The organism is Mesorhizobium cantuariense (assembly GCF_042647205.1).
Lineage (GTDB): Bacteria > Pseudomonadota > Alphaproteobacteria > Rhizobiales > Rhizobiaceae > Mesorhizobium > Mesorhizobium cantuariense.
Genome location: NZ_JBHRVD010000001.1, coordinates 919,160 through 976,830, shown reverse-complemented (window position 1 = coordinate 976,830; position 57,671 = coordinate 919,160). Strand labels below are relative to the sequence as shown.

General features: G+C 61.7%; 49 protein-coding genes, 2 tRNA genes and 1 pseudogene (1 of these 52 cut by a window edge). 21 read left to right on the top strand and 31 right to left on the bottom strand.

What is annotated here, in order from left to right; all coding sequences use genetic code 11:
• Positions 1-2,653, bottom strand: the 5' portion of a protein-coding gene (gene metH / locus ACFOJ9_RS04605) for a methionine synthase (protein ID WP_378977118.1). Its footprint begins 1,157 nt before the window's first position; 2,653 of the gene's 3,810 nt are visible here — the first part of the coding sequence; the start codon lies at positions 2,651-2,653; its stop codon lies beyond the left edge, outside the window.
• Positions 2,654-2,740: 87 nt separating this feature from the next.
• Between metH and ACFOJ9_RS04600 the strand changes: the two are divergent.
• Positions 2,741-2,867, top strand: a pseudogene (locus ACFOJ9_RS04600) (3-oxoacyl-ACP reductase); the annotation flags it as partial.
• A 32-nt stretch (positions 2,868-2,899) separates the two neighbouring features.
• Here ACFOJ9_RS04600 and ACFOJ9_RS04595 read toward each other — a convergent pair.
• On the bottom strand, positions 2,900-3,718 hold the full coding sequence (locus tag ACFOJ9_RS04595; protein ID WP_378977116.1) for an alpha/beta fold hydrolase: 819 nt from the start codon (positions 3,716-3,718) through the stop codon (positions 2,900-2,902).
• A gap of 190 nt (positions 3,719-3,908) precedes the next feature.
• Here ACFOJ9_RS04595 and ACFOJ9_RS04590 point away from each other — a divergent pair, with 190 nt between their 5' ends.
• The 5 genes from ACFOJ9_RS04590 (at position 3,909) to ACFOJ9_RS04570 (ending at position 8,632) form a co-directional block, all read left to right on the top strand.
• Positions 3,909-5,162: an ABC transporter substrate-binding protein gene (locus ACFOJ9_RS04590; RefSeq protein ID WP_378977114.1), complete on the top strand. Its 1,254-nt coding sequence runs from the start codon at positions 3,909-3,911 to the stop codon at positions 5,160-5,162.
• A gap of 3 nt (positions 5,163-5,165) precedes the next feature.
• Positions 5,166-5,903, top strand: coding sequence for an ABC transporter ATP-binding protein (locus ACFOJ9_RS04585; protein ID WP_378977112.1), 738 nt, complete (start codon positions 5,166-5,168; stop codon positions 5,901-5,903).
• Entirely contained in the window at positions 5,900-6,613 is a 714-nt protein-coding gene (locus ACFOJ9_RS04580) for an ABC transporter ATP-binding protein (protein WP_378977110.1), read from the top strand. The genes ACFOJ9_RS04585 and ACFOJ9_RS04580 overlap by 4 nt, the downstream gene beginning before the upstream one ends.
• Before the next feature lie 112 nt (positions 6,614-6,725).
• Positions 6,726-7,601 carry a branched-chain amino acid ABC transporter permease gene (locus ACFOJ9_RS04575; protein WP_378977108.1) on the top strand — a complete coding sequence of 292 codons (876 nt, stop codon included), beginning with the start codon at positions 6,726-6,728 and terminating at the stop codon, positions 7,599-7,601.
• Complete coding sequence (locus tag ACFOJ9_RS04570; RefSeq protein ID WP_378977106.1) at positions 7,598-8,632, top strand: branched-chain amino acid ABC transporter permease; 1,035 nt, start codon at positions 7,598-7,600, stop codon at positions 8,630-8,632. Before ACFOJ9_RS04575 ends, ACFOJ9_RS04570 begins: the two co-directional genes overlap by 4 nt.
• Before the next feature lie 494 nt (positions 8,633-9,126).
• On the opposite strand, the gene ACFOJ9_RS04565 is transcribed toward ACFOJ9_RS04570, so the two are convergent.
• From ACFOJ9_RS04565 to ACFOJ9_RS04555, 3 genes are all read right to left on the bottom strand, one after another.
• Positions 9,127-10,443: a M20 family metallopeptidase gene (locus ACFOJ9_RS04565; protein ID WP_378977104.1), complete on the bottom strand. Its 1,317-nt coding sequence runs from the start codon at positions 10,441-10,443 to the stop codon at positions 9,127-9,129.
• Between the two features lie 42 nt (positions 10,444-10,485).
• Positions 10,486-11,391 (bottom strand): MurR/RpiR family transcriptional regulator, encoded by a 906-nt coding sequence (locus ACFOJ9_RS04560; RefSeq protein WP_378977102.1) that lies wholly within the window; start codon positions 11,389-11,391, stop codon positions 10,486-10,488.
• A 233-nt stretch (positions 11,392-11,624) separates the two neighbouring features.
• Positions 11,625-11,699: transfer RNA gene (locus tag ACFOJ9_RS04555), tRNA-Thr, on the bottom strand.
• Positions 11,700-11,860: 161 nt separating this feature from the next.
• Here ACFOJ9_RS04555 and ACFOJ9_RS04550 point away from each other — a divergent pair.
• From ACFOJ9_RS04550 to yacG, 9 genes are all read left to right on the top strand, one after another.
• On the top strand, positions 11,861-12,055 hold the full coding sequence (locus tag ACFOJ9_RS04550; protein ID WP_378977100.1) for a hypothetical protein: 195 nt from the start codon (positions 11,861-11,863) through the stop codon (positions 12,053-12,055).
• A 147-nt stretch (positions 12,056-12,202) separates the two neighbouring features.
• A complete protein-coding gene (murA, locus tag ACFOJ9_RS04545; RefSeq protein WP_378977098.1) occupies positions 12,203-13,495 on the top strand; it encodes a UDP-N-acetylglucosamine 1-carboxyvinyltransferase in 1,293 nt (430 codons plus the stop codon).
• A 91-nt stretch (positions 13,496-13,586) separates the two neighbouring features.
• Positions 13,587-14,021: a DUF2948 family protein gene (locus ACFOJ9_RS04540; RefSeq protein WP_378977096.1), complete on the top strand. Its 435-nt coding sequence runs from the start codon at positions 13,587-13,589 to the stop codon at positions 14,019-14,021.
• 7 nt (positions 14,022-14,028) lie between these two features.
• Positions 14,029-15,321 (top strand): histidinol dehydrogenase, encoded by a 1,293-nt coding sequence (hisD, locus tag ACFOJ9_RS04535; RefSeq protein WP_378977094.1) that lies wholly within the window; start codon positions 14,029-14,031, stop codon positions 15,319-15,321.
• Positions 15,322-15,327: 6 nt separating this feature from the next.
• Complete coding sequence (locus ACFOJ9_RS04530; RefSeq protein WP_378977092.1) at positions 15,328-15,813, top strand: UPF0262 family protein; 486 nt, start codon at positions 15,328-15,330, stop codon at positions 15,811-15,813.
• Positions 15,801-16,262, top strand: a complete 462-nt coding sequence (locus ACFOJ9_RS04525; protein WP_378987554.1) for an arsenate-mycothiol transferase ArsC — start codon at positions 15,801-15,803, stop codon at positions 16,260-16,262. Before ACFOJ9_RS04530 ends, ACFOJ9_RS04525 begins: the two co-directional genes overlap by 13 nt.
• 200 nt (positions 16,263-16,462) lie before the next feature.
• Entirely contained in the window at positions 16,463-16,681 is a 219-nt protein-coding gene (infA, locus tag ACFOJ9_RS04520) for a translation initiation factor IF-1 (protein ID WP_006200926.1), read from the top strand.
• A gap of 21 nt (positions 16,682-16,702) precedes the next feature.
• Positions 16,703-17,332 (top strand): Maf-like protein, encoded by a 630-nt coding sequence (locus tag ACFOJ9_RS04515; RefSeq protein WP_378977090.1) that lies wholly within the window; start codon positions 16,703-16,705, stop codon positions 17,330-17,332.
• The gene (gene yacG, locus ACFOJ9_RS04510) at positions 17,329-17,526 is read left to right on the top strand and encodes a DNA gyrase inhibitor YacG (RefSeq protein ID WP_378977088.1); all 198 of its coding nucleotides are present in this window, start codon (positions 17,329-17,331) and stop codon (positions 17,524-17,526) included. The genes ACFOJ9_RS04515 and yacG overlap by 4 nt, the downstream gene beginning before the upstream one ends.
• Before the next feature lie 2 nt (positions 17,527-17,528).
• Here yacG and melA (ACFOJ9_RS04505) read toward each other — a convergent pair whose 3' ends face one another.
• From melA (ACFOJ9_RS04505) to melA (ACFOJ9_RS04480), 6 genes are all read right to left on the bottom strand, one after another.
• Positions 17,529-18,899 (bottom strand): alpha-glucosidase/alpha-galactosidase, encoded by a 1,371-nt coding sequence (melA, locus tag ACFOJ9_RS04505; RefSeq protein ID WP_378977086.1) that lies wholly within the window; start codon positions 18,897-18,899, stop codon positions 17,529-17,531.
• A gap of 19 nt (positions 18,900-18,918) precedes the next feature.
• Positions 18,919-20,586 (bottom strand): ABC transporter ATP-binding protein, encoded by a 1,668-nt coding sequence (locus tag ACFOJ9_RS04500; protein WP_378977084.1) that lies wholly within the window; start codon positions 20,584-20,586, stop codon positions 18,919-18,921.
• 10 nt (positions 20,587-20,596) lie between these two features.
• A complete protein-coding gene (locus tag ACFOJ9_RS04495; protein ID WP_378977082.1) occupies positions 20,597-21,736 on the bottom strand; it encodes an ABC transporter permease in 1,140 nt (379 codons plus the stop codon).
• A complete protein-coding gene (locus tag ACFOJ9_RS04490) occupies positions 21,737-22,744 on the bottom strand; it encodes an ABC transporter permease (protein WP_378977080.1) in 1,008 nt (335 codons plus the stop codon).
• Between the two features lie 127 nt (positions 22,745-22,871).
• A complete protein-coding gene (locus ACFOJ9_RS04485; protein WP_378977078.1) occupies positions 22,872-24,956 on the bottom strand; it encodes an ABC transporter substrate-binding protein in 2,085 nt (694 codons plus the stop codon).
• A gap of 132 nt (positions 24,957-25,088) precedes the next feature.
• On the bottom strand, positions 25,089-26,555 hold the full coding sequence (melA, locus tag ACFOJ9_RS04480; RefSeq protein WP_378977076.1) for an alpha-glucosidase/alpha-galactosidase: 1,467 nt from the start codon (positions 26,553-26,555) through the stop codon (positions 25,089-25,091).
• 66 nt (positions 26,556-26,621) lie between these two features.
• Between melA (ACFOJ9_RS04480) and ACFOJ9_RS04475 the strand changes: the two genes are divergently transcribed.
• Entirely contained in the window at positions 26,622-27,677 is a 1,056-nt protein-coding gene (locus ACFOJ9_RS04475) for an AraC family transcriptional regulator (protein WP_378977074.1), read from the top strand.
• Positions 27,678-27,692: 15 nt separating this feature from the next.
• On the opposite strand, the gene ACFOJ9_RS04470 is transcribed toward ACFOJ9_RS04475, so the two are convergent.
• The 5 genes from ACFOJ9_RS04470 to ACFOJ9_RS04450 form a co-directional block, all read right to left on the bottom strand.
• Positions 27,693-29,720 carry an aldo/keto reductase gene (locus ACFOJ9_RS04470; protein ID WP_378977072.1) on the bottom strand — a complete coding sequence of 676 codons (2,028 nt, stop codon included), beginning with the start codon at positions 29,718-29,720 and terminating at the stop codon, positions 27,693-27,695.
• Between the two features lie 35 nt (positions 29,721-29,755).
• Positions 29,756-30,850, bottom strand: a complete 1,095-nt coding sequence (locus ACFOJ9_RS04465; protein WP_378977070.1) for an ABC transporter ATP-binding protein — start codon at positions 30,848-30,850, stop codon at positions 29,756-29,758.
• An 8-nt stretch (positions 30,851-30,858) separates the two neighbouring features.
• A complete protein-coding gene (locus ACFOJ9_RS04460) occupies positions 30,859-31,695 on the bottom strand; it encodes a carbohydrate ABC transporter permease (protein WP_378977068.1) in 837 nt (278 codons plus the stop codon).
• Positions 31,692-32,552: a carbohydrate ABC transporter permease gene (locus tag ACFOJ9_RS04455; protein ID WP_378977066.1), complete on the bottom strand. Its 861-nt coding sequence runs from the start codon at positions 32,550-32,552 to the stop codon at positions 31,692-31,694. Before ACFOJ9_RS04455 ends, ACFOJ9_RS04460 begins: the two co-directional genes overlap by 4 nt.
• Positions 32,553-32,691: 139 nt before the next feature.
• Positions 32,692-33,963 carry an ABC transporter substrate-binding protein gene (locus tag ACFOJ9_RS04450; RefSeq protein ID WP_378977064.1) on the bottom strand — a complete coding sequence of 424 codons (1,272 nt, stop codon included), beginning with the start codon at positions 33,961-33,963 and terminating at the stop codon, positions 32,692-32,694.
• Between the two features lie 106 nt (positions 33,964-34,069).
• Between ACFOJ9_RS04450 and ACFOJ9_RS04445 the strand changes: the two genes are divergently transcribed.
• From ACFOJ9_RS04445 to ACFOJ9_RS04425, 5 genes are all read left to right on the top strand, one after another.
• Positions 34,070-34,942: a helix-turn-helix domain-containing protein gene (locus ACFOJ9_RS04445; RefSeq protein WP_378977062.1), complete on the top strand. Its 873-nt coding sequence runs from the start codon at positions 34,070-34,072 to the stop codon at positions 34,940-34,942.
• A 323-nt stretch (positions 34,943-35,265) separates the two neighbouring features.
• Positions 35,266-35,341, top strand: a tRNA-Phe gene (locus ACFOJ9_RS04440).
• A 211-nt stretch (positions 35,342-35,552) separates the two neighbouring features.
• Positions 35,553-36,782: a tyrosine-type recombinase/integrase gene (locus ACFOJ9_RS04435; protein ID WP_378977060.1), complete on the top strand. Its 1,230-nt coding sequence runs from the start codon at positions 35,553-35,555 to the stop codon at positions 36,780-36,782.
• Positions 36,783-36,976: 194 nt separating this feature from the next.
• Positions 36,977-38,344, top strand: a complete 1,368-nt coding sequence (locus ACFOJ9_RS04430; protein WP_378977058.1) for a lipase/acyltransferase domain-containing protein — start codon at positions 36,977-36,979, stop codon at positions 38,342-38,344.
• 6 nt (positions 38,345-38,350) lie between these two features.
• Positions 38,351-40,216 (top strand): CHAT domain-containing protein, encoded by a 1,866-nt coding sequence (locus ACFOJ9_RS04425; RefSeq protein WP_378977056.1) that lies wholly within the window; start codon positions 38,351-38,353, stop codon positions 40,214-40,216.
• Here the strand turns inward: ACFOJ9_RS04425 and ACFOJ9_RS04420 are convergent.
• The 15 genes from ACFOJ9_RS04420 to ACFOJ9_RS04350 all read right to left on the bottom strand — a co-directional run bounded on the left by ACFOJ9_RS04420 (position 40,209) and on the right by ACFOJ9_RS04350 (position 57,515).
• A complete protein-coding gene (locus ACFOJ9_RS04420; protein WP_378977054.1) occupies positions 40,209-42,758 on the bottom strand; it encodes a S8 family peptidase in 2,550 nt (849 codons plus the stop codon). The two genes, ACFOJ9_RS04425 and ACFOJ9_RS04420, sit on opposite strands and share 8 nt — an antisense overlap.
• Positions 42,759-42,797: 39 nt before the next feature.
• Positions 42,798-43,775 (bottom strand): AAA family ATPase, encoded by a 978-nt coding sequence (locus ACFOJ9_RS04415; protein WP_378923810.1) that lies wholly within the window; start codon positions 43,773-43,775, stop codon positions 42,798-42,800.
• A 607-nt stretch (positions 43,776-44,382) separates the two neighbouring features.
• Complete coding sequence (locus tag ACFOJ9_RS04410) at positions 44,383-44,655, bottom strand: DUF2274 domain-containing protein (protein WP_378977052.1); 273 nt, start codon at positions 44,653-44,655, stop codon at positions 44,383-44,385.
• A gap of 12 nt (positions 44,656-44,667) precedes the next feature.
• Positions 44,668-45,885: a TrbI/VirB10 family protein gene (locus ACFOJ9_RS04405; protein WP_378923812.1), complete on the bottom strand. Its 1,218-nt coding sequence runs from the start codon at positions 45,883-45,885 to the stop codon at positions 44,668-44,670.
• Positions 45,886-45,896: 11 nt separating this feature from the next.
• Entirely contained in the window at positions 45,897-46,925 is a 1,029-nt protein-coding gene (gene trbG, locus ACFOJ9_RS04400; protein WP_378923813.1) for a P-type conjugative transfer protein TrbG, read from the bottom strand.
• A complete protein-coding gene (gene trbF / locus ACFOJ9_RS04395; protein WP_378923814.1) occupies positions 46,915-47,646 on the bottom strand; it encodes a conjugal transfer protein TrbF in 732 nt (243 codons plus the stop codon). Before trbF ends, trbG begins: the two co-directional genes overlap by 11 nt.
• On the bottom strand, positions 47,647-48,969 hold the full coding sequence (gene trbL, locus ACFOJ9_RS04390; protein WP_378923815.1) for a P-type conjugative transfer protein TrbL: 1,323 nt from the start codon (positions 48,967-48,969) through the stop codon (positions 47,647-47,649). It lies immediately after the preceding gene.
• A 23-nt stretch (positions 48,970-48,992) separates the two neighbouring features.
• Positions 48,993-49,718, bottom strand: coding sequence for a P-type conjugative transfer protein TrbJ (gene trbJ / locus ACFOJ9_RS04385; protein ID WP_378977050.1), 726 nt, complete (start codon positions 49,716-49,718; stop codon positions 48,993-48,995).
• Entirely contained in the window at positions 49,715-52,165 is a 2,451-nt protein-coding gene (trbE, locus tag ACFOJ9_RS04380; RefSeq protein ID WP_378977048.1) for a conjugal transfer protein TrbE, read from the bottom strand. The genes trbJ and trbE overlap by 4 nt, the downstream gene beginning before the upstream one ends.
• Complete coding sequence (locus ACFOJ9_RS04375; protein WP_378923818.1) at positions 52,159-52,431, bottom strand: VirB3 family type IV secretion system protein; 273 nt, start codon at positions 52,429-52,431, stop codon at positions 52,159-52,161. Before ACFOJ9_RS04375 ends, trbE begins: the two co-directional genes overlap by 7 nt.
• Complete coding sequence (locus ACFOJ9_RS04370; protein WP_095088699.1) at positions 52,431-52,739, bottom strand: TrbC/VirB2 family protein; 309 nt, start codon at positions 52,737-52,739, stop codon at positions 52,431-52,433. The genes ACFOJ9_RS04375 and ACFOJ9_RS04370 overlap by 1 nt, the downstream gene beginning before the upstream one ends.
• 11 nt (positions 52,740-52,750) lie before the next feature.
• Positions 52,751-53,719 (bottom strand): P-type conjugative transfer ATPase TrbB, encoded by a 969-nt coding sequence (gene trbB, locus ACFOJ9_RS04365; RefSeq protein ID WP_095088701.1) that lies wholly within the window; start codon positions 53,717-53,719, stop codon positions 52,751-52,753.
• Positions 53,716-54,129 carry a CopG family transcriptional regulator gene (locus ACFOJ9_RS04360; protein ID WP_095088703.1) on the bottom strand — a complete coding sequence of 138 codons (414 nt, stop codon included), beginning with the start codon at positions 54,127-54,129 and terminating at the stop codon, positions 53,716-53,718. Before ACFOJ9_RS04360 ends, trbB begins: the two co-directional genes overlap by 4 nt.
• A 119-nt stretch (positions 54,130-54,248) precedes the next feature.
• Positions 54,249-56,276: a conjugal transfer protein TraG gene (locus ACFOJ9_RS04355; RefSeq protein ID WP_378923850.1), complete on the bottom strand. Its 2,028-nt coding sequence runs from the start codon at positions 56,274-56,276 to the stop codon at positions 54,249-54,251.
• An 882-nt stretch (positions 56,277-57,158) separates the two neighbouring features.
• Positions 57,159-57,515, bottom strand: a complete 357-nt coding sequence (locus ACFOJ9_RS04350; RefSeq protein ID WP_378977046.1) for an IS110 family transposase — start codon at positions 57,513-57,515, stop codon at positions 57,159-57,161.
• Between the last annotated feature and the right edge of the window lie 156 nt (positions 57,516-57,671).

Below are 57,671 nucleotides of genomic sequence, written 5' to 3'. Positions count from 1 at the left end.
CCTTGGTGTAGCGCGGGTGGATTTTCACCGCCGTGTGCACGCGGCTGGTCGTCGCGCCGCCGATCAGCAGCGGAATGTCGAAGCCTTCGCGCTCCATTTCGGCGGCCATGTGCACCATCTCGTCGAGCGACGGGGTGATCAGGCCGGACAGGCCGATGATGTCGACATTTTGGTCGCGCGCTGTCTGCAGGATTTTCGCTGCCGGCACCATGACGCCGAGATCGATGATCTCGTAATTGTTGCAGGCGAGCACGACGCCGACGATGTTCTTGCCGATGTCGTGGACATCGCCCTTCACCGTCGCCATCAGGATCTTGCCCGCCGTCTGACGCTCGCCATTGTCGATGCCGTTGGCGGCATTGGCCAGCTTCTCAGCCTCCATATGCGGCAGCAATCCGGCCACCGCCTGTTTCATCACCCGCGCGGACTTCACCACTTGCGGCAGGAACATTTTTCCGGCGCCGAACAGGTCGCCGACGACGTTCATGCCGGCCATCAGCGGGCCTTCGATGACATGCAGCGGACGCTCGGCGGCCAGCCGTGCTTCCTCGGTGTCGGCGTCGATGAATTCGGTGATGCCGTTGACCAGAGCATGGCTGATCCGCTGTTCGACCGTCCATTCGCGCCAGGCGAGATCGCGCTCCTTGGCCTCCTGGCCCGCCGTGCCCTTGAAGCGTTCGGCAATCTCCAGCATGCGTTCGGTGGCGGTGCCGCCGGCCTTGGGCACACGGTTGAGCACGACATCCTCACAGGCCTCGCGCAGCGCCGGCTCGATCGTGTCGTAGACGGCGAGCTGACCGGCATTGACGATGCCCATGTCCATGCCGCGCTGGATGGCATGGTAGAGGAACACCGCATGCATGGCCTCGCGCACCGGCTCGTTGCCGCGGAACGAGAAGGACAGGTTCGACACGCCGCCCGAAATGTGGACATGCGGCAGCGTCGCGGTGATCTCGCCCGTCGCCTCGATGAAGTCGACGCCGTAATTGTCGTGCTCCTCGATGCCGGTGGCGACCGCGAAGACATTGGGGTCGAAGACAATGTCCTCGGGCGGGAAGCCGGCCTGCTCGGTCAGGAGCTTGTAGGCGCGGGTGCAGATTTCGACCTTGCGCGCCTTGGTGTCGGCCTGGCCGTCCTCGTCGAAGGCCATGACGACCACCGCCGCGCCGTAGGCCCGCACCAGCCTCGCATGATGAAGGAACGCAGCCTCGCCTTCCTTCATCGAGATGGAGTTGACCAGCGGCTTGCCCTGCACGCATTTCAGCCCGGCCTCGATGATCTCCCACTTCGAACTGTCGACCATGACGGGAACGCGGGCTATGTCCGGCTCGGCGGCGATCAGGTTGAGATAATCAACCATCGCCTTCTTCGAATCGATCAGCCCCTCATCCATGTTGATGTCGATGATCTGGGCGCCATTGGCGACCTGGTCGCGCGCCACGTCGAGCGCGGCGACATAGTCGCCCGCCGTGATCAGCTTCCTGAATTTGGCCGAGCCGGTGACGTTGGTGCGCTCGCCGACATTGACGAAGGGAATCTCGTCGGTGAGCGTGAACGGCTCCAGCCCAGACAGGCGCATCCTGGGTTCGATGTCCGGAATGGCCCGTGGCGGATATTTCTTCACGGCTTCGGCGATGGCGCGGATGTGCTCCGGCGTCGAACCGCAGCAGCCACCGACAACATTGACCAGTCCCTCGCGGGCGAAATCCTCGATCTGCGCGGCCATGAATTCCGGGAATTCGTCATACCTACCGAATTCATTGGGCAAGCCCGCATTCGGATAGGCGCAGGTGAAGGTGTTGGCGACGCCTGATATTTCGGCCAGATGCGCACGCATGGCATTGGCGCCGAGCGCGCAGTTGAGGCCGATGGTAAAGGGGCTGGCATGGCGCACCGAATGCCAGAAGGCGGTCGGTGTCTGGCCCGACAGCGTGCGGCCGGAGAGATCCGTGATGGTGCCGGAGATCATCACCGGCAGGCGCACGCCCTTCTCGTTGAAGATCTCTTCCGCTGCGAAGATCGCTGCCTTTGCGTTCAGCGTGTCGAAGATGGTCTCGATCAGGATGATGTCGGCGCCGCCATCGATCAACCCACGCAGCTGCTCGCCATAGGCGAGGCGTAGATCGTCAAAGGTCACCGCGCGGTAGCCGGGATTGTTGACGTCGGGCGACATCGAGGCGGTACGGTTGGTCGGCCCCAGCGCGCCGGCGACGAAGCGGCGTTTGCCGTCTTCCTGCTGCGCCCTCACCGCTGCGCGCCGCACCAGCCGCGCGCCGTCGCGGTTCAACGCATAGACGGCATCTTCCATGCCGTAATCGGCCTGGGCGATCGAGGTCGAAGAGAAGGTGTTGGTTTCGAGGATGTCGGCGCCTGCGATGGCGTACTGATAGTGGATCTCCTCGATCGCCTTGGGCTGGGTCAGGATCAGAAGGTCGTTGTTGCCCTGCTGGTGGCAGGCGCAGCCGGCGAAGGCCTCGCCGCGGAAATGGTCTTCGTCGAAGCCGAGCCCCTGGATCTGTGTGCCCATGGCGCCGTCAAGGATGAGGATGCGTTCGCGCGCCGCCGCAGTGAGCGCCGCAAGCACCTCCGACCCGTCCGGCTTTGCCGCGACGGGGCCGAACAAGTCGTCCAGCGGTGCAGAATTCTGCGACATTTTTTATCCCTTTGGCGACAAGCCTTTTCATGTCACATAAGGATATCTTTATGTCAATATACGGCAGATACTCGCCATTGTCACGCGTTCGTTGCCGAGCCGGACTTTCACGCCCATGTGCTGGGCCACATTCAGCTCGGCCGCATCGGCCTCGCTGGCCGCGTCGATGATCACCGGCGCCAACATTCTGGTCGATGGCGGCTGGTCGGTGGCGGCTGGTCGGTGGCGCAGGCCTTTCGGACGAACCTATGCTTTGTCGACGCTTGCCAGGAAGCGGGCAAAGATCGGATCGAAGCGATCCGGCGAATCCCAGAACGGCGCATGGCCGGATTTGTCGAGCAGGTGGGCCTTGCCTTCCCATAGATTGGAGAATTTCACAGCCGAGACGAAATCGGTGTCGACGAAAGGCTCGTCGATGCCATTCAGAACGGCGATCGGCGGCGTCTTGCCGGCGACGATCTCGCGCTGGTTCCTGCCGGTGCCGGCCGCGAACTTCTCGAACATCAGGCGCCGCGCCCGCCCGTCGGTGCGCGCCACCGTGTCGATGAGAAACGGTTCGAACGGCTCGCCGCAGGTGCTGCGCGCATAGGCCTCAACATCGTCCGCGCTGAAGGTTTCCTGTCCGGCAAGGTGCATATGCGGGCTTGACTTGAAGCCGTTGCCGACCTCCTCTGGCGATACAGGCGGCGTGCCGGTGATCATCAGCCCGAGCAGGCCGGGAAAGCGGTCGATCATCTCCAGCCCGATATGGCCGCCGAGCGACCAGCCGAAGACGATTGCCTTGTCGATACCGAGCAGCCCGAGCACTTCGGTCATGGCATCGGCATAGCCTTCCATGCTGTAGGAGCGCTCCGGATCGATCGCATCGCCAGACGCTCCGTGGCCGGGCAGATCGGGAGCGATCATGTGGTAGCGCTCGCCCAATGGGCCGTCCAACTGGTTGCGGAAAACGGCGCTGGAAGACGAATTGCCGTGGATCAGCATGACAGCGGTTCCCTGGCCGCTGGTCTGGCGCACCGCGATCTTGCCGTGGCTGGTTTCAAGGGTCTTCTGCGAGATCGTCATTGTCCGCTCCGTCTGGGATTGCCCTGTTTTGAAGCAGTTGCGCAACAAAGCGCCACTGTTTCCCGTGTCCCCGCCGCAAACATTTCCCGGTCAGGTTGCGCTGAAAAATCCTTTTCAAATAAGAACAATTATGCGTAGATTGTCAATTATCCAACTCCCGATGAACGGGAGGAAAACAGGGAACAGCACGATGAAACCCAAATCCGCCGCAAGTCGAATCCGCCATATGCTGATGAGCACGACGCTGATCGGCATGTTTGCCGCATCAGGCGCCCCCGCCTTCGCCGATGTCGTCAAGATCGGCCTGCTTGCGCCGCTGACCGGCCCTGCCGCTGCGGATGGCCAGGAATTCCAGCGCGGCGTGCAGATGGCTATCGACGAGGCCAACGCGGCCGGCGGCGTTGCCGGGGACACGTTCGAACTGGTGGTCGGCGACGTCAAGGATCAGTCCGCAGGCAACGTCACCAGCGCAGTCGAGCGCCTGCTTGGCGATCCGGGCGTGCATTTCATGCTGACCGGCTATGCCAGCCTGACCAATTTCGAGATCGACAACATGGCCGAGGCGGAGATGCCTTACATGCTCGCGGCAACCTCGCAGCAGACCAGGGACATCATCGCGCCGAGCCCTGACAAATATATGTGCTGCTGGTCGCTGACGCCTTCCTTCGACGCCTACAACACCGACGTCACCCTGTTCGTCGAGAAGCTCGCGGCCGACGGCAAGATCACCTTGCCGACCAAGAAGGTCGCCATCATCTCGTCCGACAACGCCTATTCGAAAACCATCTCCGAAGGCATGAAGAAGACCTTCAAGGAGAAGGGCTGGACCATCACCGTCGATGAGATCGTGCCGTTCGGCGAAGTGACCGACTGGCGCTCGATCCTGGCCAAGGTGCGCGAGAACGTTCCCGATGTCGTTATCAACACCGACTATCTGCCGGGCAATTCCGCATCCTTCCTCAACCAGTTCCTCGAACAGCCGACCAAGAGCCTCGTCTTCCTGCAATACGCGCCGAGCGTGCCGGAGTTCGTCGAGCTGACCGGCAAGAAATCTGACGGTGTCATCTACAATCTGCTCGGCGGCGCGCTGACGACGCCGAAGAACCCGCGCGCCGATGAGGTGGCGGCCAAGTTCAAGGCAAAATACGGCGTCGAGAGCGGCACCTATGGTGTCGGCCTCTACGAAATGACCAATGTCTATTTCGACGCGATCAAGAAGGTCGGCGGCGCATCCGACCATGCGGCGATCATGAAGGCACTGTCGGAGACCGACAAGCAGGTCGCTGAAGGGCGGCTGAAATTCGATCCTGCCACCCACCTTGCCACACAGGGCGACGACTATATCCCGATCACCTTCTTCCAGATCTGGGACGGCAAGCGCACGCTGATTTCTCCGGAGAAATACGCCACCGGCGCCTTCAAGCTCCAGCCCTGGATGCAGTGAGGAATGGCCCTGCTTGAACTGGACGACGTGTCGAAGGCCTTCGGTTCGCTGAAGGCCGTCGATGGCGTGTCGTTCAAGGTCGAGGCCGGCGAGATCTTTGGCATCGCCGGCCCGAACGGCAGCGGCAAGAGCACGCTGTTCAACATCATCACCGGCATCCCGTTCGGCCCGGACCGGGGCAGCATCCGGTTTGACGGAAATGCCATCAACGGCAAATCGGGACACGCCATCGCGGGGCTCGGCCTTGCCCGTACGTTTCAGCGCGAGACCAGCTTCGACGGGCTGACCGTGTTCGAGAACGCGCTGATCGGCGCCAGCTACGGAAAGCAGGAAAAAACGGCTGCCACGGCGCGCAATGCGGCCGCCGAGGCGTTGGAATTCGTCGGCCTGGGATCCGCATCTTTTGGCAGGCTTGCCGGCGAACTGTCCGTGTTCGAGCGCAAATGCCTGATGCTAGCCACGGCGATTGCCATGCAGCCGCGCATGCTCTTGCTCGACGAACCGGCGTCGAGCCTGACCAAGCCCGAGATCGAGACATCGATCGGCCTGATCCGCCGCACCGCCGGACGCGGCATCACCATCCTTCTGATCGAGCATGTGCTGACCTTCCTGATGAGCCTGTCTCAACACCTGCTGGTGCTCAACAATGGCCGCATCCTGGCCGCTGGCGATCCGGCAGGCGTGATCGCCGACCCGCACGTCATCGAAGCCTATCTCGGCACGAGGAGGTCGGCGGCGTGAACCCCATTCTCAGCGTCGAAGGCGTCACCGCCGGCTATGGCCGCGTCACCGTGCTGCACGACATCTCGCTGGAGGCCGGCCGCTTCGGCAATGTCGGCCTGTTCGGCCCCAACGGCCATGGCAAGACGACGCTGCTGCGCGCGATCTCCGGGTTGTTGCAGCCGAAGAGCGGCCGCATCCGGTTCGACGGACAGGACATTGCCGGCCACAGCGCGCGTGCCATCGTCGGCGCCGGCCTGATCCATGTGCCGCAAGGCAACCGGCTGTTTCCGGATCTCTCGATCGCCGACTGCATGGCGCTCGGCGCCTATTCGCCGCGAGCCCGGCCGCATGAGGCGGAGAATCGCGAGAAGGTGATCAAGCTGTTCCCCAAACTGGCGGAACGCTGGCGCCAGCGCGTGCGCACGCTGTCGGGCGGCGAGCGCCAGATGGTGTCGATCGGTACCGCGCTGATGAGCCATCCGCGCTTGCTGATCCTCGACGAACCGACCCTTGGGCTGGCGCCCAAGATCAAGGACGAGCTCTGCGCCTCCGTCATGGACATTTCGCGCGGCGGCGTGCCGCTCATCGTCGTCGAGCAGGACATCGAATTCCTGCTGGAGCTGACGCAGCAACTCTATCTCGTCAATCATGGCGCGGTGGCGACCGAGATCAAGCCGGGCGAAAGCCTCGACCACGGCGAGATCATGTCGATGTATTTTGGCCATTAGAGCGGGATGCAATTGAATTGAACCTGGCATCCCGCTCTATCGATTTGTTTTTGCCGCATTTCTGCGACGCCAAGCGATGCCGCTTGGCTGCAAAATGCTCGAGGATCCGAAAATGAGCGCATTGGCGGAAATCCTGTTCGGCGGCCTGTTCCAGGGCTCCCTCTACGCCATGATGGCAGTCGGGCTCGCGCTCGTCTGGACGACGATCGGCGTGTTCAATTTCAGCCATGGCGTGTTCATGATGCTGGGCGCCTACATCGCCTGGCAATTGGTCGAACTCGGCCTGCCTGCGATGATCGCCTTTCCGATCGCCGTCGTCGTCATGGCCGGCGTCGGCTGGATCCTGCAGGCGAGCGTCGTGCGGCCGCTGATCGGGCGGCCCAACATCGTATTGGTCGTCGTCATCACCACGCTGGCGGCCGGATCGCTGATCGAGAACGGCGCCTTGACCGTCTGGGGGCCGCGCTCCAAGCAGATCCCCGCTTTGATCGCCGGCAATGCCACCATCGGCGGCGTCGGCGTGTCGCTGCACCAGATCGCCATCATCGTCATCACGCCGCTGATCCTGGCCGCACTGTGGATGTTCCTCAATCGCACGCGGCTCGGGCTGGCGCTGCGCGCCGTGGCGCAGAACGAAGATGCCAGCCACCTTGTCGGGCTGAACGTCACGGCGCTCTACGGGCTGGCCTTCGCCATCGCCGCCTCGCTGGCCGGGCTCGCCGGCATCTTCATGGGCGGCTATCGTTTCATGTCACCGGTGATGGGCAGCGATCCGCTGCTCAAGGCACTGATCGTCGTCGTTTTCGGCGGCATATCGAGCATTTCGGGACCGATCTTCGCCGCCTATCTGATCGGCTTCTTCGAGGCCGCCTGCAGCTATTATTTCGGCCTCTACTGGACGCCGGCATTGCTGTTCGGCGTGCTGATCCTGACCCTGATGGTGCGCCCCGAGGGCATTTTCGCCAGCCGCTCCCGAGGCCTCGCATGACCGACACGACATCATCGATCGCCCTTGGCCGCACAGAGACGGCGATCCCGATCGCTCCCGGCCGCACGCCGTGGAAGCAGGAGGCCATCGGCTTCGTGCTCGGCTTCGCGCTGCTGGCGCTGCTGCCGCTAATCTTCGGCGACACCTATGCCCGCCACATCCTGATCATGGCCTTCATCTACGCCATCGTCGCCTCGAACTGGGATCTCAGCCTCGGCTATGGCGGCGTCTTCAATTTCGGCCATCTCGCTTTGTTCGGCATCGGCGTCTATGCCTACAGCCTGCTGACCAAGCTGGCCGAATTCGACCCGTGGATCGCGCTGTTTGCCAGCGGTGTCATCGCCACGCTGGCAGCGATCCTGGTGACCATCCCGATCCTGCGGCTGAAGGGCATCTACATCATCCTGGTCACCTTCGGCTTCGCCCAGCTGGTCATGCAGGTGATCATCAGCCAGTCCGCCATCACCGGCGGCACGCAAGGGTTGGTCCGCATTCCCGGGCTTTACGTCTTCGACCACAACATGGTCCGCGACGGCAAATTCGCCTATTTCTACATCGCGCTGGCGTTGCTGGTGGCGAGCACGCTGTTCCTGCGCGTGTTCGTGCGCTCGCGCGCCGGGGCCAGCATCGTCGCCTTGCGGGACAATGAGGAATACGCCATCAGCCGCGGCGTCTCGATCGTGCGCCAGCGCATGCTGACGCTTGCCGCGAGCGCCTTCTTCACCGGCATTGCCGGCGCCTTCTACGCCGCCTATCAGCGCAATGCCTCGATCGACGTCTTCGGCATGAGTCTGGCGACCATCATCCTGTCGATGGTGCTGCTTGGCGGCACCAGCACCATTTACGGCGCCATCATCGCCTCTTTCGTGCTGACGATCTTCGCCGAATGGATGGCCGATTTCGGCGCGTGGCGGCCGATGATCACGGCGGTGCTGATCATCGGCGTGATGCTGGCCTACCCGAGCGGGCTGGTCGGCATGATCAAGGCTTCATGGGGCGCCGTCGCCGGACGCTTGAAGCGCCCGGCCTGACGGTTTCGGAGCAGGATCAATCTGCCGAAGTCGGCGCGGCCCCTCATTGCCCTGTCGGGCATTTCCCCTCCGCAGGGTTGTGCCTGTCTTGCGGCGGCTGCGCGTTGGCGAATGGCTTCCCCCACTCCGTCGCTGCTTCGCAGCGCCACCTCTCCCCCCTCCGGAGGGAGAGGAAGGGCGCCAAGGCTGGTGAACTCGCGCCTTTCCTCTCCCCCGATCGACGCTAGGGCATATACATATCTCGGTGCGGCGGATTGACTCGCCTTGGCTGGGTCGGATTCCGCGAATGCCTGAGATATGTATATGCCCTAGCCTCCGGAGGGAGAGGAAAGGAGCCAACCTTGCTAAAGCTCGCGCCTTTCCTCTCCCTCGTCGATCGAGGGAGAGGTGTCCAGCGAAGCTCGACGGAGTGGGGGGCGACCTTCCATCAAAGCAATGCTTCCGCCTGATTGGGCAGCGCAAACGTGAACCGATTGCCCTGATGGCGCCGCCGTTCAACGCACGCCGCACCAGTCGATGACCGACGCGGCGATCACCTTGGCGGTCTCGACCACCGATTCGACTTCGACATATTCGTCGGAACCATGAAAACCGTCGCCCGACGGACCGAAGATGACACCGTCGACGCCAGCACCGGCATAGTGCGCGGCATCACACACAGCGACGAAGCCGCGCGCCTGCGGCGCCTTGCCGACCATGGCCTTGCGCTTCATCAGCGAGGTCACCAGCGGATGATCGACCGGCGTGTTCATCGGCGGGAAATACAGCCCGCCGAGTTCCCACTGGATCGCAGGCGGATTGTCGCGCAGCCACGCATCGGTCTGCGCGAAATGATGGACGAAAGCCTCGAAGTCGCGGCGATAGTCGGCCGAGTTCTCGTCCGGCAGGAATTTCATATCGAGGTCGAGCACCGCGACATCGGGAATGATGGCCGGGTTGGTCATCACCGTCGGCAGGCCGTGTTCGCCAAGGCCGGTGCCGCCATGCATGACGCCGATGTTGATGGTGTTCATGCCGAGCGGCAGCAGCGGATGGGATCTCGCCCGCGTGCGGTCCAGCTCATACTGGCGCACGGCGCCGATGAAGCGGGCGGCGATCTCGATCGCGTTGACGCCCGGCTCCAGCCGGTCCTTGTCGTGGCGCTGCGGATAGATCTCGTTGTAGCGCAGTGCCGAATGGGCGTTGCGGCCACGGATCGTCACCCGCGCCCATTCGAGCCCGCCTTCGACCGGCAGGACATCGCCCCAGGTCGGTTCGGCGACCAGCACCGCCTTGGCGAGCTTGCCCTTCTTGACCGCATCCATGGCGCCGAAGCCGCCGGCTTCCTCATCGACGACGGAGTGGATGGCCAGCCGGCCTTGCAGCGTGATGCCCGCCTTGCGGATCGCATGTGCGGCAGCGACGCAAGCGGCGACGCCGCCCTTCATGTCGACGGCGCCGCGGCCATAGAGGCGGCCATTGGTGATCTCGCCGCCGAACGGATCGACCGACCAGTCCTTCATCGCGCCGACCGGCACGACGTCGATATGGCCGCACAGGATCAGACTGCGGTCCTCGTCGCCCGCCCATTCGCCGACCAGATTGGGCCGGCCGGGCAAGGCATCCCATTGTTCAGTCTTGAAACCGTCCTGCTTGAGGATCGGCTCGAGCAGCGCCTGGACATCCGCCTCGCGGTTGATCGCCGGATTGGGCTCGAATTTGGGGTTGACCGAGGGGATACGGACCATGTCGCGGGTCAGCCCGATCAACCAGTCGCGATCGGCCTCGATCTGAGCCTGCACGGCGTCGATGATGGCTTGGTTGTCAGGCATTGGCGGTTCCTTCCTTGCATCGCGGCGCCGGGCGCATCGACGCTATTTCCTGGTGGTTTTTGGTTTGGCGGCGTCATCCGCCGCAGGCGACAGCATGGCATCGAGGGTGACCGCGTTGGCGCTGCGGATCTTCTCGATGTCCTCGATGCGCTTGCGCACCCCGGCGCCATGGCCTTCCAGCGCATGGGCAAAGACGGTTTCCATCTGGGCAACGGCGGTCGCCAGCGTGTCAAAAGGCGAATTGGCGTCGATCGCCGCGACCATGGTCAGGTCGGCGATATCCGATATAGGCGACAGCCACACATCGGTGAACAGCAGGATGGAAACGCCACGTTCCTTTGCCTGCTGGGCAAAACTCACCACATCCGACTGATAGCGCCGATAGTCGAAGACGACGAGAAGGTCGCGCTTGCCAAGGTCGATCAACAGGTCGAAATCGGCCGGGCTCAACGAACCGATGTCGCGCACGCCGGAGCGGAACTGCAGGAGGTAGCCGGCAAGCATCGAGGCGATATGCCGGCTGAACCGGCCGCCCAGCAGCACGACCTGGCCCTTGCTCTCGAGCAGCATGTTGACGGCGCGCGTATAGGCCTGCACCGGCACCGCCGTGCGCGTGCGCTCCAGGCTGTCGGAAACCGAATGGAAATAGGCGAGTGCGGTGCCTTCGCTGGAGCCGCCCGGACGCTTGGCCTCCATCATCAGAAGCGGCGAATGCAGCCTGGATTCGACTTCGGTGAGCAGGCGTGCCTGGAAGTCGGCAAAGCCGACATAGCCAAGCTTGGTCATCAGCCGCGTCACGCTCGGGTCGCTGACACCGGCCCGCCGCGCCAGCCGGGTCGCCGTACCCAGCCCCGACATCGGATAGTCGGCAAGCAGGACCTGAACGATCTTCTCTTCCGCGGAGGTGAACGCCACGGTCGTGTTGGCCAGTTCTTCACGGATGGACATGGTCATCGCCTATCGCTGACGGAAGACGATTATCTTACAATTTTGTGAAATGGTGTCAAATCTGGAAAAATTTTTACAGGAATGATCCGAGCCGCGGAAACAGCTCACATCACGCCTTGCCTGCCACCGACGGATTCCCGAGGCTAACATGATAGTCGATATAGTCGATGCCCGCCTGATCCGTGGCTCGGGTGGCAGGTGGTGTCATCAGCCGATGATTTGGAGAGATCAACTGGTGCTGCGAGAGAGGATTGAACTCTCGACCTCTCCCTTACCAAGGGAGTGCTCTACCACTGAGCTACCGCAGCCGCTGATGGCGGGGCTTCTGCCATATCGAACCGGCAAGCGCAAGGCCAAGTGCAACGCTTCTGTGAAAGGCTTTGCCGGATAGCTTTCGACGACATGGCCGTGCCACAATGTTGGCTATCCCTGATTGGCGGGCAGGCTGGTCGCCAGCCGGGACGGGACGATGAACGACAAGGTAATTCCAGTGAAAAAGGATGGTCCAGCGAAAAAGGGCGGCGCCAACCGCAAAGATCGGCTCGCCGAGCAATTGCGGGCCAATCTGCAGAAGCGCAAGGCGCAGTCGCGCTCGCGGCGCACCGGCGACGCCGACCAGCGGCCGGACGGGCTCGCTGCATCGAAGGAAATACAAAAAGATTAACTCAAATCGGCCACTCTTAGGTTCGGAAACGAGGAAATCCTATTTCTTGAACCAGCCTAATTCTTGAACCAGATTGGCCAATGGTCTAGACGGGCCGCTACTCAAACGATTGAACCGGCCTTTTTCGGCCGAGAGGGACGCTCTTCCATGGATCGCATCAGAATTGTCGGGGGCAACAAGCTCTCCGGAAGCATTCCGATCTCGGGCGCGAAAAACGCGGCGCTGCCCCTGATGATCGCCTCGCTCCTGACTGACGACACGCTGACGCTGGAAAACGTGCCGCATCTGGCCGATGTCGAGCAGCTGATCCGCATTCTGGGCAATCACGGCGTCGACTATTCGGTCAATGGCCGGCGCGAGAAGCAGAACGAGGGCTATTCACGCACCATCAACTTCTCCGCCCGCAACATCGTCGACACGACGGCGCCTTACGAGCTGGTGTCGAAGATGCGTGCGTCGTTCTGGGTGATCGGCCCGCTGCTGGCCCGCATGGGCGAAGCAAAAGTGTCGCTGCCGGGCGGTTGCGCCATCGGCACGCGCCCGGTCGATCTGTTCCTCGAAGGCCTGCAGGCACTGGGTGCCGATATCGACGTCGACACCGGCTATGTCATCGCCAAGACCCGGAACGGCCGGCTTGTCGGCAACCGCTACATCTTCCCGAAAGTCTCGGTCGGCGCCACCCATGTGCTGATGATGGCGGCGGCCCTGGCCAAGGGCGAGACGGTGCTGGAAAATGCGGCTTGCGAGCCTGAGATCGTCAACCTCGCCGAATGCCTCAATGCCATGGGCGCGAAGATTCATGGCGCCGGCTCGCCGACCATCACCATCGACGGCGTCGAATCGCTGTCGGGCGCGCGCGTGCGTGTCATTCCCGACCGCATCGAGACTGGCACCTATGCCATGGCCGTCGCCATGACCGGCGGCGACGTCGTGCTCGAAGGTGCGCGTGCGGATCTGCTGCAGACCGCGCTCGACGTCATCGCCCAGACGGGTGCGGAGATCACCCCGACCAATTCCGGCATCCGTGTGAAGCGCAACGGCGCCGGCATTTCGCCGGTCGACGTGACGACAGCGCCGTTCCCGGCCTTCCCGACCGATTTGCAGGCACAGTTCATGGGCCTGATGACCATGGCCAAGGGCAAGTCGCGCATCACCGAGACGATCTTCGAGAACCGCTTCATGCATGTGCAGGAGCTGGCGCGGCTCGGCGCCCACATCACGCTTTCGGGCCAGACGGCGATCGTCGACGGCGTGCCCAAGCTGAAGGGCGCGCCGGTCATGGCGACCGATCTTCGCGCCTCTGTCTCGCTGGTCATCGCCGGCCTGGCGGCGGAAGGCGAAACCACGGTCAACCGCGTCTACCACCTCGACCGCGGCTTCGAACGGCTGGAAGAAAAGCTGTCCAACTGCGGCGCGGTAATCGAACGGATTTCCGCATAGGCCAATCGCAAGGCCTTGCGGTGCGGTTGCGCGGACGGGAAAGACCGCCTAACAGAAGGTTCAGTTATCAACCTTCAGGTGCGAAATCCGCATGACCGGCCTTAAGCTTATCGCGCTCGACGATCAGGACCTGAGCATTGTTTCGGCCCATGTCCAGGACGCCGTCCTGAAAGTCAGCGACCTCGAATTTCTGCCTGCGGCCAAGCGTTTCTTGCTGACCATGAACCGGTTCGTCTGGGAGGCCAAAACAGGCCTGTTTCGCCAGCACAATGAGCGGCGGCAGGCCGTGCTGCATTTCGACCGCGTGCTCGGCGCCAAGACCAGCGGCATCGACCGCGACAAGCCTGCCGAAATCCTGTCGCTGCTGGCGATCAGCTTCATCGAGATCAGTAAGCCGGCCGGCATCGTCGAGCTGATCTTTGCGGGCGGCGGCGCGATCATGCTCGATGTCGAATGCGTCGAGGCCCGCCTTGCCGACATCGGCGGGGCGTGGGAAGCCACCTCGCGCCCCATCCACAAGGCCTGAGCGTCCGATGGCCATCACGCTTCGTCAGTCCGACGCCGATTTCGAGCAGCGTTTCGCCGCCTTCCTGTTGACCAAGCGGGAAGTGTCCGCCGACGTCGATGCCGCGGTGCGCGACATCATCGCGCGCGTGCGCGCCGAGGGCGACGCGGCATTGATCGACTATTCGCAGAAGTTCGATCGCGCCGATCTGGCTGGACTTGGTATCGCCGTCTCGAAGGACGACATCGCCCAGGCCTACAAGGCCGCCGACCCAAAGACGATCGAGGCGCTGGAATTCGCGCGCGACCGCATCCGCTCCCATCATGAGCGGCAGCGGCCGAAGGACGACCGCTATACGGATGCCACCGGCGTCGAGCTCGGCTGGCGCTGGACGGCGGTCGAGGCGGTCGGGCTCTATGTGCCGGGCGGCACGGCGAGCTATCCAAGCTCGGTGCTGATGAACGCCGTGCCGGCCAGAGTGGCCGGGGTCGAGCGGATCGTCATGGTCGTGCCGGCGCCGGGTGGCATCATCAATCCGCTGGTGCTGGTGGCGGCCGATATATCAGGCGTGTCGGAAATCTACCGCATCGGCGGCGCGCAGGCGATCGCAGCGCTTGCCTATGGCACCGAAACGATCCGGCCGGTCGCCAAGATCGTCGGCCCGGGCAACGCCTATGTCGCGGCGGCCAAGCGGCAGGTGTTCGGCACCGTCGGCATCGACATGATCGCCGGGCCGTCGGAAGTGCTTGTCGTGGCCGACGGCAGCAACGATCCGGACTGGATCGCCGCCGATCTGCTGGCCCAGGCCGAGCACGACGCCTCGGCGCAGTCGATCCTGGTCACCGACGATCCAGCCTTCGGCACCGCTGTCGAACAGGCGGTCGAGCGCCAGTTGCAGAGCCTGCCGCGCGCCGAGACGGCAGCAGCGAGCTGGCGCGATTTCGGTGCCGTGATCGAGGTCGCCACGATCGAGGCCGCGCTGCCGCTGGTCGACCGTATCGCCGCCGAACATGTCGAATTGGCAATCGACGACGCCGAGGATTTCCTGTCGCGGATGCGCAATGCGGGTGCCGTCTTTCTCGGCCGCCACACGCCGGAAGCCATTGGCGACTATGTCGGCGGCTCCAACCATGTGTTGCCGACGGCGCGCTCGGCGCGCTTCTCGTCCGGCCTGTCGGTGCTCGATTTCGTCAAGCGCACCTCGATCCTCAAGCTCGGACCGGAGCAGTTGCGGATCTTGGCGCCGGCGGCGATCGCGCTGGCCAAGGCGGAAGGCCTTGAAGCACATGGCCGCTCCGTCGCCATACGGTTGAACATGTAGGCGGCGATGTCGGACTCCGATCAAACCCGCGCCAGGCTGATCGATGTCGAACTCGATGAATCGATCGGCCGTTCGACACCCGATGTCGAGCATGAACGCGCGGTGGCGATCTTCGACCTGATCGAGGAAAACAGTTTTCAACCCGTCAATGACAACGGCGCCGGCCCTTATAAGCTGAAACTGTCGCTGGCCGAGCAGCGCCTGGTGTTTGCCGTGGCGCGCGAGGATGGTGCCGCCGTCGTCACCCATATCCTGTCCTTGACGCCGCTCAGGCGCATCGTCAAGGACTACTACCTGATCTGCGAAAGCTACTACGACGCCATCCGCTCCTCGACGCCGAGCCATATCGAGGCGATCGACATGGGCCGCCGCGGCCTGCACAATGAAGGCTCACAGACATTGATGGACCGGCTCTCCGGCAAGATCGACATCGACTTCGATACGGCGCGCCGGCTGTTCACGCTGGTCTGCGTGCTGCACTGGCGGGGTTAGCCCTGGCACCCGGCGCCCTGCCCCGTTCGATCCTGTTCCTGTGCGGCATGAATGCCGTGCGCTCGCCAATGGCAGAGCAACTGGCGCGCCGCATGCTGCCCGCCACCGTCTTCGTCGCTTCGGCCGGCGTTCGCGCCGGCGAGCGCGATCCGTTCGTCGATGCGGTGCTGGCCGAGGAAGGTCTCACGCTGGGCGAGCGTCACCCAAGGACGATGGACGATCTCGAGGACGACTATTTCGATCTCATCGTCACGCTGGCGCCCGAAGCGCACCACACCGCACTTGAACTCACCCGCTCGCTCGCCGTCGAGGTCGAATACTGGCCGACGCCGGACCCGACCGGTGCCGGCGGCACGCGCGAACAGATCATGGCAGCCTATCGGGACGTGCGCGAGCGGCTGAAAGCGCGGATCGGACGCCGATTCGCGCCTCCGGAGGCCGCCGATTAAGCGTGTTCACAAGCGGACGATTATCATATAGGTTCCGCCGAAATTCCGGCTAGAGTCGGATGATTTCAGGTCTGTTCGACCTGAAATCTGAATCCGCCTCTAAACCAAAGAAGTAGAGCATGATGTCGTCCGAAAACCGCTTTACACTTTTCGGCATCATGCTCTAAGCGCCGGAACTGCCATCCAAGCAAAGGTATCGAATGCCGAAGGAAGAAGTCCTCGAGTTTCCGGGTGTCGTGACGGAATTGTTGCCCAACGCGATGTTCCGGGTGAAGCTCGAAAACGAACACGAAATCATCGCCCATACGGCCGGCCGCATGCGCAAGAACCGCATCCGCGTGCTGACCGGCGACAAGGTTCTGGTCGAGATGACACCATACGACCTGACCAAGGGCCGCATCACCTATCGTTTCAAGTAAGCAAAGCCCGACTGGTCCGCGATGAGCATTTTGCAGAAGCTGGTGCTTGCCTCGGGTTCGCCGCGCCGGATCGAACTCTTGCAGCAGGCCGGCATCGAGCCGGACCGCGTGCTGCCGGCCGATGTCGACGAAACGCCGCTGCGTGCCGAGCATCCGCGCTCGCTGGCCAAGCGGCTGTCGAAGGAAAAGGCCGAGAAGGCGTTCGCCTCGCTGACAACCGAAGCCGATCACGTGCCCAGCTTCGTGCTGGCCGCCGACACGGTGGTTGCCGTCGGGCGGCGTATCCTGCCCAAGGCCGAGACCCTTGACGACGCCGCCAACTGCCTTGGGCTGTTGTCGGGCCGTTCGCACCGGGTCTATTCCGGCATCTGCCTGATCACGCCGGGTGGCAAACTGCGCCAGCGGCTGGTCGAGACGCGGGTGCGCTTCAAGCGGCTGCCGCGCGAAGAGATCGACGCGTATGTCGCGTCGGGTGAATGGCGCGGCAAGGCCGGCGGCTATGCCGTCCAAGGTCTCGCCGGCGCCTTCGTCGTCAAGCTGGTCGGCTCCTACACCAACATCGTCGGGCTGCCGCTGTATGAGACCGTCGCGCTATTGAGTGGCGAAGGCTTCAAGGTGCATGGCGGCTGGCTGGCGGGAACCCGGCTATGAATTCGGATTCCAAAGTCACGCCCTTGCGCCCAAAGCGCCCCTGCCCCGAATGCGGCAAGCCATCGGCGCGCGACACCTTTCCGTTCTGCTCGACACGCTGCAAGGACACCGACCTCAATCGCTGGCTGAAGGGCGCCTATGTCATCAAGGCCCGCGATGACGAGGAAGAGACGGATCCCGACGCTCCGAAATGAGGCTAGGCGGCCTCGTTCTTGCGCTTCAAGCGCGCCCAGGCCGGCAGCCAGTCACCATGAGCAGCGAGAAGATCATCGACCAGTGACCAGATCTGGTCGAGATCGAGTTCGGCGGCTGTGTGCGGGTCCATCATCGCCGCATGGTAGATGTGCTCGCGGTTCTCCGTCATCAGCGCCCGCACCGTCAGTTCCTGCACGTTGATGTTGGTGCGCATCAGCGCGGTCAATTGCGGCGGCAGCTCGCCAATATAGGTTGGCTGGACGCCGGAGGCATCGACCAGACACGGCACTTCGGCGGCGCAATCCCGGGGCAGCGAGGTGATGCAGCCATTGTTGCGGACATTGCCGTAGATCACCGACGGCTCGCCGGTCCAGACCGAATTCATGATCGAGGAGGCATATTCCCGGGACTGCTCGACCTCGATGCGATCGGCCGAACGATAGGCTTCAGCCTGTCCCTTCCAGCGCTCGATCTGTTCGATGCAGCGCTTGGGATATTCATCCAGCGGGATGCCGTATTTCTCGATCAGGTCCGGGCGGCCGTCCTTGATGAAATAGGGCGTGTATTCGGCGAAATGCTCCGAGCTCTCGGTGACGAAATAGCCGAGCCTGGTCAGCATCTCGTAGCGCACCTTGTTGGGGCAGCGCGGGTTCCAGCCGGGCTTGGGCGCGCGGCCTTCGCGATAGGCGCGCACGAGATCGGGATAGAGGTCGCGATAGGAGCCGTCCGGCTGGCGATGTTCGACGCTGAGATAGAAGGCCATGTGGTTGATGCCGGCCGAGCGGTAGCGGATCTCCTCGTAGGGAAGGTCGAGGTCCTCAGCCAGTTCCATCGCCGTGCCCTGCACCGAATGGCAGAGGCCGACCTGCCTGATCTCAGGGTATTTCTCCGATATCGCCCAGGTGTTGATCGCCATCGGGTTGACATATTGCAGCATGATCGCGTCGGGGCAGACGGCGAGCATATCCTCGCAGATTTTCCACAGATGCGGCACGGTCCTCAGGCCCCGCATGATGCCGCCGACGCCGAGCGTGTCGGCGATCGTCTGGCGCAGGCCGTATTTCTTCGGCACTTCGAAGTCGGTGACCGTGCACGGCTCGTAGCCGCCGATCTGGAAGGCGACGACGACGAAATCGGCGCCGGCCAGCGCCTTGCGCTGGTCCGAATGGGTCTCTGCCTTCGCCTTGACGCCGAGCGTCGCGATCAGCTTGTTGACAACGATGGCGCTCTCTTCCAGCCGCTGCGGATTGATGTCCATCAGCGCAATCGTCGCGCCGGAAAGCGACGGACGTTGCAGCACGTCGCCGACAATGTTCTTCATGAACACAGTCGAGCCGGCACCGATGAAAGTGATCCTGGGATTTCTTGCCATGCTAACCTCCGGCATATGTTCAGGCCACATCGAAAGCGGCCCTGACGAGCCGTTCGGTGTAGGCGGTCTTGGGATTGGACAGGACGTCGTCGACAGGCCCCTGCTCGACGATCTTGCCGTTCTGCATGACGATGACGCGGTGGCACAGCGCGCGCACCACCTTGAGGTCGTGCGAGATGAAGAGGTAGCTGAGGCCGCGCTCGTCCTGCAGCTTGCGCAGGAGGTCGATGATCTGCGCCTGGACGGAGAGGTCGAGCGCCGATGTCGGCTCGTCGAGCAGGATGAATTCGGGTTCCAATGCGATGGCGCGGGCGATCGCGATGCGTTGGCGCTGGCCGCCGGAGAATTCGTGCGGAAACCGCGACAGTATATCGCCCGGCATGCCGGCGCTGACCAGCGCGTCGCGCACCCGTTCGACGCGCTCGCGCCGCGTCGCCCCGATGCTGTTGACGATCAGCCCTTCCTCGATGATCTGGCCGATCGTCATGCGCGGGTTGAGCGAGGAGAAGGGATCCTGGAAGACGATCTGCATGCGCGAGCGCAGCGGCCGCATCTCGGCCCGCGACAGGCCGTGGATCGGCTTGCCGTCGAAACGGATTTCGCCGCGCTTGGCATCGATCAACCGGAGCAGAGCCTGACCGAAGGTGGTCTTGCCGGAGCCGGATTCGCCGACCAGCCCCAGCGTCTCATGGCGGCACAGGCTGAGGCTGAGATCGTCGACGGCGACCAGCTCTCGCCAATCCGGCTTTAGGAATGTGCCGTGGCGCAGCATGAATGAGACGCGCACGTCGCTGGCCTCGAGAATGGTGCCGCAGCCCGCTGGCAGCGGTTTCGGCTGCCCGTGCGGCTCGGAAGCGAGCAGCCGCCTCGTATAGGGATGCTGCGGATCGGCGAAAAGCCGCTCGGTGACGTTGTGCTCGCACATTTCGCCATGCTGCATGACATAGACGTAGTCGGAGAACTGGCGCACCACGGTCAGGTCGTGGGTGATCAGGATCACCGCCATGCGCAGCTCTTTCTGCAGGCTGCGGATCAGGTTCAGGATCTGCGCCTGGACGGTGACATCGAGCGCCGTGGTCGGCTCGTCGGCGATCAGCACATCGGGATTGTTGGCCAGCGCCATGGCGATCATCACTCGCTGGCGTTGCCCGCCCGATAGCTGGTGCGGGTATTGCTTGAGCCGCGCGGCAGGATCGGGAATCTGCACGTTCTGCAGAAGTTCGAGTGCTCGCGCCCACGCCTGCTTGCGGCTGACCTTGCGATGCACCCTGATCGCCTCGACGATCTGGCTGCCGACCGTATAGATCGGGTTGAGCGAGCTCATCGGCTCCTGGAAGATCATCGAGATGCGGTTGCCGCGCAATTTGCGCCGGGCGCTCTCGGGAAATTTCAGGATGTTTTGCCCGTCATAGCAGACGCTCGATCCGGGCGACACCGTGGCGCGCCGCGACAGCAGTCCCATGACGGTGCGCGCCGTCACCGACTTGCCCGAACCGGATTCGCCGACGATGGCGATCGTCTCGCCGCGATAGAGCTGGAACGAGATGTCCTTGACCGCGTCGACGACGCCATGCTCGACCTTGAAGGCCACGGCGACGTTGCGGGCGTCGATGATGGGCTGGTCCTGGCGTCCGTCATGGTCGTGGCGGACGATCGGTGCGAAGGATTCGGCGAGCGCGACGGACATCTGTGCCACCTCAATAAGGGTCGACGGCGTCGCGCAGGCCGTCGCCCAGCGCGTTGAAGGCAAAGACGGTGACGAGCACGAAACCGACCGGCGACAGGATCCAGGGATAGGTGCCGATGACGGAATAGGTCGCGGTGTCCTGCAGCATCAGGCCCCACGAGATCAGCGGCGGCTTGACGGCGAAACCGAGGAACCCGAGGAAGGATTCGAGCAGCACCACCGTCGGGATCGCCAGCGTCACGGCGACGATCACATGGCTCATCACATTGGGGAAGATGTGCTGCAAGATGATGCGCCGGTCGGTGGCGCCGACCGCCATGGCGGCGCGCACATACTCGATCCGCGCCAGCGCCAGCGTCTTGCCGCGTACCTCGCGCGACATCTGCGCCCAGCCCAATGCCGACATGACGATGATGACGAAAGCGAGGAAGACGTTGGTGGGAGCGGTGACCGGGATCAGCGTCGTCAGCGCCAAATAGAGCGGTAGTTGCGGAAAGGCGAGCACCAGTTCGACGAAACGCTGCATCCAGACATCGAACCTGCCGCCGAAATAGCCGGAGACCATGCCGACGGTGGTGCCAATGACGGTGATGATGAAGACGACCGTCAGCGCGATCATCAGCGAGACGCGTGAACCATGGATGGCGCGCGACAGCACGTCGCGGCCGAATTTGTCGGTGCCGAGGAAATGCACCGGCTGGCCGTCCAGCGAGCCGAACAGATGCCGGTCCGCCGGCAACAGCCCGAACAGCTTGTAGGGCGCGCCATGCACGAAGAACCCGAGCAGCCTTGGATGGTCATAGTCGGGACCGACGACGGGCTGGAAAGTGACCGGATCGAGGTCCGCCGAATCGGCGAGCGCATAGACCCTCGGCCGTGCGGTGAAACCGCCGTCTCTGTCATGGAAGCTTGGCAGCTGCGGCGGAGCAAAGCCGACATCCGTGACCTTCGGGTCCATTGGCGCCATGAACTCGGCGAACACGGCCATCACCAGCAGGAGCACGACCAGCCAAAGCCCGGCCATGCCGGTCCAGGAACGCTTCAGCCGGCGCCAGACAAGCGCGATGTAGCTCTCATTGCCGCGCGCCGGTTTGGCTACGATGGTGCCTTCGGCCGGTAGCGGTGGAGGTGATGGATCGCGCGCCAACATCTAACCCTCCCCGAACTGGCGGACGCGTGGATCGAGCAGGACGAGCAGCATGTCGGCGACGATGTTGCCGACGATCAGCGTCGCCGACAGGACCATCATGAAGGTAGCGGTGACATAGACGTCGCCGACAGCCATGGAGCCGACGATCGCCGGGCCGACGGTCGGCAGCGCGAAAATGATCGCGGTCTCGATCTCGCCGGTCAGCATGTAGGGCAGCACCACGCCCTGATACATGACGAGCGGGTGCAGCGCGTTGGGTACGGCATGGCGCATGACGACGGCGGCGCCGGTTAGCCCCTTGGCCCTGGCTGTCTCGACATATTGCGCGTTCAGCGTATCGAGCAGATTGCCGCGCATGACACGCATATTGTAGGCGAGGCCGCCGAAGGTGGCGATCGCCACGACCGGCCAGACATGCTTGACCAGGTCGACGAACTTGGCCCACGACCACGGCGCGCCGCCATATTGCGGCGAGAAGAAGCTGCCGATCTCCGACACGTTGAACTGGAAGACCATGAGATAGACGATGATCAGCGCCATCAGGAAGCGCGGCACCGTCATGCCGAGGAAGGAGATGGCCGACAGCGTCGAGTCGATCCAGGTGTATTGCCGTGTCGCCGCCCATATGCCGAATGTGATGCCCAACACCGAGGCGAGCAGATGGCATACTAGCGCCAGGAGCAGCGTGCGCGGCAGACGCTCGCCGACCACATCGGCGACCGGCTTGTTGTAATAGAGGCTGTAGCCGAAATCGCCCCGGGTGATGATGCCACCGATCCAGTTGAGATACTGCACGGGCAGCGGCTTATCGAGGCCATGCTCGATGCGATAGGCGTTGGCCTGTGCGTCGGCTTCGGCGAATGACGCTCCGCCCTGATTGATAAGCTGCGAGCGGATGTAATCGGCATAGTCGCCCGGCGGCGCCTGGATGATGGCAAAGGTGACCAGGCTCAGAATGGCGAGGACCGGTATTGCCGACGCTATGCGCGTGAGCAGGAATCGCAACATGGACGGTCCGTTTCCTTGTCTCGCCGATCGCGCCTTTTGTGCGTCCGGAGGTTGGCTTTGTCCGGCCGCGCCAGCGGCGCGGCCGGAGTTCTCTTGGTCAGGGAGGAAAACCTAATTCATCGGACCCTTAATTCATCGGACCCTTGTCTCCGGGTTTGCCGGGCAGCTCCTCAGGGAACAATTCGTATTTCGCCTGCTTGTCGGCGGCGACGAAGACCCGTTCGCGGATGATCGAATCCTCAGCCCAGTTGAACATGAAGATCGGCGTGCCCTGCGGAATGTTCGAGAAGCGCTTGTTGACGATCAGCGCGCCAGGATATTCCGTCAGGCCGACATTGTAGACGTGCTCTGTCGAAATCTTCTGGAACTGCTTCATCAAGCTGGCGCGCTGGTCATTGTCCTCAGACGAGACGAACTTGTTGACGATGTCGACGAGGTCCTTTTCGAATGGCATCAGGTCTACCTCGCCGCTTTCAGGCGCGCGGTGGTTCCAGCTGGTCTTCGGGCCAACGGGAGCGAGTTGCTCGGTGTTCTGCACCACCGATGTCAGCTCCTGGTCGTTGCGCCGGATCAGCCAGTCGAAGCGGCCGGAATATTGCGAGGCGTCGCGCTGGGTGCCGTTGAGCCCGTTGAGCACGACCCGAATTCCGAGCTTTTCCATCTGGGCGACGACGCCTTCGGCAAGGCTCTTGTCGGTTGTGTAGTCGTTGTTGACCAGCATCACGATCTCGACATTCTTACCGCCGGCGGTGCCGGCCGGGAAGTTCACGAAACCGTCGCCGTCCGTATCCTTGAGGCCGGCTTTGGCGAGTTCCGCCTTGGCGCCCTCGAGGTCGAAGGGGTAGTAGACGGTCGAATCGCGGTCATAGAAGCTGGTGCCCGACGACAGGCCGCCGGCATAGATGGCGGTGAACGGACCCTTGACCAGCGAGTCGCCGAGCGCCTTGCGGTCGAGCGCCATGGTGACGGCCTTGCGGAAGTCCTCGTTGCGGTTCAGCTCGCGCACGGCTTGCCCGCGTTCGTCCGGGTTGCCCCAGCCATTGGCAGAAAAATTCATGCGCAGATTGTAGCCGATGAGCCGCGGGCCGAAGGCCAGGCGTGCGGGCGCATTGGCCTCCGCCGCACGCTTCAGCGAGGCGACGAAGTTTTCCGGCTGCTCCAGGTTGGAGAAGTCGGCCGAGCCTGATACGGCCTGGACGTCGCGGTCGGCCCAGGTCGACAGCTTGTACTGCAGTTCGTTGAGGTAAGGCAGCTGGTTGCCCTTCTCGTCGACCTTCCAGTAGTAGGGGTTGCGGCGCATGACGATGATGTCGTCCGGCCGGTATTCGACCGGTACCCAGGCGCCCATCACCGGCATGTTCATGAATTCCGGCGGAAAGGCGTTCTTGAACTGGTCGTAGGTGTTCTTCGAATATTTCGGATGCTGCGGCTTCAGGATGTGCGCGGGGCCCGGACAGAAGGTGCCATAGGCCATCGCATAGAGATATTGTTTCGGAAACGCATCCTTGAAGGTCCACTCGACGGTGTAATCGTCGATCTTCTTCAGCGTCGTGCCGACGCCGAAGGTTTCCGGTGTCGCGCCGTTCAGCGGCGAGACATTGGGATCGACGACCTCGTCGTCCCAATAGAACATGACATCGTCGGCATTGAAGGCAACGCCATCCGACCACTTCGCCCCTTCGACCAGATGCATGGTCAGCTTGTGGCCATCGCTCGACCAGTCCCAGCTCCTGGCCAGGTTCGGCAGCGGCTCGGTGTCCTTCGCCTCGACCTGGAACAGTGGCGCGGTGCGCGTCAGGCATTCGGAGAGGCCGATATCGATGCCGCCCCACCCTTGCGTCTGGCCGGCGCCGTAGTTCCAGCCTTCCGGCCGCCCGCCGATGACATGGCGCATCGTATCGCCGTAGACGCCAATGCCGTCCTGCATGTTGCCCGTCTTGAAGACCAGCGGCTCTTTCGGCAACCTGTCTTTCAGCGGCGGCAGCTTGCCGGTCTTGACGTATTTCTCGGTGACCCAGTCGGGCTCGTGATATTCGGGGAGCGCCTTGAACTCCAGGATGGAGTCACGCGCGACATAGTTGATCTTGCCCTCGGCGGGGAACGGTGTCGGCGCCGGCGGAACCGTCGGCTCGGAAGCGTATGCATTGAGTGCCGAGACCGAGACGCTCAGCGCCAGTCCGGCAGCAAGGCCGATATTGCGTAAATTCCTCACTGTCTCTCTCCCTCTTGTTTGTTCCGGAGCGTTTGCACCTGCTCCGCTTCTCCTCGAATTCAAACGGCTTCATGGCAGTGGATCCGCCTCCCTTGGATCCACCATCACCGCATGAGGTTCAGCCGGCCCGTTTCAGCCGGCTTGTTTCAGCGCGGCTTTTTCGGCGCGCAATTCCTCGATCGAGCGAACGCTGCGCCGTGCGGCGCCCGCCCACTCGCGGGTCTTCACCGCCGATGTCGACAGCCGCTCCGTGGCGGCCGGAACCGCATGGGCATATTGCGGCAGCCAGGCTGCCTGGGCGACGACCATCTCATCGACCATCTGCCAGACCTCCTCCGGGGTCGAAACCGCGCCGACCAGCGGGTCATGCAGTACGGCAAGCTTCAACAGATCGATGTCGCCTGATATCGCGGCATGCACCGACATGCGCTGAACGTTGATCGAGGCGATGCAGGTGGCGGCGCAGGCTTCCGGCAGCGTGATGCCGGCGGCCATGTTGATGCCGAAACGGTCGACGAAGCCGGGCGACTCGATGATGGCGTCCTGCGGCAGGTTGGTGATCACCCCATTGTTCCTGACGTTGAAGTGGCCGCGATAGACGCGGTTGGTCTCCAGCGCCTCCAATATGTGGCTGGCATGCTCGTTGGAGCGCCTCGAAGGATCGATCGGCTGTGACGCCGCTTCGAGGAACTGCGGATATTCCGTTTCGAACCAGTTGCGGGTTTCCGTCGAGTGGCGGAGATAGCCGCCAGTTTCACCGTGGATCCAGTCGGACATATCGATCCAGCGCGTGATCTCATCGGGGCGCTTGCGGTACCACGGCAGATATTCGGAAAGATGGCCGTTGCTTTCGGTCGAATAGACGCCGAAGCGCTTCAGGACATCGATGCGCAGCTTCTCCTGTTGCGAATAGACCGGATGCGCCTCGAAGGCGGCCACCAGTTCGTCCTTGCCGATGGGACGGCCGTTCAGGCGCAGATCGATGAACCAGGTCTGATGGTTGATGCCGGAACAGACATAGTCGAGCTCCTGCGTGGACTTCGCGCCAAGCACCTCGGCGATCTGCTCGGCGCCGTGCTGGACGCCGTGGCAGAGCCCGACGGTGTCGACCTTACCGTATTCGATCGCCGCCCAGGTGTTCATCGCCATCGGGTTGGCGTAGTTCAGGAATTTGACGTTCGTCTCAGCGACCTCGCGTATGTCCTTGCAGAAGTCCAGGATCACCGGGATGTTGCGCTGGCCATAGAGAATGCCGCCGGCACAGATCGTATCGCCGACACATTGGTCGATGCCGTATTTCAGGGGAATGCGGATATCGTCGGCATAGGCTTCGAGGCCGCCGACCCGCACGCAACTGATGACGTAGCGAGCGCCTTCGAGCGCCTTGCGGCGGTCGGTAGTCGCCGTCACCCTGGTCGGCAATCTGTTCGCCTCGACGATCCTGTCGAGGATCGCCTTGATCATCTGAAGATTGTGCTCGCTGACGTCGGTCAACGCGAATTCGATGTCGGTGAATTCGGGCACGCACAAGATGTCGGTGAATAATTTCTTGGTGAAGCCGACGCTGCCCGCACCGATGATAGCGATTTTGAAACTCATCAGCCGCACCTCATTCCATTCGAATTGCAGGCAAGGAATGACAATGGGAAGCTGTAGCCACATGCCATGACATGTATGCAGGACAAGCCGGAATCCGGCTCGCCAACCTCCCTGTCCGCTCCTCGACTGCGGATCTCTCTCGCTTTTCGATGGGGATTATGCGCTTATTCGCGAGCGCGACCAGAGAAGGATTATGCTTTCAAGGGTAATTTTGTGCTGCAGGATTTGATAGAAAACGGACAGTCCATGCGCACGATCTCGCTGCCGCGCGGCCGCCAGCGCCTGCACGCCATGCCGACGAGCACGGGCTATGAAGTGCGCGAGGACGAAATCTACGACTGGGATGGGCGAAAGCGCGGCCAGACGCCGTTCACCGTGCTGCAGCACACGATCAGCGGAACCGGCCGGCTGCGCTACGAGAACCGCAACTACCGCCTGCAGAAGAACGACACATTGCTGGTGCTGGTGCCGCACAACCACCGCTACTGGCTGGCCGGGGATGAGCGCTGGGAATATTTCTGGATTTCGATGAACGGCGAGGAGGCGCTGCGCATCCACAAGTCGATCCTCAGCGTCTCGGGTCCTGTATTTCGGCTGCAGCCGGCGACGATCGATCATCTTGCCGATTGCAGCCTGCGCCTGATCAAAGGGGCCGCGTCGCCGGGGGCTGCTTCGGCGATAGCCTACGAGGCCGCGATGGCGCTCTATGACGATGTCTTCGGCTCACATGCCTTTGCCGAAAAACAGAGCGTCATGCAGCCGGTCATCGATCACATCGGTGCCAATCTCGACAGGCCGCTGCCGGTTGCGGACCTGGTCCAGATCAGTGGCCTCAGCCGGGCCCATTTCTCACGCTGCTTCGCCGAAAGCGAAGGCCTGCCGCCGGCCGAGTTCGTGCTGCAGCAGCGCCTGCAACGCGCGGCCAAGCTGCTGACCAAGGCGGATTTCCTGCCGGTGAAGGAAGTCGCCATCCTGTGCGGTTTCGAGGACGCCAACTACTTTTCGAAGGTCTTCCGCCGCTGCTACGGCATCACGCCGAGCCAATTCCGCACCACCGGCATGTATGCCAATTTGAGAACCCCGGCGAGGCGTGGCGTCAGGGCGCCTGATGACGAAACCTGACGCCATCACCGTTGACTAGGCAGCGCGCAGACTGCCGACATCCAGCCATTCGAGATCGGCCCGCGAAAGCGTGATGTCGAGGGCGCGCAGGCTGTCGTCCAACTCGTCCAGCGTGCGCGGCCCGATCAGCGGGATGGATGGAAAGGGCTGAGCGAGCACATAGGCCAGCGCAATATGGATCGGGCTCTTGCCCAGTCTCGCGGCAAGTTCGATCGCCCGGTCGCGGCGGCCGAAATTTCGCTCCGAGTACCACACCCGCACCAGTTCCTCGTTGTCGCGCTTGTCGCGCCCGGCGCGATCGGTGAAGAAGCCACGCCCCTGGCTCGACCAAGCGAAGTTCGGCATCTGCCGGGCGGTTAGCCAGGCCTTCCACGCATCCGTAGAGGACGTAATGCAGCCCGCCCAGATCGGCTCCAGCATTTCGGCCAGCGAGAAATTGTTGGACAGCGCGCCGGGCTTTTGCTTGCCGGTGCGCTCGGCATAGGCAATGGCCTCATCCATGCGTTCCATCGTCCAGTTCGAGCCGCCGAACGGGCCGCGGATACGGCCAGCCTTGACCTCACGATCCATCGCATCGACGAATTCGCCGACCGGCACATCCGGATTGTCGCGGTGCATGAAATAGACATCGACATGATCGGTCTGCAGCCGATCGAGCGACTGGTCGAGCTGCTTGCCGATTACATCGGGATAGCAGAGCGGCGAATGCGCGCCCTTGGCGATGACCACCGATTGCGCGCGTACGCCGCGATTTTTCAACCATTCGCCAAGCAGCTTCTCGGTATAGCCGGCGCCGTAGACATAACCGGTATCGAAGAGATTGCCGCCGGCCTCGAAAAAGGCATCGAGCAGGATCGAACCCGAGGAAAACGTGCGGAAATCCTCGAAGCCGAGCGCCACCACCGACGCAGGCTTCGACAGGCCCGGGATCGTGCGCTTGGCGATCGCCGTGCCGCCCGATCGCAAAGGCCGGCCGGAGATGGTGTTGATGCGTTGTTGGGCCTTCTCGATCCCGTATTCGAGGCCGGCTGCCGCCCGCCATCTGTCCAGCACACGCAAGGTGCCGAGGCTTTCCGCCCACGTCATGCCCGGCCAGGCGAACTCCTGACGCCCGGCGCGGATGGCCTCACCGGCTGCGTCGACCTCGAAGGAATAGACATGGCGCTTCTCGTTGACACTGATGATCTCGCGCGTGCCATCGGATGCGATGACGTCGATCTGGCCCAGGCCGACATCGCGGTTGCCTCCGGCGAACCAGAAGTCCGGCACCTCGATGCGGCCTTTGGTGCCCAGGATGCGCAAGACATTGTCCTGGTTAAGCGAGATGCTGCAGGAGACTTCGGCGACAATGCCACCCGGGAAATGCAGCAGTGCGGAGGCCCATTCGTCGACGCCGGACTGGCCAAGATGGGCGGTGCCGACCACCTTGTCCGGTTCAGCGAAAGGTTGTCCGAGCGCCGCGCCGGCAATCAGCCGCACCATCGAGACGGGATAGCCGCCGACGTCAAGAATGCCGCCGCCGGCGAGATCGTTGGCATAGAGCCGGTGCTGCGGCATGAAGCCCGGCATGGCGAAGCCGAAACTCGATTTGATCATCCTGATGTCGCCGATGACACCAGACCTGATCAGCTCCACCAGCTTCAGCGTCTGCGGATGCAGCCGGTACATGAAGGCTTCGCCGAGGAATGTGCCGGCCTTGCGTGCGGCATGGATCATGGCGTCGGCTTCGAAAGCGGTCAGTGCAAGCGGCTTTTCACACAGTACATGCTTTCCGGCCTCGGCCGCCTTGATCGCCCATTGCGCATGGCCGGGATGCGGTATCGAAATGTAGACGGCATCGATGTCGGGATCGGCGAGCAGCGCGTCGTAGCCGTCGAGGATGCGGGCGCCGGGAAAACTCTCGGCAAGGCCAGGCTTGGCGGGATTTCGCGCGCCGATGGCAACCAGCTTTCCGGCGCGCGAATCGGCCACGCCACGGGCAAAGGACTGGGCGATGCTGCCCGGGCCGAGGATGCCCCAGCGAATGGGCGTGGTTGCGGTCATTGTCATTCTCCTTGAAGGCTGGAAAGGGCCGGCGGTCAGCGCAGCCGCAATCCTTTTTCGTCGAACAGGTAGGATTTGCGGATGGAAACGGTGATTTCGGGCGTGTCGGGGACCTTTGCCGCGTCGCGCTGGATCACCACGTCGTCACCGTTGGCCGTTCTGGCGTAAAGGAAACTTGTGCCACCCAGGTGCTCGACCACGTCGATGGCAACCACAAGGTCGGCGTCGCCTTCTCCTGCATTGCCGAAATGTTCGGGCCGCACACCGACAATGACCTTGCTTCCGATCTTGGGGCTCCCCGCTTCGGGTGCAGCGCCGGTCAGCGGTTGCGTGATGCAGGTCTTCTCCTGACCCGCGAGCTCGACCACGACACCACGCGCATCGCGGCCGACAATGCGGCCGTTGATGAAGTTCATCTTCGGTGAACCGACAAAGCCCGCGACGAACTGATTGTCGGGATTGTCGTAGAGATCGAGCGGCCGGCCGATCTGCTCGATATGGCCGGCGCGCATCACGACAATCCTGTCGGCGAGCGTCATCGCCTCGGTCTGGTCGTGGGTGACGTAGATCATCGTCGTGCCCAGTTCTTTGTGCAGCCGCGATATCTCGACCCGCATCTGCACCCTGAGTTCGGCGTCGAGGTTGCTGAGCGGCTCGTCGAACAGGAACACCTGCGGTTCGCGCACGATGGCGCGGCCTATGGCGACCCGCTGGCGCTGGCCACCCGACAATTGCTTGGGGCGACGCTTCATCAACTCGTCGATGCGCAGGATTTCGGAGGCCCGCTTGACGCGCCGGTCGGTGTCGGCCTTCGGGTTGCCGGTCATGCGCAGCCCAAAACTCAGATTCTGTTCGACGCTCATGTGCGGATAGAGTGCGTAGGACTGGAAGACCATGGCGATGCCGCGGTCGGCCGGCTCTACATCGTTGACGAGGTTGCCGCCGATGGCGATCTCGCCGCCGCTGATGTCCTCGAGCCCGGCGATCATCCTGAGCAGCGTCGATTTTCCGCAGCCCGAAGGGCCGACGAAGACGACGAACTCGCCGTCTTTGATGTCGATGCTGGCACCATGGACGACCTCGAAGACGCCGAAGCGCTTGACGACATTGTTGAGCGTGACCGTTGCCATGCTGCCCCTTACTTGACCGCGCCGGCGGCGATGCCGGCGATGAAATGGCGCTGCAGCAGCACGAAGACGACGAGCATCGGCACCGTCAGCATCACCGCGCCCGCCATGATGCCGCCCCACGACACTTTGGTGAGACCGATCAGCGTGCCGAGCGCCACCGGCGCCGTCATCGAACCGGGTTGGCTGTTGATCAAAAGTGGCCAAAGATAATTGTTCCAGGAGGCGAGGAACAGGATGATGGCGAGCGCCGCCAGCATCGGCCGCGCCAAAGGCAGTGCGACGAAGAGGAAGATGCGCCATTCCTTGACGCCCTCGACGCGCGCCGCATCGAAGAGGTCGTCCGGCATCATCGAAAAACTCTGCCGCATGAACAGCACGCCGAGCGAATTGAACAGCGGCGGCACGATCAACGCCACCCAGGTGTTGGCAAGCTTGAAATCGCGCGCCACCATGATGAATTGCGGGATCAGCACGACCGCATAGGGAAGCGTGATGGTGCCGAGGATGATGGCGACAATCGCGCCCTTGCCGAAGAACTGGTAGCGGGCCAGCGCCCAGCCGGCCATCGACGTCAGCAGCACCGACAGGACGGTGTAGGTCACCGCCACCGAGACCGAAATGCCGATGGCGCCGACGAAGTTGGTGTCGCGCTGCAGGTTGTTGAAATTGTCGATGAAATTGCCGTGCGGCAAAAGCTCGATGCCGGGACTGAAGATGCCGTTGTCGGGCATGGTCGAGAACACCACCATCATCCACAGCGGAAACAGCCAGATCAGCGCCAGCGGCGTCAGGACCAAATGCAGCAAGAGGCTGCGTCCCAGCCTGGCGGAGGAGCGCGAACTCATTTCGGTTCCCTCGTCAGCCACAGTTGCACCAGCGTGATGGAGATCGCCAGCCCGGCCATGGTGTAGGCGACGGCCGAGGCGTAGCCGAAGTTGAGCGACCGAAAACCCTGGCGGTAAAGCAGCAGGCCAAGCGTCTCCGTGCCGCCGCCCGGTCCGCCGCGCTCGGTGATCAGGAAGGGCTCGGTGAACAGCTGCATGGTGCCGATGATCGACAGCACGAGGCAGAACACGATGACCGGCTTCAGGAGCGGCAGGGTGATGTAGAAGAACTGCTTGAGCTTGCTGACGCGGTCGAGCGTCGCCGCCTCGTAGACATCTTCGGGAATGGACTGCATGCCGGCGAGCAGGATGATGGCGTTGTAACCGGCCCAGCGCCAGGTCACCGCGATCATGATCAGCGCCATCGCCGGCGTGACGTTGGAAAACCAGTCGATCTTGGGCAGGCCGACGCTGTTCAGAAGCTTGTTGATGATGCCGAAATCGAGGTTGAACATCAGCCGGAACACCGCCGAATAGGCGACCTCGCCGACCACGACCGGGGCGAAGAAGGCAAAGCGGTAGAGGCCGCGCGCCTTCAAGAGCGGCGAGTTCAAAAGCACGGCCATGACGAGCGCCAGCGAGATCATCACCGGCACCTGGATGACAAGGATGAGCAGCGTGTTCTTCAGCGCGTTGAAGAAGGCAGGGTCGCCGATCAATCGGCCCCAGTTGAAGCCTGGCGCGAACCGCCACGGCACGGTGCGCGTCGCCTGGAAGGAGATCATGAAGGAGCTGATGATCGGCCACACCCAGAAGATTGCGAAGATCAGCAGATAGGGCGCGAGGAAGCGATAGGCCGTGGCGTTGCGGTTGCGCATCCTCATCCTCCTTCATCCGTCGGCGCTTGGTCATGGCCCCGCAGCAGCAGAGCCGGTTTGTCAGAACCATCACACACCCCATTTGGAGTGCGATCGGGTCCGGGCGGCGCGAATGCCATCCCGGACCCGGCTTGGGAGGTCACGATTTGACGGGCAATCCGGTCGCCGCGGCGATCTGGCTTGCGGCGTCGTCGAGTGCCGCCTTGGCGTCGGGGTAGCCGCCGGCCAGATATTTGGTCTGCACGGCGCGAACGATGATTTCGGCGTCGCTCTGGAACGGCGTGCCGCGGCTCGGAACAACCTTGGGCAAGGTGCCGAGGATGTCCTTCCACACCGCCTGGCCGCCCCAATAAGGCAGGCCTTCGGAAACATAGGGCTCATTGAGCGCCGACACCAGCGAGGGCACCAGGCCGAACTCCTTCAGCATCGTGATCTGGCCTTCATTGGTTCCGAGCGTGTACTTCAGATAGGCGTAGGCAGCCTCCTTGTTCTTGGACGCCGAGGTGATGGCCAGCGAGGATCCGCCGAGATTGGCGGCGCGCGGCCCGTCGGCGGTGAGGCTCGGCATCAGATAGACGCCCCATTTGCCGTTTTCACCGGCCGATTCCGTGCGGATGGTGCCTTCATACCAACCGCCATAGATCTGGGTGGCGACGGTGCCGGCAGTGTTGTTGGTGATCTTGGTGCCCCAGTCGGCCGATGAGATGATACCGGCGTCCTTCATCTCCTTGACCTTGGTCATGGCGTCGACGCATTTGGGCTGGTTGACCGTGATCGATTGGCCGTCGGCGGCGAAATAGGCGCAGCCCTGCTCGTTAGCGATCATGCGGAAGAATTCCGAGTCGCCGTTGAAATCGGCGTTGGTCATGGTGACGCCCGGATTGGCGGCCTGGATCTTCTTGCCGGCGGCGATGAAATCGTCCCAGGTCTTGATCGACGCCGGATCGACGCCGGCCTTTTCGTAGAAGTCGCGGCGATAGAAGGCGGCGACCGGACCCGAATCCCACGGCATCGCATAGGCCTTGTCGCCGACTTCGAGCTCGGTGCGTTTGAAGTCGGGGAATTTCGCCTGGTCCTCGGCTGTGTAGCCGAGCGTATGCAGGTCGACGAAGCAGTCGGGGAACTGGTTCCAGTAGTTTTCAGCCTCGCCGTTCTCGATCGAGACGATGTCCGGCAGGCCGACGCCGCCGGCGGCGCAGCCGGCGATCGACTTGTCGTAGGTCGGCTGGTTGCCAAGATCCTGGACCGTGACCTTGACGTCGGGAAATTGCTTGTTGAAGCCGGCAATGGTCGCCTTCAGCGATGAAGCCGCGACATTCCAGCTCCAGATGGTGATTTCGCCGGATTGCGCAAAGGCCGGGGCTGAGCCCAGGGCAAGCGCGAGCGCGGCGCAGGTCATTGTGATGCGCATAGAAATCCTCCCATTTCATTTGCTCTCTCACTGTGAGCGTAGCTAGACTATGCAGTGGGCAGGGCCTGTCGCCGTCAAAGGGAATATGAAATTGGCGGAAAGTAAGATGCCGGAAAGGCCGTTTTACCAGCCTGGCGCCAGCAGCGTGGAAGGCCTGCCGCTGGCCTTGCAGATGTTTCACAACCATCCGCTGGTGATGCTCAAGCCGCATTGGCATGCCCAGGTCGAGGTGAATTTCATCGTGCGCGGCAGCGTGCACTACCGCATGAACGAACATGAGATCGCACTGTCGGCGGGCGAGATGTGCCTGTTCTGGGGCGGCCTGCCGCACCAGATGGACGATCTCAGCGACGACGCCATCTATGCCGGCGCGCATCTGCCGCTGGTGCATTTCTTCCGCTTGCATTTGCCGACGGATGTCCGCCATCGGCTGATGACGGGCGCCACGCTGGTGACCGGCGCCACCGACCCGGCGGACCACCACAATTTCGAGCGCTGGAACCGCTACTTCCGCTCGAAAGATCCGGCCATGACCGAGCATGCCGTCAACGAGTTGCTGCTCAGACTGGAGCGGGTGCGGTTCGAGCCCTACCGGCTCGTGCCCGAAACCGCGCCCGGCCAGGAAACGGGCAGCCCGTTCGACCAGCAGTCGTCGCGCAATGTCGGGCGCATGTGCGATTTCATCGCCGAGAATTTCCTCTACGACATCGATTGCGTGAATATAGCGGCGGCCGCTGACATCCATCCCAAGTACGCGATGAGCCTGTTCAAGAAATCCACCGGCATGACGCTCAACGAGTATGTGAACCTTTTGCGGCTGAGCTACGCGCAGGCGCTTTTGATGCATCAGGACGCCAATGTGCTGCGCGTCGCCATGGATTCGGGCTTCGGCTCGCTCAGCGCCTTCAACAAGTCGTTCCGCAAGCTGGCCGGCATGTCACCCTCCGATTTTCGCAGGGGCGTGACCGGCGTCAGATAGGCGATGCCGACTTGCGGCGCGCCCGATGTCGCGAAAGCATTGCTGCGCCTCGATCGCCGGCTAAAAGACGTGTCATTGCAGTTCGGGCTGGAACAGTGACGCGGACGAGGGTGACGAAGGCCGGATCGTGCCATGCTATGCGTCATTCCGGCCATGGCAGCAGCATGGAAACCGGGGCATTGCACGGCATCGCTTTTCCTGTCTGAAATCGCCACCTAGGCGCTGGACAGGCCGAATTCCCGTGCTATAACCCACGCGCTTTCAAGGGGCGCCCACGGCGCCTTGATGAAATCCGGTGTGCGAGTTTTCGTTTGCCGGAACAGGCCCAGATAGCTCAGTTGGTAGAGCAGCGGACTGAAAATCCGCGTGTCGGTGGTTCGAATCCGCCTCTGGGCACCATCCTCTCTCCCCCCGCGCACTCTTTCGCCGAAGCCTCTACGCTTTGCTCCCTATAAGCGCCTGAATTCACTGCTATTTTCAGCACGAAAGACGTGCTTGGGCGAATTTCGTCGTAGCTCGGCAAACTTGGTCCAACGAGGCGAGCTGTTGGTATTTTTGTTGGTATCTGAGAGTCTGTTGGTATCGAAGCGCCAGACAGGAGGTCCCACAAATGGCTCTATCCGACGTGAAATGCCGCAACACCCGGCCCGCGTCCAACCTCCAGAAACTCTCCGACGGCGGTGGGTTGCAGCTGTGGGTGCAGCCATCGGGCACGCGGCTATGGCGCCTGGCGTATCGGTTCGACGGCAAGCAGAAGCTTTTATCCTTGGGCAGCTATCCTGTCATTTCTCTCGCAGATGCCCGCCAAGCGCGCGATGAGGCAAAGCGCCTTCTTAAGGCTGGTGCCGACCCAGCGCAGGAGCGCAGGTTCCGCAAAGCCAGTTCGCCAAAAGACACCTTTCGGTCAATCGCGGACGAATATGTTGACAAGCTGAAGAAGGAGGGACGTGCCGACCGGACGATCAGCAAGGTCAAATGGCTGCTCGACTTTGCCTATCCGACAATCGGCGACAAGAGCATTCGAGAGATCGATGCGTCCACAATTCTCACTGCCCTTCGTCGCGTGGAGGTTCGGGGTCGGTACGAGTCGGCCAGGCGACTTCGTTCCACTATTGGCAGTGTGTTTCGATACGCAATCGCGACTGCACGCGCTGAGGCAGATCCAACGTTCGCCCTGAGGGGCGCACTCATCAGTCCAACGGTCACACCGCGTGCCGCCGTTACCGATCCGAAGGCATTGGGCGGCTTGCTGCGTGCAATCGAGACATTCGACGGACAGCCTACAACGCGAGCCGCCCTGAAGCTGATGGCGCTGCTGTTTCCTCGTCCCGGTGAGCTTCGCGCCTCAGAATGGGTGGAGTTCGACTTTGAAAATTCGGTTTGGATCATTCCGGAAGCGCGCATGAAAATGCGACGACCACACCGGGTTCCTCTTTCCAGGCAGGCGGTGACTATTCTGACCGATCTTACAAAAATCTCCGGCAATGGGACGCTGCTATTTCCAAGCGTGCGATCGGCTTCCAGGCCGATTTCCGACAATACCCTCAATGCGGCCCTGCGTCGTCTTGGCTACAGCAAACGAGAGGCGACGGCGCACGGCTTTCGGGCAACGGCATCAACCCTACTAAACGAATGCGGCAAGTGGCATCCCGACGCCATAGAGCGCCAACTGGCCCATATCGAAAACAACAACGTTCGCCGCGCTTATGCCCGCGCGGAGCACTGGGAAGAGCGCGTAAGGATGTTGCAGTGGTGGGCAGATTATCTGGACGAAATTGAGAGCGCTGATACCCGCGGCGGGCTGAGTCAAAAAAGTCTCAGAGCAAACGCACATCCGTGAACATGAAAGTCTGTTTGGGGCCGTGTATGGACGGCTCCAGTCTGGGATCCAAAAAGGGGACGTTATCCCCTCGTGCGATTTCTGTCAGTATGCTGGCATGACAATGCGCTGTTTTCTTGACATATCGCCATATCGATAGCGACTTTCAGCGTCAATGAATAATCTCGAAGTCCCGAATCATGGAGCATTTCCAGATGAACCCCGACATCGTAATCTTGCTGCCGGGGCTCGTCGGTTCTGTTCTATCGAAGGACGGAAGAGATATCTGGAATTACTCGGGCGCGGCGGGATGGCGTTTGAAGTTCGACAACGCACTTCAGCAGCTTGAACTTCATGCACCAGAGGATGAGACCCTCGACGACCTCGGTGATGGAGTGACGGCCCGGGCTCTCATCGATGATTTGGTGCTCATCCCTTATCTATGCAAATGGGGCGGCTATTCCGATCTCACTGGCGGGCTCCTCGATCGGAAAGGTCTGGTGCATGGCAGGAATTTCTTCCAGTTTCCGTATGACTGGCGACGGAGCAATCGTGTGTCCGCGCGCAAGTTAGCCGAGCGGGCGCACGGGTGGCTGTCAAAGTGGCGTACCGCTAGCGGAAATGCGGACGCTCGGATCGTATTTATCGCCCACTCGATGGGCGGCCTCGTCGCTCGCTACTTCATCGAGTGTCTGGAAGGCTGGAAAGTGACGCGGTGCCTCGTGAGCATAGGTACTCCCTTCCGCGGGTCGGGAAATGCCGTGTCCTTTCTCTGTAACGGCTTCACGATGGGGCCCGGGCCTCTTGCGTTTGACGGCACGGAGGCACTGCGCTCATTCGATTCCGTATATCAACTGCTGCCGATTTATCCATTTGTTTCGCTTCCAGGCCTAACTGACCCTGTTCGCATAAGGGATGTCGACTTGCCCAATATTGACCGCGGACGAGCAATCGAAGCGGCCGAATTCCATCAGCAGGTCACAGAAGCCGTCAAAGCGAATGCTAGAATTGAAGCTTATTTAGCCATCGGCTCGATTGTGCGGCCTATTGTGGGGACGGATCAATCGACGAATGAGTCTGCCAAGCTTAAAGGCGGCAAGCTGGAGATCTTGAAATCGCACCCGAGCGGAACACACATGGGTGACGGAACGGTCCCTCGAGTTTCCGCTTCTCCGATCGATCTCGACGAGAAATATTGTACCTATATTCCCAATCAGCATTCGCTTCTGCAAAGCGATAGTGCGTGCATCAATCACTTGCACGGCGTACTGACGGCCCAAGCAATCAACGATGCCAAGTTCCGGGCCTCCGATGAGCACCCCATTGATTTGTCCGTCGGCGAAGTTCAGCTCGCCTCCGACCCCATCGTCATAGCAGCAACCCCGTTCCGCTATGTTCAGTACCTCGAAGCCTCGATCAAAAACATGGATCGCCCAGGGGACATCGTAACGACACGCCTTACCCCTACAGGCGAAAACGAGGAGTATCGAGCCGAAGTCCGCTTGGGCGCAGGAGCGTTTCAGATCGAAGTCACCGGCCAAGGGCTGCGGCCAGTGCGGGACGTCCTGATGGTCGTGGATTGAATGCCCATGGGAGACAGAGGAACCATTTGGCTTTGGAGGTTCGACCAAGGCATCGTCACGGAACGGCGTTTCCTGCGAGGACAGCCTCAGCCTGGGGATAATTGGCGCAAGGTAGCCGAAAGCATCTACAGCTATGCGGGGGACATCTACCAACTTTCAGTCCGGTTCAGAGACGGGAGGCTTGCAGCGCGGGGGCAGGTCGAAAGCGAGAATGTACGCGAGTCGATTCTCAACATTCTCGGAAGCTACGAGTTTGCCGGCGAAGTGCGGACCGTTATCGAAGTCACCGCGCGTTTCAAGTCGGCGACGACACATCGCCACGAGGCCACGCAACGGCCGCCGTCAGACGCGCCGGCAACGGATTTAAGCAACTCGGTCGAGCGCTTTCCAGCCATCACCGCATTCGATGTCCCCAAGCCCGGTGAAGTATTTCGATTCAGCGTCAACCTGCTGCGCTCGAAACATCAATGGACGATAGGCGACAGCGTCGTCATCCGCGACCTGGACTCAGATTGGTCCGACCTGGATCTAGCAGTCGAAATAGTATCGCAAGAGTTGACGTTTGAAGCTGGCGCGAATGTCGGCACCATCAAGATCATTCGCAACGCAGACTCGGTTGCAGCGAGCTTTGAAGCCCGGGTTTCCTCTGATACCGCTTCCCAGTCCGTCCTGATCGATGCGGTGTTTCACTACAACGGCCGCTACAGCGGAAGAGCGAGGCGGGACTTCGAGCTGGTGAATGTCTCTGCTCCCGGGGCGTCTACCTCGGGGGTGCCGCACAGAGCGCCTGACGGCGTGATTGACGTGGACAGGAAAGCCGACTCTCCCGAGCTCTTGCTGGCGATCCTAAGTGCGAGCCAGCCTAACAGATATATTTTCTATTGTACGGCACCGAAGGCGCGAAAGGCTGGAGGGAAAGGGGCGAGCGGCATCGTGGACTTGGGTCTGGACGGCGGCCAGAAATTCGCGCAGTCCCTGCTTGTCGAATGTCCCACACTGCCGCCAAAGTGCCATGAGAGCGCGCTTCGCGGCATTGGAGAGCGTATCTGGCAGAGCGTGCCAAGCGTGTTCAAAGATGTGTATTGGGATTTGCGGGAAGAGATAGGACCAAACTTCCCGATCCAGATCGTGACCGATGAACCATATGTGCCCTGGGAGATGATGCGACCGGACGAGGGAGACAATCCTGACGAGCACGATCATCTTTTCATGAGCCATCCGATCAGCAGGTGGTGCATAGACTTCGAGCGCGGGATGCCGAATACCTTTGGACACGGCATCATCGCCACCTGCGTGCCGGAGTACCGCAGCGGCGCAACGCTTCCTGCAGCGCGAGAGGAGGAGGCTTTTCTAGTCAGCAGCTACGGTGCCAAGAAATTCGGCAACACGTGCGGCGAATTCAAATCATTTTGGACAACCAAGTTGCCCGAGGATCACGTAACGCTGCTCCATTTTGCAGGCCACGGGTATCCAGCAATGGACGGCCAGCCAGCCCGCATCCGCCTCTCCGATGGCGACGTATCCACAAACGACATCCATAGCGGGGTCACCTTGGGCAAACGTGATACCACGTTTGTCATCTTGAACGCATGCGACGTGGGCTCAAGCGATGTCAAGCTCGGACTGGTCGACAACTGGGCAAGCAAGCTGACGGAGCGGCGCTTTGGCGGCCTGCTCGCTCCGATTTGGAAGGTTAAGGACGAGACTGCATCGATGGTCGTCCGAGATTACGTCACCAACCTCATGGATGGCGACACCGTGGGCAACGCGATGCTAATCGCGCGCGTGGCCGGTCGCAGGGCATCTGCGACACCGTTTGCCTATATTTGCTACGGCGATGTCATGGCCAGGGTGGCCCAGGCTGTCAAGTGACCGCCCTGATTGGCTCTACCAGCAAAGTGGCAGGTATCTTGTTTCTGACCTCCGCCATCAGATCGCCACTCTCTTCAGGCGTTCGTATAGAAACCACCAGCGAGAAGTTCACTTCCCTGTCGTAGCGCTCTGCGCTGGTGATCTCGCCCCACCAGCCGTGCACCGGCGATACCGAAATGGCATCGCGAGCCGCAAGCTTATACGCTTCGCCATGCCAGATGTCCTGGATCAGCGATCCACGCTGCCGATCGCCGAGCAGCCAGCCGTCATCGGTAGCATTCTGCAAATTGTCAGGCGGCTCTGCCCAGTTTACTCGCCGCTTGGCGCTTGCGTCACTTTCACCGAAACGCTTAACTTCGAACTTCAGCCGATGGGATGGGTATCTGTCCAGCCGGTCTCGCGACGCTGCATGGGGCTCAGGTTCGACGAAATATGAAAGCGTGCACCGCATCTCGACCTGAGTGTTTCTCAGACTGCGCAAGATCTCCGTGGGCCATGGCAGCTTGAAGTACTTCATTTCCTTCAGCCTGATATGCCCGTCCGCCATCTCGTACGGCTGCAGCTTATCTTCCACGACTAGCGTCAGAGCGTTCCCTGCGCTCGCGAAAAGACGCTCTTCGTTCGGAACGCCCCAGCCAAAGCGGCTAATGATCTGGGCGCAAGCTCCCGAGGAACGGCCCAATTCCCTTCTCGCGTTTCGATAGTGGGCCAACATGGCAGGCGTCCAGTCAGCAGCGTTGGCCATCAGCGCGCGGACTGTCTCCATCCGCATTGCAGGATAGCGGGCGAGCAGTTTGGCCGCGAGGTGGGATGCGAGCGCGGTCGCAGTGCTCGTCTCACCGGAATAGGCAAACGGCTCGGCCGGCGTGTTGATACCTGTGGTGAGGACCATGTGATTGTGGGATGGCCGGCAAAAGACATCGCCGTCCTCGATGAGAAAATTGCCGCCTTCCATCACGATGTCCGGCTTGCAGAAGCGGACTGCCTCATTGAAGGAAGGCCAGCCCTCAGAGGTCCTCGACGTCGGGGCAAGGTCTCCAACGGGCGCCAGCAGCCTCCCCCTGCCATGACGCTTCAGCGAAACAGCGCCGACAGCCAGCGCATTCAATGACTGAGCTGGGGACTGAACGGGGAACGCGATGTTGCGTCTGTCGTAGTCGGCCTTCTGATATGGCTCATCATCGTGGTGGGGCGCATTCCCCACCGCGACTACAAACAGCCGGGTGCGGTTTCCATCTCCAAAAGCGAGGTCGTCGACCACGGACGAGGTTGATGTGGGCACCCCTTTCTCGGACTCTCCTGCCGCTGTCTGGGCCAGACAGAAAACGCGCGTTGCTGCATCTGCCTCGACAACATCGACAGCCCGGCGGACGGCATCGCGCGCAGGCACCCTGACCCCACTGTCTGGTCCGTTAACGACAACCGATTCAAGCGCCGTGCTCGCAATAATCGGCATCGTACCGCTCACGAGCACATCCATATCACCATATTGCGCCAACCCAGCCATTCGGGTTCCGTGACCGTTGTGGTCCGCGTTGTCCCAGGTAGGGTCGGCGCTGAAGCAGCGATTGCCTGGAAGCATGGGCCGCAACAATGGATGGGTGCGTTTCACGCCAGTGTCGAGAACGGTGACACGTGGTGCATCTGCCGGGGGCGCGACGATGCGCTGGGCGACTGCGTCCAACGCCAAAGCGCGCCTCACTTTCGGCATCTCGGAGAAATCCGATGCAAATGACGAGGCGCTGCGCAGCGACACGATAGCGCCGGATGCGCGCAAGACCTGATTCAGTTCTTCCGCCGCTGCATGAACGGTCCTGACGATGGATTCGACGAAGACTGTGGCATTTCCAACGGTCTCTATCGAACTGTCGTTGAGGGCCCTGAGAAAATATTGTTCAAGGTCGGGCCGCAGCCAAACTTCCCAATCGTGCTTCGTGCGCCTACGGGGAAACCTGTTAAGCGGATCAGTCCAGAGGTCCTGGAGCGTCGCCTCACGGATCGTGTCGCTGGATTCGAAAAGCCAGAAGTTGCGAGGCCGACTCCTGCTGCCGTCATCGTCGTCATCATAGTCCTGAATGCCGGCATCACCGCCTTCCCACTCCCCGTACTTGTGAAGAGCCTCTTCCAGAGACTTCAACATAGAGCGGGTCGCAAAGAAAACGGCGCGGTCGCACTGGATGGAGTTCCGCTCCTCGTCGGCCTCATTGCTGCCCGGAGCCCGGCGCACGTTCAGGAGCTTGAGCCCTCGGGTCGTCGACCTCTGCTTTTTGGACACTTCAAGCCGCTCCGCCGGGCGGCCCTCGATCGCGATCGGGATTCCGCGAAACTTGCTTGGAACTCTGTTCGCCTTCTGCGCTTCATTGAAATCATCAAGTAGAGAGCGCATATCGGAGACTTGGCTCAGCAAGTTTTCAGCATGCAGACGCCGGTCTGCAACCCTTTCCCGACGTTTGGCCCCACCCCCGCCAGGCGCTGTGAAATTCTTCGAGCGGACTCCTAAGCCGCGTAAATGGACATGCCTGTATAAATTGCTGTCTGCCATATGAGCTGAAACACATCCCCCAAGGAATGACCGAATCGGTCACTCAGCGGTGTGTATTGTAGCTCTGTCCTGCAGTGACCGGAACAAGACATCAGTCGTAAGCACAGAATTATGGTCTAGCACTGCGTCCCGGGCAGCATCCTCAGCCGCCGCCACGAGATCAGCCTGACTGAGACCTCCACAGGCCGCTTCGATTTTTTCCCAATCGATGGTTTGGAGCTTGAACATCGGCAGCTGATTGGCGAGCACCCGGCGAGCCTCTTCGGCCGAAGGCTTCGCGTAAACGAAGGCGGCATGAAACCTTCGAAATATCGCTGGATCGAGAAGCGTGCGATGATTTGTGGCTGCAATGATCACGCTTCTGGAGTCATCCTCCTCCAGGAACTGCAGGAAAGACGTCAGCATCCGCCGCGCTTCGCCGATATCATTGTCCGCGCCGCGGCTGGCGGCCAGAGCATCGACCTCATCAAAAAGGTACACGCCCCGCATGTTCTTCATCGCGTCGAATATCAGCCTGAGCTTTCCGGCTGTCTCGCCCATGTATTTGGTGATCACCCCATCGAGCAAGATCGTGAACAACGGAAGGCCCAGCTCGCCGGCGATGGCTGCAGCGGTCATGGACTTGCCTGTTCCTGGAGGCCCGGAGAGCAGAAACTTGCGCCGCGGTTCCAGCCCCTTCTCACGCAGAGATTCCGCTTCCTGATGCTCCCTGACGAGTCGACGCATTCGCCGCTGCAGATCCGATGCGAGAACCATGTCTGCGAGGCGCACCTGCGGATAGGACGCGCGCACTAGGCCGGCAAGTTCTCCCCTCGGGGCCACGATCGGCATTGGAGATGATGGTTTTTGGCGGTCGGCACGGATACGGTCGACGATGGTGCTGATCTCTTGGGCAACTTTGGATTTGCCCGCCTTCTGCGCATCCAGTGCGATGTGTTCAGCGATTGACAGAAAGAGGCTGTCGTCGCGCGCGGCGTGACTGCGGATCATTGCAATGATCTGGCGCGCATTGGTCATGGATCAGCCCTTCTCTCAGCCAAAAGGGTACTTATAGCGGCCTCGACGTCCGGAATCGTTAGCATAAATTTTTGCAATATATGCAACGATTCGTCCACTGAGTTTCCATTTTGTCGCACCCCTCCAACCCCCAGTCTCCGAGCGTCGCCGGCTACAATATCCCGCGCCAAGAAGTTCTCGACTTGCAATTTAACCGGCGCCGAGAATGCCTTGTTTGACATCGACCTGCTTAAGGTCGCCTTTGAGATTCCGATGTCGCGAGCGCATTCGGACATGCTCCAACCTGCTCCAGCCAACACCATGGCCAGCTTTGCCACAAGGGCTGGATCGCGTATACGCCTTGGTCTTCCTCGCATAAGACAAATATTGCATATATTGTTGCATTAATCAAGCGTGGAAAGGGGCTGTCCGCATTGGTGGCCTCCGGCACCGTTGAGCGATAACAAAACGACATGGACTGCAACCGTTCGTTGCCACCATAGGGCAGTGCGCTGCTTTGGCCGCTTTCAGCGAGTGGCATGGTAAAGCACAATGGCCGTCTTCAAGCGCAAAGTTACCGTTCACGTCGTGACCACACAGGAAGCGCGTGGCGTATAGTCGATATTCCTCAATCGGACCTAGGCGTTGATTGGCGCCGTGATTTCTCCGACGTGTCTGAGGTTGGCATGCCGTCCTTTTTGGCCTTGGCAAACGCGCGGTCGCTTTCCAGGAACTCCGCCAGCATGAACGGGATGAGCTCGGCCACCGCTTCAGACTCGCCATAGGTCTGGCGGTAAAGCGTCGCATAGTCGTTCAGTGCTTGGCCCAGGCCGGCGCTTACAGTGATGATGATCTTGGAAGGGGTCCGGTCCGGAAGCTTCCCGAGTTTCAGGTTGGCCATGACTACTCCTGTTCAACCCGAATACGGCCGCAGCACGAGATCCTTATGTACGATGACGCGCAGCGGCCAACCGGGACGGACGATGATGGTGGGTTGGATGTTCAGGTTCTTTTCGGTGATGCGCTGGCCGGCCTGACTGACGTTCTGCTGAGTGGATTCCCGGATTGCCTTGACAAGATCGCTTTCGTTTTCCCCAAAACTCAGCTCGGTGCCGACGCCCAGTAGAGTGGCTAGCGCAACGCCCTTGATCAGCTGCCATGTGTGGAAATCCACCTTGTCCTCAAGCCCCGCATAACCGGCGGTGTCTGTGGCGGGCAGATTGTCGATTTCGATCGACGAGCCGTCGGGCATCACAATTCGCTGCCAGACCAGCAGCGCACGTTTTTGGCCAAAGGCGACGACGCTGTCATAGGTACCGATCAACCGTGAGCCTTGCGGGATCAGCAAGGTGCTGCCGGTGACCGAGTCGTGCACGCTCTCGGTGACCTGCGCGACGACCAGACCGGGCAAATCAGAATTAATGCCGGTGATCAGGCTTGCTGCAATCACGCTGCCGGCCATCAGCTGATGGGGCGAAGCCGGCGTCTGCAGCGCATGCGGATTGTAGATCCCATTTGTGCTCTGCTGGCTGATAAAATCGAGCTTACGCTGCTGATTGTTCTGGTCACCCTCGGCTGGTGCAACGGAACCTCGCGTACCTACCGCATCGGGTTGCCCAAGCGGTGCTTCAAATGGTGGCCGGGCTCCCCGCGCGTTGTCGGCGACATTCGTCCCACTGGGCCGGTTCTCGATCCGGAACAAGACTTGCGACTCACGCGCCTCAATTGCCTGCTGAGCAAGCCGCTGCTCCTCGGCGGAAACCTCCTGCCCCGGCGCGATGCCAAGTTGGCGCTGGCGTTCGAGGATAGGGCGGCCGAGGTCGCCAGGCAGAGGTGGTCCAAGCGCCGGCGGCTTGGGCTTGATTCCGGAATAATCCTTGGGAAGCGTTTCAAGTCCTTCGGCAGTTGGCTTACGCTCGGTATTGTAGAGTTCTTCCGCCTGGTCTTTGATGCGCCAAGCCGGTCCTTGGAGCGCCATCATGGTAACGCCGAATATGGCGCTGGATCCAACCGCGGTGATAGCAATGATCACGCCGCGTTTGAACCGGACTGCGCGCCGAGGCGAGGCCCGCAATTGCAGTTGCTCGGGGTCGAGTTTCGGCGGAGCATTTGAGCGGGAAGTATCAGTCATGAGCCTCCCCCTCACCTACCAAGACGCGGAAAGAAGGCTATCCGCCGCGGCGGTTGCCGGCCATCAGTCCTCGTGATTCGCACGACCTGCTGCTGTTTGGTGCCGAGGCGCAGTTCAGCAGCGGCGAAGAGGCGATCGACGATGTAATAGTTGCCGCGCATGCGGTAATTGACGAGTTGGCTATCCCCGTCAGGACCGACGACGAAGAGCGGCGGTGCCTCGCCCTGATCAATCCGGCGCGGGAATTCGATATAAACCTTGCTGCCATCGTCGAAAGCGCGCTTCGGTCTCCAAGCCGGCGTGTCGCCAGTAATCGAATAGCGGAAGCGAACGTTCTCCAGTGACACATTCGACGCAACCGGCGTGCCAGCCTCGGCTTGAGCGTTGCTTCGGCGCAGCGCGATGATCTGGTCCTCGCTGTAGGTCCAGGAGATTGCCGCCATTGCGGTCTTCTCGGTGCTTTGAAGTTGCAGATGGTAGGTCCGCCGGTCCGTTGTGATGACCAGATTGGTGCTGAGCCCCGGCGCGAAGGGTTTTACCAGCACATGGGTGCGCTGGTTGTTACCGGTGCCGCTGACGGTATCGCCGATGACCCAGCGCACCGTGTCGCCGGCCGACACGGATGTCAGTTTCTCCCCTGACTGCAGGGCGATATCGCTGACGCGCTCCGGCGCCGCATAAAGCTGATAAAGCGCGCCATCGGCGAAGGGATAGACCTGCACCGCGTTGACATAGCCATACCTGGTGGGCTGCTGCGTCGCCGCCTTGTTGGCGTCGGCGACACGTTCTTCAGGGGAGCGCTTGTCCTCGGCGACCTTGCCCGGCTCGGGTTGCAGCTGGCCAGGAAGCGGCAGCGGCTTTGGCACCTCGACTATCTTGACCGGCTTCCCCGGCGCCTTCTCGATTGCCGCCGGTCTGAAATCAGCAGCGTCATAGGAAATCTCAGGCGGCAGCACCGGTTTCGATGCACAGGCTGGTAGGACAGCTGCTGAGACCGACAGGATCAGTGCGGCACGGAACGATGGGGCTCTATTTGTCATTGGCTGGCTCCTTCGGGGAAACGGATGTCGGCGCGGCGCTGTCGAGCTCACGCGACCAGTCGACGGCGTTGATGAAGACGCCGAGCGGATTGTTGCGCAGCTGGTCCGTGTTGCTTGGTGGGCGGATCACGATGGTAAGGATCGCGGTCCAGCGCGTCGTGCTGGCCAAGCTGCCGCGTTCAAAAACCTGCTCGGTCCATTTGACCTGGAACGAGCTATTGGATGCCCGAACCACGCTGGTCACCTGCACCGACACGCTGCGCGTTCCGATCTGACCGAAGGGATCGTTCGCCTTGGCGTACTCGTTGAGGAAGAGTGCTGCGCGGTCGGTAGCAAAGTCATAGGCTGCCAGCCAGTTCTGCCGCACCAGCACCGGATCGGTGGAGACCGAACGGACATTCTGGATGAAGCGGCCGAGATGCCAGGCGATCTGGGCATCGGAGGGTTCGTAATCCCGGACTGCTGGCGCAACGGCGCGCGCCTCGCCGAAGCGGTCGACCTCGACGACGTAAGGCACGACGCGGCTTTGCATCGACTGCCATACAAGTCCGCAGGAAAGTCCAGTCGCCAAGACCAGACAGCCCAGGGCCATGAGCCGCCAATTGCGGGCCTGCACCCGAGATGAGCCGATACGCTCGTCCCAGAGCTGGGCGGCTTTCTGATACGGCGTGACCGGTTCGGGTGTCTTGCCGTAACGTTGAACGGGTCGCTTGAAGAGCATCTAGTCGTCCTTGTCATTGAGAGAGGGATTGGCGCTGCCACCCGGCCTGTCGCCATCACGGACCGCCTGCACTGCGGCGTGTCGATGGGCACGGGCGGTCTGTTCGGAACGCAATTGCCTTGCCCAATTGGGAGCGGCATCAGTGGCTGTACCGGCTGGGCTTCCGGCCATTGACGCGGTCGGCGTACCGCCAGTCGCGGTCCAGGCGGCTTCGCGGCCGGCGTCGGCGCTGCGCCCGAACGTTCCCGCGGCAGATCGTGCAGCTCGCATCGCGGCGCCACCGGCGGCACTGGTCACACCCTGCAGTCCAGCAGCTACACCGGACCGGCCAGAGTCGAGCGAGGTTGCGCGCCCCAGCTGCCAAGCCGTGGAAGCAATCGATCCCATCGAGGTGCCAGCACGGACTGCGGCGAGACTGCCGCCGGTTGCCATGCGCGCGCCGGCAAATGTCGCGCCTCCGGCAACGAGTGATGCGCCGGCGGCAGCCGCAGTGGTTCCGAGTGCGGCGCCAGCGCCAAGCTGCGGCGCGCCAGAGACAAGACCCGAAGCGATACCTGGCCCGAAGATGCCGAGCCCAAGCAGCGACAGCGCACCAAGCACTTGTGACATGGCGGCGGCCAGGTCCGGCTCCTTGCCTTGCAGCGCGGAAGCGAACTCGCCGAAGAGCGTGGAGCCGATGCCCACGATGACGGCGAGCACCATCACCTTAATGCCCGACGAGATCACATTGCCGAGCACGCGCTCGGCCAGAAACGCCGAACGGTTCCAGAGTGCGAATGGAACCAGAACGAAGCCCGCCAAAGTGGTGAGCTTGAACTCGAGGATGGTGATGAACAGCTGGATGGAAAGAATAAAGAAGGCGATGATGACCAGGAACCAGGCCACAAGCAGCACGAAGATGGTGAGCGCATTGCCGAAGATTTCTGGGAAGCCCAGGAGCTGGCTTGCCTGATCGAGCAGCGGCCAGGCACCCTCGAAACCGGTCGCGGCAATGCGGCCCGGATGCAAAAGATTGTCGGCGGAGAGATTGCCAGAGGACGCGTTGATGCCGAGACCGGCAAAGGACCGATAGATGATGTCGGCAAGGTTCTTGAAATTGTTCAGGATGAAGGCGAACACGCCGACATAGAGTACCTTGCGGATGAGCCGGCCGGGAACGTTGGGTTCGCCGCCGAGTGCCCAGGCCAGGCCGGCAAGTGTGATGTCGATGCCGATCAGGGTCGTGGTGAGGAAGGCGACATCGCCCGAGAGCAGACCGAACCCGCTGTCGATATAGCGGACAAAGGTCTCCATGAAGCGATCGATGACCCCAAGGTCGTTCATGCCGCCTTCCTCGTCGTGAAGAATCAGTTGCCGGGATAGGCCGTACCGGTGCCCAGGAAGCGCTTCGTCGTCTCGCGGGCGGCTTCCTCGGACTGCGCCTTGCGGGCGGCATCCTCGGCTTCAGCTCGAAACTGCGTCGCGAGCAGCGTCTGAATCTGCATCTGCTGCTTGGTCGAAAGCGCGATCAACTGGTTGGTTGCCTGGCTTGCCTCAAGCGCACCGGCCGCGCCCTGGCTGCGGTTGATGAGATCGGTAAGCAGGTCACCGTCGCCGCGGACGTTCTCGACGATCTGCGACTGGACACCCATGGTCTGGCGAAACGCCTGCATGGCGCTCTGCCAGCGCTCGCGTGCAGCGCCCGCCACATCGCTGACCTTTATCGTCGCGTCATAGCTTTCCGGGTATTGATTGCGCCATTGGTCTTGAAGCTTGTCGAGATCAAAGCTCAGGCCACTCGCCTGATCCATCAGCCCGTCGATGCGATGGAGCGCACCGGTGAGTTGGCCAACGGAAGAAAAATCCAGATGCTGAAGGTTGCGCGCCATGTTCTGCAGCATGGTCGCCTGGTTCTGAAGCGATTGGACCTGGTTGTTGATCTGCTCCAGCGAGCGTGCCGCCGTTAGCACGTTCTGGGTATAGTTCGACGGATCGAACACGATGAGGGCGTAGGCTGGCTGGACGTAGTCGGCCATCGGTTTGGCGATCAGGGAAACGGTGATCAGGCTGGTGAAAAGGCGGCGTCCCATCATGACGATTGCTCCGTGTCTGGTTGAGGGAATTGCTGGAGAAGCTCGGCTGCCCAATCCAGGCCGCGTGCATTCAGGAAACGAGAGGCAAAGCTGTCCTGTCCGTGCTCGGACAGGACCCTTTCGATAAGGGTCTGCGTGGCCGGATCGGAAGCACCGCACAGCGCGAGTGTGATCGGGCCGAGCCCGAGCTCGAAAAGACGGTTGCCGCGGCGCGACTGCAGGTAATAGTGCCGCTTCGGCGTGGCGCGAGCGATCAGTTCGATCTGCCGCTCGTTCAAACCGAAGCGTTCGTAGGCTGCCCGCGCTTGCGGCTCCACCGCACGATCATTGGGAAGAAAAATACGCTGTGGGCAGCTCTCGATGATTGCGGGCGCGATTGCAGAGCCCGCGATGTCGGCAAGCGATTGGGTGGCGAAGACAACCGACACGTTCTTCTTTCGCAGCACCTTCAGCCATTCGCGGATGCGGGCGGCAAAAAGCGGGTTGTCGAGATAGACCCACGCCTCGTCGAGCATGAGCAGCGTCGGCCGCCCGTCAAACCGCTCCTCGAGGCGATGGAAAAGATAGGTGAGCACCGGCAGGACAGCGCCTTGGCTGTGCATCAGCTCCTCGGTCTCGAAGCATTGCACATCCGATAAGGCCAGCCGATCGACATCGGCATCGAGCAGCCGGCCGAAGGGACCGTCGAGCGTGTAGGGCATCAACGCAGACTTGAGCGCATTGGACTGAAGCAGGACCGACAGGCCGGTCAGCGTGCGTTCCTGCGCCGGCGTCGTGGCAAGGCTGTTGAGCGCCGACCAGATTGCCTCCTTCACCTCCGGTGTGACGGTGACGCTCTCATGGGCAATCAGAGCTGCGATCCATTCGGCCGCCCAACCGCGGGTAGCCTGGTCGCTGATGTTTCGCAGTGGCTGGAAGGCAAACGCACCGTCCGCGCCGAGCACATGATGCTCTCCACCCATCGCAAGTGTCGCCGCACGCGCCGAATTGCCTTTGTCGAAGACATAGACCTGCGCGCCGGCATAGCGCCGGAACTGCAAAGCGATCAGTGCTAGCAGAACCGACTTGCCGGCGCCGGTCGGTCCAACGATCAGCATGTGGCCGACGTCCTCGACATGAGTGGAAAGCCGGAACGGAGTCGACCCGCTGGTCTCGGCAACGAGAAGCGGCGGGGCTTCGGTCTGGGTAACATTGGCGAGATGCTCGTTCGTCGCCGGCCCGGCCCACACCGATGACAGCGGCATGAGATGGGCAAGATTCAGTGTGTGAATGAGCGGCTGGCGAACGTTGGCGTAGACATGACCAGGCAACGAGCCGAGCCACGCTTCCACGGCATTGACGCTTTCACGGATCGTAGTGAAGCCAAGTCCGTTGACGATGCGCTCGACCGCGCGAAGTTTCTCCTCGGCGGCTTGGTGGTCCTCGTCCCACACCGTCACAGTAGTGGTGAGATAGCCGAATCCGACATGATCGCCGCCCAGTGCTTGAAGTGCTTCGTCTGCATCGAGTGCCTTGTTGTCGGCGTCGCTGTCGATGAGAGGAACGGGTTCGTTGGTCACGACCTCGCGCAGGATAGCCACGATCGATTTACGCTTGGCAAACCACTGCCGGCGCAATCGCGTCAGCGTCTTGGTGGCTTCCGTCTTGTCGAGCGGAATGAAACGCGTCACCCAGCGATAAGCGAAATCCTGGTTGTTGAGTGCGTCCAGAATTCCGGGCCGCGTGAGGTTCGGGAATCCGAGGATGGTAAGTGTGCGAAGATGCTGCTCACCCAGCATCGGCTCCAAGCCGCCGGTGAGCGGCGCATCGACCAGCATGCTATCCAGATACATAGGCGTTTCCGGTACGGCGACTGGATGGCGGCGGGTCGAGATTGTGCCGTGCAGGTAAGTCAGCGTCTCGGCATCATCGAGGGCGCGCATTTCCGGCATGAAGCCCGACAGTAGACCCAGAACCCGGTCGGTCTCGTCACGGAACCGCGCCAGCTCCTGGCGCCAGTCTCTTTCGCCTTCGGAATGATGAGAGTCGACCAGCGCGCTTTCCGCCCGCGCCTGGCCGTCCGGCGGCGGCATGAACAGCAAGGTCAGGTGATAGCGGCTCTCGAAATGCGCGACCTTGCCCTCGAAGGCCCCGCGCCGTTCTTCGTCGACCAGCCACGACGCCGCATCGGGGAACCGCGAATGCGGATAGCCCAGCGCTTCTATGCGCTCCGCCTCGAAGAACAATGCCCAGCCGGAGCTAAGGCGTCTGAGCGCATTGTTCGCCCGTGCGCAGATCCCGATGAGTTCGGCTTCGGTCGCGCTTTCGAGATCGGGACCCCGGAACCGCAACGTCCGCTGAAAGCTGCCATCCTTGTTGAGCACGATGCCCGGCGCGACCAGTGCGGCCCAAGGCAAATGGTCGGCAAGCCGGTCGGTTTTGCCGCGATACTCCGAAAGGTTCAGCATGCAAACCATCCCTTCATGCGAAGATGACGGACAAGCACGCTCGCGAAGTCCGGATCCCGGCGCGCGGCAAAGACCGCGAGCGTGTGGCCGGCAATCCAGAGTACCAGCCCGGCGATCCACTGCTGCAGGCCAAGACCGATGGCCGCAGCCACCGTGCCGTTGAGGATCGCAACCGCTCGAGGCGCACCGCCCAGCAGGATCGCCTCAGTCAATGCCCGGTGAACAGGAACCTCGAAGCCCTCAATATGCTGCTCTCCGCTGGCCATCAGACGAGTGCCCCACCGCCGAAGGAGAAGAAGGAGAGAAAGAAGCTCGATGCCGCGAAGGCGATCGACAGACCGAAGACGATCTGGATCAGCCGGCGGAAGCCGCCCGCCGTATCACCGAAGGCAAGCGTCAGGCCGGTGGTGATGATTATGATCACCGCGACGATCTTGGCGACCGGCCCTTGCACCGATTCCAGTATCTGCTGCAGCGGCTGCTCCCAGGGCATGCCGGAGCCCGCGGCGAAAGCCGGTGCCGTGAGAAAAAACGCGAACGCGGCGGACGAAAGAAAGCGAAGCTTCTTGCGCATGAGATGACCTTTCAGAGCTGCTGGAGTTGCGGAAGCGTGAGCGGGGTGACGGCGTAATCGCCGCTGCCGTCAAGACCGGTGACCTCGGCGATCGCGTCGATGCGGCGCGACGAGCCGCGCCCGGCGATGAAGACGATCAGATCGATGGCGTCGGCGATGAGGCGGCGGGGAACGGTGACGACGGCTTCCTGCGCGAGCTGCTCGATGCGATAGAGCGCGGAGCGCGCCGAATTGGCGTGAACCGTGGCGATGCCGCCGGGATGCCCTGTGTTCCATGCCTTCACCATGTCGAGCGCTTCCGCACCCCGGACTTCGCCGACGATGATCCGGTCGGGCCTAAGCCGCAGCGTCGAGCGCACGAGATCGGCAAGCGTTACCGAACCCCGCCTCGTTCGTAAGGCAACGCAATCCTTCGCCGCGCATTGCAGTTCGCGCGTGTCCTCGATGAGGATCACCCGCTCGTCGCATTCGGCGACTTCGGCCAGCAGCGCGTTGGCAAGGGTTGTTTTGCCCGACGACGTGCCGCCGGCGACCAGAATGTTGCGCCGCTCGCGGACCGCCTTTTTCAGCGCATCGGCCTGCAGCGGCAACATGATGCGGTCGGCCACGTAGTTGGCCAGAGTGTAGAGCTTTGCGGCCGGTTTACGGATAGCAAAGCATGGTGCCAGCACGACCGGCGGCAGCAGACCCTCGAAGCGCTCGCCCGAAGGCAGTTCGGCGCTGACAATCGGATTGTCCTCATGCGCTTCGGCGCGCACGTGGGAGGCGACCAGGCGAATGATGCGCTCCGCCTCGGAAGGGTGCATGTGCACGCCGGTGTCGACCCGCCCCTCGCCCAGCCGGTCGAGCCTCAGCGCACCGTCGGGATTGACCATCACCTCGATGACCAATGGATCGGCTAGGGCTTCGGTGATCGCTGGGCCCATGGCGGTGCGCAGCATGGCGCGGCGGCGATGGTCGGCCTCGGGATGAGAACTCATCCTTCCCTTCCCCCGCCATTGGCCTCGCCAAGCGATTTTTTCCCGGAGGCGATCTGGCGACCGACCTGCTCGACGAATTTGTCGAAACGCTCCTGGGCAATCGCTTGCGTCGCCCTGTCCGGAACCGGCGTGTGGGCATGAAGCGTGATCGAAAAACGGATGAAGAGCGCCAGGCTCTCCAGAACCATCTCGACATCGCGCCTGATATGATCGAGCTCGCGGGACAGACGATCGAGCCGCTTGCCGTAGCGCTGGTCGAGATCGTTCTCGCCCCGCCGCTCTATGAAGGCCTCAACCGCCTTCGCGACGACCGCGGATTTGGTGGTCGATGGATCGCGGCTGAGGTTGTCCAGCTTCTCGCTCAGCCCGGGTTCAAGCAGAAACTGATGACGGATGCGGTGGGGCTTCATGCGGCTCGTTCCGGCTGACCGACGCTTGCTGCACCGGCGACGGAACAAGCATCGTCGAGGTGCCCGAAATCGCGTATGGCCGTTATCTACGCTGAGGTGCGCCCAACTCGAAGCGGGGTTCAGAAGCCGGGCACGATGTCCTTGTCGTCGCCCCTTCCCTCGTTGATGCCGTAGGCACGCGCGGCAGTGGAAATCCGGTCCATAACGAGCTTGTCGGGGAGCGCCTCGCTGTCATCGTCGGTGGGCTTGAAGAGATCGTCCTGATCCGGCTGCTGAGAGACGACGGGGTGTTCATCGGGCAGACCTGGATGACGCTGCTGCTGAACACCGCCGTCGTTTTCGGTTGCCACGCCGCTTTCGTCGCCGGGAACAAGACGGCGATCAACGCCGCACACCTGTCCGCTCCAATCATCCAGACGCGACGCAGGGCAATCAGCGTAAGGACCGTCCCGAAGCAGTGGCGAAGGCAGCAACCGTTCGGTGAAATTCTGATCCTGGTAATAGCGCAACTTCTTGGCACGGATCGGCGGCAGCCCTGAAACCAACACCAGTTCGTCAGACGGCGGCAACTGCATTACCTCCCCGGGCGTCAGCAGAGGTCGTGCCGTTTCCTGGCGGCTGACCATGACGTGGGAAAGCCAGGGCGCCAGCCTATGGCCGGCATAGTTGCGCATGGATCTGAGCTCCGTCGCCGTGCCGAGCGCATCGGAGATGCGTTTTGCCGTGCGCTCGTCATTGGACGAAAAGGCAATCCGCACATGACAGTTGTCGAGAATGGCGTTGTTCTCGCCGTAGGCTTTTGAAATCTGGTTCAAGGATTGCGCGATCAAATAGGCGCGAATGCCGTAGCCGGCCATGAAGGCGAGCGCAGTCTCGAAAAAATCGAGCCGTCCGAGCGCCGGAAATTCGTCGAGCATCATGAGCAGTTGATGTTTGCGGCTCTTCTTTGGATCGCCCTCCAGCCGCTCGGTGAGCCGCCGGCCGATCTGATTGAGCACCAGTCGCACCAGCGGCTTGGTACGTGAGATGTCCGATGGCGGCACGACCAGATAAAGCGACATTGGTCGCTCTGCATCCATGAGGTCAGCAATGCGCCAGTCGCAAGCCGATGTTGCCGCAGCTACGGTCGGATCGCGATAGAGCCCGAGAAATGACATGGCGGTCGAGAGAACGCCTGAACGCTCATTCTCTGACTTGTTCAGCACCTCACGAGCCGCCGAGGCCACGACAGGATGGACCTGAGGCTTTTCACTAGCTCCGAGATGGTTGGTGGTCATCATCCGTTGCAGCGTTGCAGCAAACGAGCGCTGTGGGTCCGAGAGGAAGGTAGCGACACGGGCTAGCGTCTTTTCCTCTTCGGCGTAGAGCACGTGCAAGATGGCGCCGACCAGCAGTGAGTGGCTGGTCTTTTCCCAATGGTTTCGCCGCTCCAGCGCGCCTTCCGGATCGACGAGGATGTCGGCGATGTTCTGGACGTCGCGGACCTCGTCTAGGCCCTGGCGTACCTCTAGCAGCGGGTTGTAGCGCGCCGACCTTGAATCGGTAGGATTGAACAAAAGGCAATGTGAAAACTTCGAGCGCCAGCCGGAGGTCAGCTGCCAGTTTTCACCTTTGATGTCGTGAATGACGGCCGAGCCGGTCCAGGAAAGGAGGGTTGGCAGAACCAGCCCGACACCCTTGCCAGAACGTGTTGGCGCAAACGCCATGACATGCTCTGGGCCGTCATGGCGCAGATACTGGTCCTTCAATTTGCCAAGGAAAACGCCGGCCGTCCTGAATAGCCCCTCCTTCTCAATCTCCCACTTTTCGGCCCATCGTGAAGAGCCGTAGGTAGTGACCGCTCCACGCTGCCGCGCACGCCAAAGTGAACCGGCCATAGCAGCGCCACAGCTTAGGAAGCCACTGGCGCCGGCAAGTGCGCCCGCCTTGTCGAAGACCTCTGGCGCGTAAGCGTCGAAATGGAACCACCATTCGAAAAGTTTCCACGGCTTATAGATTGCCCAGCCGGCCGCGACAAACCATGGGGCGCCGAGTTGCGGCTGATGGCCCAGCATGTGGGCGCACCATTGTGTTGCCGTCCATACGCCGAGGACTGCGATGGCAAACACAACCACGATCTGGCCAATCAGCAGCTTCGTCGGTGTCATTGGCTTTTGCTCCGCTGTTCTGGACAGGCGGATCAAGCATCTGGCCAAAGCACAGGGAGTAAAACCCACCGTACGCACGACGAGGTGCGATGGGGCAATCATTGGGTATTGCTCAGATTTGAAACGCGGGAACGCGCCGCTGTTCAATCGATAAGACATAAGGCCGGTGCTATGCTCTCGGATTCGACGCGTCCGGAGGTATCCCGGACGAACTGAAACAGCACCTTCTGCTAGATTTTCTGCAGACCCTGGCCAACTACAAGGGCTGCGCTCTCTGTACGGCGCAAGACAATTTCCCGAAGGCGCCAAGGTTCGGCCAACCCGGTCGAATGATCCGGGTTGATTCACGCTTGCAGAGGCGACAGCAAAAAAGAGGCCACGAGGCGCGGGGAGCCTGCCCGGGGGCCCCTTCGAGGGACGGTCATGCCCGACGTAGCACCCGACAAATCTGGGATCAGAGGATCGGACCGTGATCCGGAATTGCCGAAAGACCGTCAATCAAGACGGGCTGCTTTCAAAAACCACCGAATGCTAGCCGCCTTGATGCACGGCGATGAGCTTTTGGCGGCCTGAGGCGGTGATCAGGTCGCCGTTTCGGTGCGTTTTGACAACCCTCGTCAGGCGCCGGCGATGATCCGTCGTGATGGAGGGCTGGGTTTGCAGGTTGCGGTCGGCGGGTTTGTTTCGGGACGTCTGCGCCCCGTCGGCTATGTCACGAGCCGCGCAATGCGATTGAGGACGATGCGCAGGATGCGCTGGTCGGGGCAGGAGGTCGGCAGGTGCAGGCGGATCTGGGTTTTCATCTCGACCACCCGCGCGGCGATTTTGCATGTCGGTCAATCATTATGACCAATGGTTCTCTACATTTCGCTGCTGCGTTCTCTACATTTGGCTGCTGTTGCGCAGGAGCCCACGGACCTGCCCGTAAAGCTGGCGCTTGACATTGACCAGTTGCTCACGCGCGCCAAGCAACGCCTTCAGCCGGTGGCTTTCCATGGTCTTCACATGCACCGCAGAATACAAACCGCTTGCCAGTATCTCGGCAAGCGCCTGCGCATCCGCCTTGTCCGTCTTCTCAGGCCGCGCCTTCAGGGCATCTGCAGCACGCCGCGCATCCATGCAGATGACCGGAAAACCCAGATCCTTCAGCTCGTGGTAGAGCCAAGGCGTCATCGAGCCTGTCTCAAGGCCGACTTTCGCAAGATGACCGTTCCATCTTTTCAGCCGCTCCGCGATCATTGACGGCTGCGTGTCCGCGCTCCCGCGCCACACCACCTGTCGATCCTGACCATAATGCAGATGTGCGTGCTCTTGAGACTGACGTCCACTCCGACGTAATATTCCATCGCTGCTCTCCTTAGGTCTTCGACAAACCAGGGCAGATGGCCTCATTCC

Bases quoted from the DNA above. Each gene is read 5' to 3' on its own strand.
- ACFOJ9_RS04595 (WP_378977116.1), bottom strand. From the start codon at position 3,718: ATGACGATCTCGCAGAAGACCCTTGAAACCAGCCACGGCAAGATCGCG.
- ACFOJ9_RS04590 (WP_378977114.1), top strand. From the start codon at position 3,909: ATGAAACCCAAATCCGCCGCAAGTCGAATCCGCCATATGCTGATGAGC.
- ACFOJ9_RS04585 (WP_378977112.1), top strand. From the start codon at position 5,166: ATGGCCCTGCTTGAACTGGACGACGTGTCGAAGGCCTTCGGTTCGCTG.
- ACFOJ9_RS04575 (WP_378977108.1), top strand. From the start codon at position 6,726: ATGAGCGCATTGGCGGAAATCCTGTTCGGCGGCCTGTTCCAGGGCTCC.
- ACFOJ9_RS04570 (WP_378977106.1), top strand. From the start codon at position 7,598: ATGACCGACACGACATCATCGATCGCCCTTGGCCGCACAGAGACGGCG.
- ACFOJ9_RS04565 (WP_378977104.1), bottom strand. From the start codon at position 10,443: ATGCCTGACAACCAAGCCATCATCGACGCCGTGCAGGCTCAGATCGAG.
- ACFOJ9_RS04560 (WP_378977102.1), bottom strand. From the start codon at position 11,391: ATGTCCATCCGTGAAGAACTGGCCAACACGACCGTGGCGTTCACCTCC.
- ACFOJ9_RS04550 (WP_378977100.1), top strand. From the start codon at position 11,861: ATGAACGACAAGGTAATTCCAGTGAAAAAGGATGGTCCAGCGAAAAAG.
- murA (WP_378977098.1), top strand. From the start codon at position 12,203: ATGGATCGCATCAGAATTGTCGGGGGCAACAAGCTCTCCGGAAGCATT.
- ACFOJ9_RS04540 (WP_378977096.1), top strand. From the start codon at position 13,587: ATGACCGGCCTTAAGCTTATCGCGCTCGACGATCAGGACCTGAGCATT.
- hisD (WP_378977094.1), top strand. From the start codon at position 14,029: ATGGCCATCACGCTTCGTCAGTCCGACGCCGATTTCGAGCAGCGTTTC.
- ACFOJ9_RS04530 (WP_378977092.1), top strand. From the start codon at position 15,328: ATGTCGGACTCCGATCAAACCCGCGCCAGGCTGATCGATGTCGAACTC.
- infA (WP_006200926.1), top strand. From the start codon at position 16,463: ATGCCGAAGGAAGAAGTCCTCGAGTTTCCGGGTGTCGTGACGGAATTG.
- ACFOJ9_RS04515 (WP_378977090.1), top strand. From the start codon at position 16,703: ATGAGCATTTTGCAGAAGCTGGTGCTTGCCTCGGGTTCGCCGCGCCGG.
- yacG (WP_378977088.1), top strand. From the start codon at position 17,329: ATGAATTCGGATTCCAAAGTCACGCCCTTGCGCCCAAAGCGCCCCTGC.
- melA (WP_378977086.1), bottom strand. From the start codon at position 18,899: ATGGCAAGAAATCCCAGGATCACTTTCATCGGTGCCGGCTCGACTGTG.
- ACFOJ9_RS04500 (WP_378977084.1), bottom strand. From the start codon at position 20,586: ATGTCCGTCGCGCTCGCCGAATCCTTCGCACCGATCGTCCGCCACGAC.
- ACFOJ9_RS04495 (WP_378977082.1), bottom strand. From the start codon at position 21,736: ATGTTGGCGCGCGATCCATCACCTCCACCGCTACCGGCCGAAGGCACC.
- ACFOJ9_RS04490 (WP_378977080.1), bottom strand. From the start codon at position 22,744: ATGTTGCGATTCCTGCTCACGCGCATAGCGTCGGCAATACCGGTCCTC.
- melA (WP_378977076.1), bottom strand. From the start codon at position 26,555: ATGAGTTTCAAAATCGCTATCATCGGTGCGGGCAGCGTCGGCTTCACC.
- ACFOJ9_RS04475 (WP_378977074.1), top strand. From the start codon at position 26,622: ATGACATGTATGCAGGACAAGCCGGAATCCGGCTCGCCAACCTCCCTG.
- ACFOJ9_RS04470 (WP_378977072.1), bottom strand. From the start codon at position 29,720: ATGACCGCAACCACGCCCATTCGCTGGGGCATCCTCGGCCCGGGCAGC.
- ACFOJ9_RS04465 (WP_378977070.1), bottom strand. From the start codon at position 30,850: ATGGCAACGGTCACGCTCAACAATGTCGTCAAGCGCTTCGGCGTCTTC.
- ACFOJ9_RS04460 (WP_378977068.1), bottom strand. From the start codon at position 31,695: ATGAGTTCGCGCTCCTCCGCCAGGCTGGGACGCAGCCTCTTGCTGCAT.
- ACFOJ9_RS04455 (WP_378977066.1), bottom strand. From the start codon at position 32,552: ATGCGCAACCGCAACGCCACGGCCTATCGCTTCCTCGCGCCCTATCTG.
- ACFOJ9_RS04450 (WP_378977064.1), bottom strand. From the start codon at position 33,963: ATGCGCATCACAATGACCTGCGCCGCGCTCGCGCTTGCCCTGGGCTCA.
- ACFOJ9_RS04445 (WP_378977062.1), top strand. From the start codon at position 34,070: ATGCCGGAAAGGCCGTTTTACCAGCCTGGCGCCAGCAGCGTGGAAGGC.
- ACFOJ9_RS04435 (WP_378977060.1), top strand. From the start codon at position 35,553: ATGGCTCTATCCGACGTGAAATGCCGCAACACCCGGCCCGCGTCCAAC.
- ACFOJ9_RS04430 (WP_378977058.1), top strand. From the start codon at position 36,977: ATGAACCCCGACATCGTAATCTTGCTGCCGGGGCTCGTCGGTTCTGTT.
- ACFOJ9_RS04425 (WP_378977056.1), top strand. From the start codon at position 38,351: ATGGGAGACAGAGGAACCATTTGGCTTTGGAGGTTCGACCAAGGCATC.
- ACFOJ9_RS04420 (WP_378977054.1), bottom strand. From the start codon at position 42,758: ATGGCAGACAGCAATTTATACAGGCATGTCCATTTACGCGGCTTAGGA.
- ACFOJ9_RS04415 (WP_378923810.1), bottom strand. From the start codon at position 43,775: ATGACCAATGCGCGCCAGATCATTGCAATGATCCGCAGTCACGCCGCG.
- ACFOJ9_RS04410 (WP_378977052.1), bottom strand. From the start codon at position 44,655: ATGGCCAACCTGAAACTCGGGAAGCTTCCGGACCGGACCCCTTCCAAG.
- ACFOJ9_RS04405 (WP_378923812.1), bottom strand. From the start codon at position 45,885: ATGACTGATACTTCCCGCTCAAATGCTCCGCCGAAACTCGACCCCGAG.
- trbG (WP_378923813.1), bottom strand. From the start codon at position 46,925: ATGACAAATAGAGCCCCATCGTTCCGTGCCGCACTGATCCTGTCGGTC.
- trbF (WP_378923814.1), bottom strand. From the start codon at position 47,646: ATGCTCTTCAAGCGACCCGTTCAACGTTACGGCAAGACACCCGAACCG.
- trbL (WP_378923815.1), bottom strand. From the start codon at position 48,969: ATGAACGACCTTGGGGTCATCGATCGCTTCATGGAGACCTTTGTCCGC.
- trbJ (WP_378977050.1), bottom strand. From the start codon at position 49,718: ATGATGGGACGCCGCCTTTTCACCAGCCTGATCACCGTTTCCCTGATC.
- trbE (WP_378977048.1), bottom strand. From the start codon at position 52,165: ATGCTGAACCTTTCGGAGTATCGCGGCAAAACCGACCGGCTTGCCGAC.
- ACFOJ9_RS04375 (WP_378923818.1), bottom strand. From the start codon at position 52,431: ATGGCCAGCGGAGAGCAGCATATTGAGGGCTTCGAGGTTCCTGTTCAC.
- ACFOJ9_RS04370 (WP_095088699.1), bottom strand. From the start codon at position 52,739: ATGCGCAAGAAGCTTCGCTTTCTTTCGTCCGCCGCGTTCGCGTTTTTT.
- trbB (WP_095088701.1), bottom strand. From the start codon at position 53,719: ATGAGTTCTCATCCCGAGGCCGACCATCGCCGCCGCGCCATGCTGCGC.
- ACFOJ9_RS04360 (WP_095088703.1), bottom strand. From the start codon at position 54,129: ATGAAGCCCCACCGCATCCGTCATCAGTTTCTGCTTGAACCCGGGCTG.
- ACFOJ9_RS04355 (WP_378923850.1), bottom strand. From the start codon at position 56,276: ATGACACCGACGAAGCTGCTGATTGGCCAGATCGTGGTTGTGTTTGCC.
- ACFOJ9_RS04350 (WP_378977046.1), bottom strand. From the start codon at position 57,515: ATGATCGCGGAGCGGCTGAAAAGATGGAACGGTCATCTTGCGAAAGTC.